Source organism: Serratia nematodiphila DZ0503SBS1, assembly GCF_000738675.1.
Lineage (GTDB): Bacteria > Pseudomonadota > Gammaproteobacteria > Enterobacterales > Enterobacteriaceae > Serratia > Serratia nematodiphila.
Genome location: NZ_JPUX01000001.1, coordinates 4398878 through 4451630 on the forward strand (window position 1 = coordinate 4398878; position 52753 = coordinate 4451630).

45 protein-coding genes and 1 other annotated feature (1 of these 46 only partly in view) are annotated in these 52753 nt (G+C 52.7%); of the genes, 16 read left to right on the forward strand and 29 right to left on the reverse strand.

Translation table 11 applies throughout. The features are described 5' to 3' along the window. Positions 1–62 carry the end of a trans-sulfuration enzyme family protein gene (locus JL05_RS20375; RefSeq protein WP_033633489.1) on the forward strand. Its footprint begins 1084 nt before the window's first position, so the window shows 62 of its 1146 coding nt (coding positions 1085–1146); its start codon lies off the left edge, out of view; its stop codon occupies positions 60–62. Positions 63–121: 59 nt separating this feature from the next. Here JL05_RS20375 and JL05_RS20380 read toward each other — a convergent pair whose 3' ends face one another. After that, positions 122–1144, reverse strand: coding sequence for an isopenicillin N synthase family dioxygenase (locus JL05_RS20380; RefSeq protein ID WP_033633490.1), 1023 nt, complete (start codon positions 1142–1144; stop codon positions 122–124). After that, the gene (locus JL05_RS25550) at positions 1089–1325 is read right to left on the reverse strand and encodes a hypothetical protein (RefSeq protein WP_103085749.1); all 237 of its coding nucleotides are present in this window, start codon (positions 1323–1325) and stop codon (positions 1089–1091) included. Before JL05_RS25550 ends, JL05_RS20380 begins: the two co-directional genes overlap by 56 nt. Before the next feature lie 107 nt (positions 1326–1432). On the opposite strand from JL05_RS25550, the gene JL05_RS20385 reads away from it, so the two are divergent. Together JL05_RS20385 and JL05_RS20390 are read left to right on the forward strand one after the other, a co-directional pair. Next, positions 1433–2089, forward strand: coding sequence for an HAD family hydrolase (locus JL05_RS20385; RefSeq protein ID WP_004938759.1), 657 nt, complete (start codon positions 1433–1435; stop codon positions 2087–2089). A gap of 89 nt (positions 2090–2178) precedes the next feature. Further along, positions 2179–2799 carry a glutathione S-transferase family protein gene (locus JL05_RS20390; RefSeq protein WP_004938761.1) on the forward strand — a complete coding sequence of 207 codons (621 nt, stop codon included), beginning with the start codon at positions 2179–2181 and terminating at the stop codon, positions 2797–2799. A gap of 13 nt (positions 2800–2812) precedes the next feature. On the opposite strand, the gene JL05_RS20395 is transcribed toward JL05_RS20390, so the two are convergent. Next, positions 2813–3913 (reverse strand): PQQ-dependent sugar dehydrogenase, encoded by a 1101-nt coding sequence (locus JL05_RS20395; RefSeq protein WP_033633491.1) that lies wholly within the window; start codon positions 3911–3913, stop codon positions 2813–2815. Between the two features lie 131 nt (positions 3914–4044). Between JL05_RS20395 and JL05_RS20400 the strand changes: the two genes are divergently transcribed. Further along, entirely contained in the window at positions 4045–4464 is a 420-nt protein-coding gene (locus tag JL05_RS20400; protein WP_016928392.1) for a GNAT family N-acetyltransferase, read from the forward strand. A gap of 11 nt (positions 4465–4475) precedes the next feature. Beyond that, positions 4476–5459 (forward strand): magnesium and cobalt transport protein CorA, encoded by a 984-nt coding sequence (locus JL05_RS20405; RefSeq protein ID WP_015377262.1) that lies wholly within the window; start codon positions 4476–4478, stop codon positions 5457–5459. Between the two features lie 74 nt (positions 5460–5533). Here JL05_RS20405 and JL05_RS20410 read toward each other — a convergent pair whose 3' ends face one another. The 3 genes from JL05_RS20410 to speB all read right to left on the reverse strand — a co-directional run bounded on the left by JL05_RS20410 (position 5534) and on the right by speB (position 8843). Beyond that, entirely contained in the window at positions 5534–6343 is an 810-nt protein-coding gene (locus tag JL05_RS20410; RefSeq protein ID WP_033633492.1) for a nitrilase family protein, read from the reverse strand. Between the two features lie 104 nt (positions 6344–6447). Beyond that, on the reverse strand, positions 6448–7833 hold the full coding sequence (locus JL05_RS20415; protein WP_033633493.1) for a sodium:solute symporter family protein: 1386 nt from the start codon (positions 7831–7833) through the stop codon (positions 6448–6450). Between the two features lie 77 nt (positions 7834–7910). Further along, a complete protein-coding gene (speB, locus tag JL05_RS20420; RefSeq protein ID WP_033633494.1) occupies positions 7911–8843 on the reverse strand; it encodes an agmatinase in 933 nt (310 codons plus the stop codon). A gap of 250 nt (positions 8844–9093) precedes the next feature. Between speB and JL05_RS20425 the strand changes: the two genes are divergently transcribed. Then, positions 9094–10008: a LysR family transcriptional regulator gene (locus JL05_RS20425; RefSeq protein WP_033633495.1), complete on the forward strand. Its 915-nt coding sequence runs from the start codon at positions 9094–9096 to the stop codon at positions 10006–10008. 6 nt (positions 10009–10014) lie between these two features. Here the strand turns inward: JL05_RS20425 and JL05_RS20430 are convergent, their stop codons facing one another. Then, positions 10015–10839 carry an SDR family oxidoreductase gene (locus JL05_RS20430; protein ID WP_015377257.1) on the reverse strand — a complete coding sequence of 275 codons (825 nt, stop codon included), beginning with the start codon at positions 10837–10839 and terminating at the stop codon, positions 10015–10017. Between the two features lie 229 nt (positions 10840–11068). On the opposite strand from JL05_RS20430, the gene hisL reads away from it, so the two are divergent. The 9 genes from hisL (at position 11069) to hisIE (ending at position 18354) form a co-directional block, all read left to right on the forward strand. Beyond that, positions 11069–11116 carry a his operon leader peptide gene (gene hisL, locus JL05_RS25475; RefSeq protein WP_100396937.1) on the forward strand — a complete coding sequence of 16 codons (48 nt, stop codon included), beginning with the start codon at positions 11069–11071 and terminating at the stop codon, positions 11114–11116. Beyond that, positions 11092–11218, forward strand: a sequence feature (His leader region). It overlaps the preceding gene by 25 nt. 70 nt (positions 11219–11288) lie before the next feature. Then, positions 11289–12188 (forward strand): ATP phosphoribosyltransferase, encoded by a 900-nt coding sequence (gene hisG / locus JL05_RS20435; RefSeq protein WP_004938793.1) that lies wholly within the window; start codon positions 11289–11291, stop codon positions 12186–12188. A 4-nt stretch (positions 12189–12192) separates the two neighbouring features. Further along, on the forward strand, positions 12193–13500 hold the full coding sequence (hisD, locus tag JL05_RS20440) for a histidinol dehydrogenase (protein WP_033633496.1): 1308 nt from the start codon (positions 12193–12195) through the stop codon (positions 13498–13500). After that, positions 13497–14585, forward strand: coding sequence for a histidinol-phosphate transaminase (hisC, locus tag JL05_RS20445; protein WP_033633497.1), 1089 nt, complete (start codon positions 13497–13499; stop codon positions 14583–14585). Before hisD ends, hisC begins: the two co-directional genes overlap by 4 nt. Further along, positions 14582–15649 carry a bifunctional histidinol-phosphatase/imidazoleglycerol-phosphate dehydratase HisB gene (gene hisB, locus JL05_RS20450; RefSeq protein WP_033633498.1) on the forward strand — a complete coding sequence of 356 codons (1068 nt, stop codon included), beginning with the start codon at positions 14582–14584 and terminating at the stop codon, positions 15647–15649. Before hisC ends, hisB begins: the two co-directional genes overlap by 4 nt. Further along, on the forward strand, positions 15649–16239 hold the full coding sequence (gene hisH / locus JL05_RS20455; protein WP_004938803.1) for an imidazole glycerol phosphate synthase subunit HisH: 591 nt from the start codon (positions 15649–15651) through the stop codon (positions 16237–16239). Before hisB ends, hisH begins: the two co-directional genes overlap by 1 nt. Positions 16240–16244: 5 nt before the next feature. Then, positions 16245–16982, forward strand: a complete 738-nt coding sequence (hisA, locus tag JL05_RS20460) for a 1-(5-phosphoribosyl)-5-[(5-phosphoribosylamino)methylideneamino]imidazole-4-carboxamide isomerase (RefSeq protein ID WP_033633499.1) — start codon at positions 16245–16247, stop codon at positions 16980–16982. Next, positions 16964–17740 carry an imidazole glycerol phosphate synthase subunit HisF gene (hisF, locus tag JL05_RS20465; protein WP_033633500.1) on the forward strand — a complete coding sequence of 259 codons (777 nt, stop codon included), beginning with the start codon at positions 16964–16966 and terminating at the stop codon, positions 17738–17740. Before hisA ends, hisF begins: the two co-directional genes overlap by 19 nt. Beyond that, positions 17734–18354: a bifunctional phosphoribosyl-AMP cyclohydrolase/phosphoribosyl-ATP diphosphatase HisIE gene (gene hisIE / locus JL05_RS20470; protein ID WP_033633501.1), complete on the forward strand. Its 621-nt coding sequence runs from the start codon at positions 17734–17736 to the stop codon at positions 18352–18354. The genes hisF and hisIE overlap by 7 nt, the downstream gene beginning before the upstream one ends. A gap of 74 nt (positions 18355–18428) precedes the next feature. On the opposite strand, the gene gnd is transcribed toward hisIE, so the two are convergent. The 16 genes from gnd to JL05_RS20550 all read right to left on the reverse strand — a co-directional run bounded on the left by gnd (position 18429) and on the right by JL05_RS20550 (position 44943). Then, entirely contained in the window at positions 18429–19835 is a 1407-nt protein-coding gene (gnd, locus tag JL05_RS20475) for an NADP-dependent phosphogluconate dehydrogenase (protein ID WP_004938815.1), read from the reverse strand. A gap of 156 nt (positions 19836–19991) precedes the next feature. Then, positions 19992–21122: a glycosyltransferase family 4 protein gene (locus tag JL05_RS20480; protein WP_021504313.1), complete on the reverse strand. Its 1131-nt coding sequence runs from the start codon at positions 21120–21122 to the stop codon at positions 19992–19994. Beyond that, entirely contained in the window at positions 21115–22260 is a 1146-nt protein-coding gene (locus JL05_RS25035) for a glycosyltransferase family 4 protein (protein ID WP_071826104.1), read from the reverse strand. Before JL05_RS25035 ends, JL05_RS20480 begins: the two co-directional genes overlap by 8 nt. Before the next feature lie 104 nt (positions 22261–22364). Then, positions 22365–26006 (reverse strand): glycosyltransferase, encoded by a 3642-nt coding sequence (locus tag JL05_RS20490; RefSeq protein ID WP_033633502.1) that lies wholly within the window; start codon positions 26004–26006, stop codon positions 22365–22367. Continuing rightward, the gene (locus JL05_RS20495) at positions 26006–27343 is read right to left on the reverse strand and encodes a class I SAM-dependent methyltransferase (RefSeq protein ID WP_033633503.1); all 1338 of its coding nucleotides are present in this window, start codon (positions 27341–27343) and stop codon (positions 26006–26008) included. The genes JL05_RS20490 and JL05_RS20495 overlap by 1 nt, the downstream gene beginning before the upstream one ends. After that, positions 27340–28557: an ABC transporter ATP-binding protein gene (locus JL05_RS20500; RefSeq protein ID WP_015377245.1), complete on the reverse strand. Its 1218-nt coding sequence runs from the start codon at positions 28555–28557 to the stop codon at positions 27340–27342. Before JL05_RS20500 ends, JL05_RS20495 begins: the two co-directional genes overlap by 4 nt. Beyond that, a complete protein-coding gene (locus JL05_RS20505) occupies positions 28557–29342 on the reverse strand; it encodes an ABC transporter permease (protein ID WP_033633692.1) in 786 nt (261 codons plus the stop codon). The genes JL05_RS20500 and JL05_RS20505 overlap by 1 nt, the downstream gene beginning before the upstream one ends. A gap of 11 nt (positions 29343–29353) precedes the next feature. Beyond that, positions 29354–30727 carry a phosphomannomutase CpsG gene (gene cpsG / locus JL05_RS20510; RefSeq protein WP_025302181.1) on the reverse strand — a complete coding sequence of 458 codons (1374 nt, stop codon included), beginning with the start codon at positions 30725–30727 and terminating at the stop codon, positions 29354–29356. 14 nt (positions 30728–30741) lie between these two features. Continuing rightward, a complete protein-coding gene (locus tag JL05_RS20515; RefSeq protein WP_033633504.1) occupies positions 30742–32154 on the reverse strand; it encodes a mannose-1-phosphate guanylyltransferase/mannose-6-phosphate isomerase in 1413 nt (470 codons plus the stop codon). A gap of 609 nt (positions 32155–32763) precedes the next feature. Next, complete coding sequence (gene galE, locus JL05_RS20520; RefSeq protein WP_015377241.1) at positions 32764–33780, reverse strand: UDP-glucose 4-epimerase GalE; 1017 nt, start codon at positions 33778–33780, stop codon at positions 32764–32766. A 143-nt stretch (positions 33781–33923) separates the two neighbouring features. After that, complete coding sequence (cpsG, locus tag JL05_RS25480; RefSeq protein WP_033633505.1) at positions 33924–35297, reverse strand: phosphomannomutase CpsG; 1374 nt, start codon at positions 35295–35297, stop codon at positions 33924–33926. A 12-nt stretch (positions 35298–35309) separates the two neighbouring features. Then, positions 35310–36734: a mannose-1-phosphate guanylyltransferase/mannose-6-phosphate isomerase gene (locus tag JL05_RS25485; protein WP_033633506.1), complete on the reverse strand. Its 1425-nt coding sequence runs from the start codon at positions 36732–36734 to the stop codon at positions 35310–35312. Positions 36735–37008: 274 nt separating this feature from the next. After that, positions 37009–38385, reverse strand: a complete 1377-nt coding sequence (locus tag JL05_RS20535) for a TolC family outer membrane protein (RefSeq protein ID WP_033633507.1) — start codon at positions 38383–38385, stop codon at positions 37009–37011. Between the two features lie 2 nt (positions 38386–38387). Continuing rightward, on the reverse strand, positions 38388–39719 hold the full coding sequence (locus JL05_RS20540; RefSeq protein ID WP_004938859.1) for an HlyD family type I secretion periplasmic adaptor subunit: 1332 nt from the start codon (positions 39717–39719) through the stop codon (positions 38388–38390). Between the two features lie 52 nt (positions 39720–39771). Continuing rightward, positions 39772–41544 carry a type I secretion system permease/ATPase gene (locus tag JL05_RS20545; protein WP_028127960.1) on the reverse strand — a complete coding sequence of 591 codons (1773 nt, stop codon included), beginning with the start codon at positions 41542–41544 and terminating at the stop codon, positions 39772–39774. A 390-nt stretch (positions 41545–41934) separates the two neighbouring features. After that, entirely contained in the window at positions 41935–44943 is a 3009-nt protein-coding gene (locus JL05_RS20550; RefSeq protein WP_033633508.1) for a beta strand repeat-containing protein, read from the reverse strand. Positions 44944–45308: 365 nt separating this feature from the next. Between JL05_RS20550 and JL05_RS20555 the strand changes: the two genes are divergently transcribed. After that, positions 45309–46610: a cellulase family glycosylhydrolase gene (locus tag JL05_RS20555; protein WP_050501268.1), complete on the forward strand. Its 1302-nt coding sequence runs from the start codon at positions 45309–45311 to the stop codon at positions 46608–46610. A gap of 120 nt (positions 46611–46730) precedes the next feature. On the opposite strand, the gene JL05_RS20560 is transcribed toward JL05_RS20555, so the two are convergent. From JL05_RS20560 to JL05_RS25210, 6 genes are all read right to left on the reverse strand, one after another. Then, complete coding sequence (locus JL05_RS20560; RefSeq protein WP_060559056.1) at positions 46731–47333, reverse strand: haloacid dehalogenase-like hydrolase; 603 nt, start codon at positions 47331–47333, stop codon at positions 46731–46733. Beyond that, positions 47330–47914: a phosphoribosyltransferase gene (locus tag JL05_RS20565; protein WP_033633509.1), complete on the reverse strand. Its 585-nt coding sequence runs from the start codon at positions 47912–47914 to the stop codon at positions 47330–47332. The genes JL05_RS20560 and JL05_RS20565 overlap by 4 nt, the downstream gene beginning before the upstream one ends. A 1-nt stretch (position 47915) precedes the next feature. After that, a complete protein-coding gene (locus JL05_RS24390; protein WP_060559049.1) occupies positions 47916–49046 on the reverse strand; it encodes a glycosyltransferase family 4 protein in 1131 nt (376 codons plus the stop codon). Positions 49047–49078: 32 nt separating this feature from the next. Next, positions 49079–50512, reverse strand: coding sequence for an undecaprenyl-phosphate galactose phosphotransferase WbaP (gene wbaP / locus JL05_RS20575; RefSeq protein WP_033633510.1), 1434 nt, complete (start codon positions 50510–50512; stop codon positions 49079–49081). A gap of 105 nt (positions 50513–50617) precedes the next feature. Next, positions 50618–51703, reverse strand: a complete 1086-nt coding sequence (locus JL05_RS20580; RefSeq protein ID WP_033633511.1) for a glycosyltransferase — start codon at positions 51701–51703, stop codon at positions 50618–50620. Continuing rightward, positions 51703–52338: a glycosyltransferase gene (locus JL05_RS25210; protein ID WP_081877846.1), complete on the reverse strand. Its 636-nt coding sequence runs from the start codon at positions 52336–52338 to the stop codon at positions 51703–51705. Before JL05_RS25210 ends, JL05_RS20580 begins: the two co-directional genes overlap by 1 nt. Positions 52339–52753: the final 415 nt, after the last annotated feature.

Consider the following 52753-nt stretch of genomic DNA (forward strand, 5'->3'; position numbering starts at 1 on the left):
CGGTGGGGATTGAGGATGTGGAAGATCTGATCGCCGATCTGCAGCAGGCGCTGGCGGAATAATCGCCGCATCAGCGCATGATCAGCCCGGCCGACGCGCCGGGCTTTTTTACGCCCGGCGTTCAGAGGCCGATGACGTCCTGATAAAAACGGTGCGCCACATCGGGGTGAGAGCGGATGCGGCCTTTCAGGTAGTTATACCCCACGTCGCGCAGCAGCGGATTGAGCGGATCGCTGGCCGGGCCGCGCGCCTGCGCCGCCAACTGCGGCGGCAGTTGATACAGCGGCACCACCGCGTCCAGACGCGCGCCGAGGAAGAACGCGATCGATAATCTGTCACTCCCCGCCGGCGGCGTTTCCACCCGGTGCACCGTGGCGCGCAGATAGCCGTTAGTCGCCAGCTCCAGCAGCTCGCCGATGTTCACTACGAAGGTATCTTCACGCGGCTGTGCGTCTATCCACTGCCCCTCGCTGACCTCCACCTGCAGCCCTTTTTGCGCGTCCTGCAGCAGGAAGCTGAGGAAACCGGAGTCCTTGTGCGCGCCGACGCCCTGTGCGCTGGCGGTGGCCTCCCGCCCCGGGTAGCGGATCAGTTTGATGTGCTCGTTGGGCTTCTCGCCGTATAAGCGATCGAAAGCCTGCTCCGGCAGCGACAGCGCCAGCGCGAAAGCGCGCAGCAGCCGCAGCGACATGGCGGTCATCGCCTGTTGCCACTCCAGCAGCAGCGGTTTCAGCGCCGGCAGCGCCGCCGGCCACTGGTTTGGCCCCTGCAGACGCGCCCAGCGCGGCGTGTCGTCAGCCAGCGTCAGCGCCGGGCGTTCGGCGCCGATATCGAACTGCTCGCGCCAGTCAGGCTGCCCGCGCGTGAGTTCCGCCGCCGCCCGGTTGTAACCGCGAAAGTGCGGCGAATGCACCATCTGCACCGCCAGCTTGTCGGCTTCCGGCAGAGCGAAAAATTGTCGCGCGGCGTGCTGCAACCGCGCATTCAACGCGCCGTCCACGCCGTGACCGCGCAGATAGAAGAAACCGACGTCGCGCGCCGCCGCGCGCAAATCGTCAAGAAAAGCGCGCCGCCGGCGCGCATCGCCGTCAAGCTGCGAAAGATCCAGCAGCGGCAACGTCTTCAGCGTCGTCAGGTGCGTCATCATGCGGTTCCTCTTCTTCCCCGATTACGATCGGGCTGCCATACAGGCGAATAATCAACATTGACCCTCCCCAGCGGGTGGCTGCATTTGCCCCATAGTTACCACCGCGCTCGCCGGGACGGCCAATATTGTTGCGTTCTAAGTTATGCAAACGTTCAACAAACTGTCGCAAAACCGTCATCAATGTTTCTTATGCTCTGCGCAATTTCGCCGACGCCGCTGGCTGGCGACGTGCGCTATCCGCTATCCTGTAAACGACCTCATACCCTGCCTGCCGGAGAAATACTGATGGATTTAGCCTTATTCGACCTGGATGAAACCCTGATTGACGATGACAGCGCCAGCCTGTGGATCCGCTGGCTGGTCGGCCAGGGGTTCGCGCCGGCGGAGCTGGAACTGCAGGAGCAGCAGCTGATGCAGCTCTATTATCAGGGCAAGCTGTCGATGGAGGACTACATGCAGGCCACGCTGGCGCCGTTGACCGGCCTGAGCGTGCAAACCGTGGCCGGCTGGGTGCAACGCTACATCCGGCGCGACATCCTGCCGCGCGTCTATCCCGCCGCCCGTGAACGCCTGCAGTGGCACCGCGAACGCGGCGACTGCATCCTGGTGATCTCCGCCACCGGCGAACACCTGGTGGCGCCGATCGCCGAACAGCTCGGCGCCGACGACGCGCTGGCGATCGGCGTGGAAATCAGCGACGGCCGCTTCACCGGCAACACCTACGGCACCATGACCTATCAGCAGGGCAAGGTGATCCGCCTGCAGCACTGGCTGGCGCAGCACCCGCACCTGAAGTTCGAGCACAGCCACGGCTACAGCGACTCTCTCAACGACAAGGCGATGCTGCAATTCGTCGACAGCGCCACGGTGATCAATCCCGACAGTGAACTGAGCGCGCTGGCGGCGGAGCACGGCTGGGAAGTGTGCCGCTGGGAGCGTTGAGCGGCAGACAAAAAATGCCCTGCGGTGTGACAAAAAGCGCATTGTGGCGTAGGTATTAAGGGTCTTTAATCCGCTAACGGAGTTATCCCATGCTGACCATTTGGGGTCGTGAGAATTCGAACAACGTCAGGAAGGTGCTGTGGTGCGCCGCCGAACTGGGGCTGAGCTATACCCACATCAACGCCGGCGGGGCGTTTGGCAAGGTCAACGAAGAGAGTTACCGCGCGCTGAACCCGAACGGCCTGGTGCCGTTACTGCAGGACGATGACTTCGTGCTGTGGGAGTCCAACACCATCGTGCGCTACCTGGCGGCGAAATTCGGCGACGCGACGTTCTATCCGCAAGATCTGCAGGCGCGCGCCGCCGCCGAGAAATGGATGGACTGGACCACCTCGACCATCGTTCCGGCCTTCACCATCGTCTTTTGGGGCCTGATCCGCACCGCGCCAGAGTTGCGCGACATGGCGAAAATCGAAGCGGCGATCGCCACGCTGGAAAAACACTTCGACGTCATTGAACAGACGCTGGCGCACCAGCCTTACCTCTCCGGCGACGCGTTCGGCTTCGGCGATATCCCGCTCGGCAGCTTCGCCTACGCCTGGTTCGAAATGCCGATCGCCCGCCGCCCGCGGCCGAACATGGAGCGCTGGTATCAGCAACTGCGCGCACGCCCGGCCTATCAGCGCGGCGTGATGAGCGCACTCACCTGACGCATGCGGGGCGTTACGACGCCCCGACCTTCAGCAGCTTGCCGTCCCGTTCGTCCGTCAGCAGATACAGGTAGCCGTCCGGCCCGCTGCGCACCTCGCGAATGCGTTCGCCGCGATCGCCCAGCAGCCGCTCTTCCGCCACCACTTTGTCCCCCTCCAGCGTCAGGCGAATCAGTGCCTTTTGCGCCAGTGCGCCGATGAACAGCGAATGCCGCCAGGCGGGGAAACGCTGCCCGTCATAAAACGCCATGCCGCTGAGGCCGGGCGAAACCCGCCAATAGTGCAGCGGCTGTTCGGTGCCGGGCACCCGTTCTCCTTTGGCCTCCGGGATCGGCTGGCCGGAATAGTTGATGCCATAGGTGGCCAGCGGCCAGCCGTAGTTTTTACCCGGCAGCGGGATATTGAGCTCATCGCCGCCGCGCGGACCGTGTTCATGCTCCCAGATCGCGCCGCTCCACGGATTCAGCGCCAACCCTTGCGGATTGCGGTGGCCGTAAGACCAAACCTCCGGGCGTTTACCTGCCTGGCCGACCCAGGGGTTGTCCGGCGGTACCGCGCCCTCGGCGGTCAGCCGCACCAGCTTGCCCTGCAGTTTGTCAGTCTCCTGCGCCGTCGGCCGCTGGTTGTTTTCGCCCAGCGCGATAAACAGGTAGCCCTGCCGATCGAACGCCAGCTTGCCGCCAAAGTGATTGCCGACCGACAGCTTGGGTTGCTGACGGAAGATCACCTTAAAGTTTTCCAGCCGCGCGCCGTCGTCGCTCAGGCGGCCATAGCCGACCGCCGTGCCGGCTTTGCCGCCCTCGCCCGGTTCGGCGAAGCTGAGATATACCCGGCGGCTGGCGGCGAAGTCGGGCGCCGGCAACACCTCCAGCAGGCCGCCCTGCCCCTCGGCGTAGACCTGCGGCACGCCGGCGATCGGCGGCGACAGGCCATTGCCCTGCTGCCACAGCCGCAGCCGGCCGGGCCGTTCGGTGATAAGCAGGCCTTGTTCCGCCGGCAAGAAGGCCAGCGACCATGGGTGTTCCAGGCCGTCCTGCAATTGGCTGACCGTCGGCGCGGCGTGCAGCAGGCCGCTGCACAGCAGCAAACCGGCCAGCAGAGTCAATCGGGGCATGGCGTCCTCCTGAAGATGAAATGACCCGTTTAGTGTAGCCCACTCAGCAGAAGCGGTCGTTTGCATTACATTTCAACGGGTTGCCTTTTAGCCGCAGTGTGCTTAAGTTAATCCATAACCCAGGAGGAAAAATGGACATTACCGTTACCGACGCGATTGACGAACATACCCTCGATGCGATCAGGCAAGGCCTGCGCGCTTACAACCTGCCGCATATCGACGCCAGCCACCGCAAGCCGCTCAGCGTCTATGCGCGCGACGAGGCCGGCACGGTGATCGGCGGGCTGACCGCCGAAACCTGGGGCAACTGGCTGAGCGTCGAGTGGCTGTGGGTGGCGGATACCCAGCGCGGCAGCGGCCTCGGCGGCCGGCTGATGCGCGCCGCCGAGCATGAGGCGCAGGCGCGCGGCTGCCGCTACGCCCGTCTCGACACCTTCAGCTTCCAGGCGCGACCGTTCTACGAAAAGCTCGGCTATCAGCTGCAAATGACGCTGAAAGAGTATCCGGTGGAACATGAGTGCTATTTTCTTACCAAAACCCTGACTGATTAATGGACGGACAGATGGACAGCAAAAGCATGGTGGTGAACTGTGTGGCGTACAAAGCCGGCCAACGGCTGGGCGAAGTGACCATCGACGATATCAGCGAGGTGGTCAAACAACCGGACACCTTCGTCTGGCTGGGGTTGCGGCAGCCGGAGCCGGCATTTATGCGCAAGGTGCAGGAGGAGTTCGGCCTGCACGATTTGGCGATCGAAGACGCGCTGTGCGCGCACCAGCGGCCGAAGCTGGAGACCTACGGCGACTCGCTGTTCATCGTGGTGAAAACCGCGCAGTGGGGCGAGCACGACGAAATCGAATACGGCGAAACCCACTTCTTCGTCGGCAAAAACTTTCTGGTGACGGTGCGCCACGGCGCCTCACCCAGCTACGCGCCGATCCGCGCCAAGGCGGAAGAGAACCACAAGCAGATGTGCCGCGGGCCGGGCTTCGCCCTCTATTCGGTGTTGGACTTCGTGGTGGATAACTACCGCAGCGTGGTAACGCGCTTCGAGAGCACCATCGAGAACATCGAAGCCAACATGTTTCAGTCGGAGTTCGATCAGGCGGCGATCGAGAACGTCTATACTCTGCGCCGCCACCTGCTGGCGCTGCGCAACGCCGCGCTGCCGATGGATGAAATCTGCAACCAGCTGATCCGTCTGCACGAAGAAGTGATCCCGAAAGAGCTGCGCGCCTACGTGCGCGACGTGCAGGATCACGCGCATCAGGTGGTCAGCAACATCGACGACATGCGCGAAATGCTGACCAACGCCATGCACGTCAATCTGGCGCTGGTGACGGTCAAACAAAACGAAGTGGTGAAACGGCTGGCGGGTTGGGGGGCGATTTTGGCTATCCCGACGGTGATCTTCAGCCTGTACGGGATGAACTTCGCCGACATGCCGGAGTTGAAATTCCCGTGGGCCTATCACGCCACGCTGGGGGCGACCGCCGTCGGCTGTATTTTCCTGTATCAGAAGCTGAAGAAATCAGGCTGGCTGTAAGCGCCAAAACGGCGGATTTTCCCGCCGGAAAAACGGTCGGCGGGGCAGCCGGATCCGCCGACCGCCCCGCCGCTTCAATACAGCAGCGGCCGCCGATCGCGATGTACGTGATTGTAGCGGCCGATGCGCTTGTCATCGGCCTCGCCGATATCCATCGATGCCAGCACCATGCCTTCACCTGTCAGGCTTTGCGTCAACGGATAGCCATCGGCGTCGACGATCGCCGATCCGCCGATCCACGCAACGCCGCGCTCCGTTTCGCAGCGATCGCACACCGCGATGAACAGCCGATTGACGGCGGCGTTGGCCTGCGCCTTCACCATCTCCGCCGACCGTTCGCCCTGCGGGCGCGGCGCCTGCGGCCAGTTGACCGGCGCGCACAGCAGCTGAGCGCCGGCCAGCGCCGGCAGCCGCACCCATTCGGGGAATTCAAGATCGTAGCAGATCATCACCGCCAACCGGCCAAAGCGGGTCTCGACGACCGGCGGTGGCCGATCGCCGGGGGTAAAGATCGTGCTCTCCTCATGCCACAGGTGGGCCTTGCGATAAATCGCCCTCACGCCCTGCGCATCGATCAATGCCGCGCTGTTGGCCACCCCGCCATCGGGCAGCCGCTCGCAGAAACCGGCGACGATCGCCACATCCAACTCACGCGCCAGAGCACACCACAAGCTGAGGCTGGGCCCGTCTTCGGTCTCGGCCAACGTCAGCGCCTCCGCCTTATCGCGCAACACATAACCGCTGTTCACCAGCTCCGGCAACACGATGACGTTGGCGCCGCGCTGCGCCGCATGACGGATCGCCTGAGCGGACTGCGCCCGATTATGCTCTGCTTCCCCTACCCGCAGCGCTAACTGGCAGCATGCGACGCTGATTTTACCCATGACTCACCTTCTCCTTACCCTCACCGTTAAACCGACAGGGCGGCGATGCGCCCTGCTCCTCAGTAAATCAGTAAAGGCGCCGTGATAAAAGCCCGGATCGCGCCTCAACGCTCGGTTTGGGTCTGCAGCTGCGGCGCCGGGCGGCTCAGCAGGCTGCCCAGCACGAAGGCGACGCCGCCGCCCAGCAGACCGCCGTAGATCGGGCTGTTAGCGTCGATGCCGTGCCAGATCATCAGCCCCACCACACAAAGACTGCCGGTCAGCATGCTGGCGATGGCCCCGGCGCTGGTGGCGCGCGGCCAGAAGATCGCCCCCACCAGCGGGATCAGCATGCCGCCCACCAACAGGTTGTAAGCCAGCGTCAGCGCCGCCAGCACGTCGCGCACCACAAACGCCAGCCCCAGCATGACCGCGCCCATGAAAAGCGTGGTGATGCGCCCGGCGGCCAGCCCGCCGGAAGGTTTACGGCGGATGGCCGGCAGCACGTCCTCCAGCGCGATGGTGGAGGACGCCAGCAGACAAGCGCTGGCGGTGGACATCAGCGCCGCCAGGGCCGCGGCAGCCACCAGCCCGCTGACGCCGACCGGCAATACCGTCTGCGCGATGGCGGCGAAGGCGCCGTCGGTGTTGCTGAGCGACGGCAGCACGATTTTGCCGGCCATGCCGATCAGCGCGCCGGTCACGCCGTACAGCACGCAATAGACGCCCGCTCCCAGTCCGGCGAAGCGCGCCACGTTGGCGCTGCGGGCGGTGAACACCCGCTGCCAAATGTCCTGGCCGATCAGAATGCCGAAGAAGTAGATCAGGAAGAACACCAGAATAGTGTCCAGCCCGATCGACGACAGCTGGTAGTAACCTGCGGGCAGCAGGCTGGTGAACGCCTCCCAGCCGCCTGCCTTGACGATGCTCATCGGCATCAGCACCAGCATCATGCCGACGGTCATGATGATGAACTGAATGATGTCGGTCAGCGTCAGCGACCACATGCCGCCCAGCGTCGAATACAGCACCACCAGCCCGCCGCCGAGCAGAATGGATGCGCTGAACGACAGGCCGAACATCACCTGCATCACGCTGCCGATGGCGATGATCGAGGTCACCGCCACCATCAGGTCATACGCCAGCATGATCGCGCCGCTGGTGACCCGCGCCGCCGGGTGATAGCGCCGCGACAGCACCTGGCTGACGGTATACAGCTTCAGCTTGAGCAGCGGCTTGGCCAGCACCAGGCTCAGCACCACGATGCCCAGCCCCAGCGCGCCGCACAGCCAGACGCCGGAGATACCGTAGGTGTAGCCGAGTTTGACGCTGCCGATGGTCGACGCACCGCCGAGCACCACCGCCGACAGCGTGCCCAGATACAGCCCCGGCCCCAGGTTGCGCCCGGCCACCAGATACGCCTCTTTGGAATTGGCGCGGCGAATGCCCATCCACCCCACCGCGCCTATCACCAGAAAGTAAAACACCACGACCAGCAGATCGAGATTCATGGGTACCTCCACTCCGTAGTTATTGTTATCAGGGGCCCCGACGCAACCGCTCCGCCGGTAGAGTCAGTGCGCCGGCCTCAACGGGCCGGCAGCACGCACAACATTTCAAACAGCAGGTTGGCGGCCAACAGCGCGGTGTTGCCGGAGCGATCGTAAGGCGGCGACACCTCCACCACGTCGCCGCCGACCAGGTTCAGCCCATGACAGCCGCGCACGATCTCCAGCCCTTGCCAGACCGACAGCCCGCCGACCTCCGGCGTGCCGGTGCCCGGTGCGAAGGCCGGATCCAGCCCGTCGATATCGAAGCTGAGATAAACCGGCGCGTCGCACATCTGTTCGCGGATCTCCGCCATCAGCGGTGTCAGCGACCGGTGCCAGCAGGCCTCGGCCGGCACCACACGAAAGCCCTGGCGGCGTGACCAGTCGAAGTCGTCCGCCGCATAGCCACTGCCGCGCAGGCCAATCTGCACCACCTTTTCCGGCGCCAGCAGCCCCTCCTCAAACGCGCGGCGGAAGGTGGTGCCGTGCGCCAGCTGTTCACCGAACATCTCCTCGTTGGTATCGGAATGCGCATCGACGTGGATCAGCCCGACCGGGCCATGACGGCGGGCGACGGCGCGCAGCACCGGCAGCGTCAGGGTGTGATCGCCGCCGAGCGTCAACGGCGTGCAGCCGTGCGCCAGGATCTCGTGGTAAGCCGCCTCGATGCGCTGCACGCTGTCCGCCAGGCTGTAGGGGTTGATGGCGATATCCCCCAGATCGGCCACCTGCAGCCGTTCAAACGGCGCAGAGCCGGTACCCATGTTGTAGGGGCGGATCATCACCGATTCCTGGCGGATCTGGCGCGGGCCATAGCGAGTGCCGCTGCGGTTGGAGGTGCCGATATCGAGCGGAATGCCGACAAAGGCGGCGTCCAGACCGCGCGCCTGTTCGGCCGCGGGCAGGCGCATCATGGTGGGGAGGCCGGCAAAGCGCGGCATATCGTTACCGCTTTGGGGTTGGTTCAGCATGGCGTTTCCTTGTCTTGGGCTTGCGATAAATTGAAACATTTAAGCAACATTCGCAGGCTACCCCGTTGACCGCACCGGCTACCATTCCTGCTTTTACATGTAAACATCGGAAAACGCGATGTAACTAACCCATTGAAGTATTGATTTTTATTTCAATATCATGCCATAAGAAAGGCCATATCTTCAGCGCCGCGCCTATTTCTTCGATGTTAAAAATGGGTTAACCGGCCGACGTTCTGCGGAGGGACAGATGCTCACTAACCTAAGCGATATCGATCTGAAGCTGTTGCGGGTGTTCGTCGCGGTGGCGGAAGCCCAGGGGGTCAGCGCCGCGCAGGAAACGCTGCTGATGAACCAATCCACCATCAGCACCCATCTGGCCTCGTTGGAAACGCGACTGGGTTTTCGCCTGTGCCAGCGCGGGCGCTCCGGCTTCCGGCTGACGCCCAAGGGGGAACGCATGCTGATCGCCTGCCGCTCGTTGTTCAACGCCGCTCGCGACTTCACCCGGGTCAGCCAGTCGCTGAACGGCCTGCTGACCGGCGATCTGCAAATCGGCCTGGTGGATAACCTGGTTTCACTGCCGGGCAATCCGTTCAGCCAGGCCATCAAGCACTTTCAGCGGCGCCACCAGGACGTGCAATTGCAGTGCCGCATCTGTTCGCCGAACGAGATTGAACAAGGGCTGCTGCACCGGCAGCTCGATCTGGGCATCGGCTACTTCGGCCAGCAGCTGGAGGCGTTGCGTTATCAACCGTGGCTGGAGGAGACGCAGGCGATCTATTGCAGTGAGGATCACCCGCTGTTCGCGGTGGAAGAACCCGAGCGCGAGCAGATTGAAAACGCGCGCTGGGTCAAGCGCGGCTACCTGCTGGCGCAGCAGCTGTGCCCGATCGCGCCGCCTCACTTGGCGGCGGTGGCTCACCATATGGAAAGCGTCGCCCATCTGGTGCTGAGCGGTACCTGTCTTGGCTATCTGCCCACCCACTACGCGGCGCGCTGGGTGGAACAGGGGCTGCTGCGGCAGTTGGGCGGCACGGCGCTCTCTTATCGCGCCACGCTTAGCCTGGTCAGCCGCCCCGTCCAGCCCAACGAGGCGTTGAACGCGCTGCTGGAGGATTTGGCGCGCGCCGGCGAAAAAAAGCCCCGCATGCGCGGGGCCTGACGGACGTTAACTGACCGGCATACGCGCCGGATCGGGATACTGGTACTCGAAACCCAGCTCGTTGCAGATGCGGTTGCCGTCCACCAGCCGCTCATCCTGCTCCGCCTCGTCGGCGAACTGCGGCGGCTCCAGATGCAACTGCTCGGCCAGCGCCGGATAAAATTCGCGCTTGGCCGGATGACGCGGCGCGCACAGGTTGTACACGTGGCCGCCCTTCGGCAGCTTCAGCAACAGTTGGATGGCGGCGATGACGTCGTCCTGGTGCACCAGATTTACCCCCTGCGAACCGCCCTTCACGTCGAGCTTGCCCGCCAGGAAGCGGCCGGGGTGACGATCGGCGCCCACCAGCCCCGCCAGGCGCAGAATGTCCACCGAGGTGTTCGGCAATTCATGCAGCCAACGTTCCAGCTCGGCCAACACCCGCCCTGACGGCGAGACCGGCCGCAACGGCGACTCTTCGCGCAGCGTGCCTGCGGTTTCGCCGTACACCGAGGTGGAACTGGTGAAGATCACCCGCGGCACGCCAAAGGCCATCGCGCTGTCCACCAGCATGCGCACCGCATTGAAATAGTTTTCGCTGCCTTCGACGGTGCGGCGAGCGGGCAGTGTCACCACCAACGCATCCACGCGCAGCAGCGACTCCAGATCGTCCGGATCGCACACCAGCTCCGGCGTCAGTTCCAGTTGGTAGCATTCGATGCCGCTCATGCGCGCGGCCTCGACGCCGTCCGGCGTGGTTTTGCTACCGACCACGTCATATCCGCGCCCCATCAGCGACAGCGCCAACGGCATGCCCAGCCAACCCAAACCAATAATGGCTACCTTTTTCATCCTCTTCCTCTCCTGAAGATCGCAGCGCCCTACCCCTAAGGCTACGCCACTGCGCACGGCGATACAATCTGCCCGGCTTAAGGTCAGGTAAAGCTGTCTGTGGCTAATAACCTAACCTGTTTCAATAAATTAAATTTATGACGTTAAAAAAGGGTTGCGCGGTGGACAGCGGATAGTTTAGCTTAATTGGCATACGGTTTTTACCGGCTTTTGATTAGAGAAAAACACCATGACACGCGTTCAGTTCAACCACCATCATCACCATCACCCTGACTAGTCTTTCAGGCGATGAGTGCTGGAAGACGGTTTGTTAATCTTCCAGTGGCGCGCAGAACGCAAGAGAGAGCCCTCGGAAGATTTCTTCCGAGGGTTTTTTTTTGGCTCCGGACAGACAGAAAGAATAGTTTTTACAATAAATTCATAAAATTACAGATTAAACAGAGGTTACCATGCTGGACAAGACACGTTTACGGATCGCAATGCAGAAGTCGGGCCGCCTGAGCGATGAATCCCAGGAACTGCTGGCGCGCTGCGGCATCAAGATCAACCTGCAGCAGCAGCGTCTGATCGCCTTCGCCGAGAACATGCCGATCGATATCCTGCGCGTGCGCGACGACGATATTCCGGGCCTGGTGATGGACGGCGTGGTCGATCTCGGCATCATCGGCGAAAACGTGCTGGAAGAAGAGCTGCTCAGCCGCCGCGCCCAGGGCGAAGACCCGCGTTACTTCACGCTGCGCCGCCTCGATTTCGGCGGCTGCCGCCTGTCGCTGGCCACCCCGCTCGACGCCGAATACACCGGCCCGCAAAGCCTGCAGGACGCCCGCATCGCCACCTCTTACCCGCACCTGCTGAAGCAATACCTCGACAAGCAGGGCGTGCGCTTCAAATCTTGCCTGCTGAACGGCTCGGTGGAAGTGGCGCCGCGCGCCGGTCTGGCCGACGCCATCTGCGATCTGGTCTCTACCGGCGCCACGCTGGAGGCCAACGGCCTGCGTGAAGTCGAAGTGATCTACCGCTCCAAGGCTTGCCTGATCCAGCGCGACGGCGAAATGCCGGAAGCCAAACAGCAGCTGATCGATCGCCTGATGACCCGCATTCAGGGCGTGATCCAGGCGCGTGAATCCAAATACATCATGCTGCACGCGCCGAGCGAGAAACTGGACGAGATCGTCGCGCTGTTGCCGGGCGCCGAGCGCCCGACCATTCTGCCGCTGGCCGGCGCGCAGAACCGCGTGGCGATGCACATGGTAAGCAGCGAAACCCTGTTCTGGGAAACCATGGAAAAACTGAAAGCGCTCGGCGCCAGCTCGATTCTGGTGCTGCCGATTGAAAAGATGATGGAGTAACGCCATGTCGACCTTCAACACGCCGATCGATTGGGCGACCAGCAGCGCCGAACGCCAGGCCGAGCTGCTGATGCGCCCGGCCATCGCCGCCTCTGACAGCATCACCCGCACGGTGAGCGAGATCCTCGACAACGTGAAGGCCAACGGCGATCGGGCGCTGCGCGACTATAGCGCCCGTTTCGACAAGGCGGAAGTCTCGGCGCTGCGCGTCAGCGCCGAGCAGATCGCCGCCGCCGCCGCGCGGTTGGGCGACGACATCAAACAGGCGATGGCGGTGGCCGTCGCCAACGTGGAAACCTTCCACAACGCGCAGCGGCTGCCGCCGGTGGACGTCGAAACGCAACCGGGCGTGCGCTGCCAACAGGTGACCCGCCCCATCGACTCGGTCGGCCTGTATATTCCCGGCGGATCGGCGCCGCTGTTCTCCACCGTGCTGATGCTGGCGACGCCGGCACGCATCGCCGGCTGCCGCCGGGTGGTGCTGTGCTCGCCGCCGCCGATCGCCGATGAGATCCTGTATGCGGCGCAGCTGTGCGGCGTGCAGGAAGTGTTTCAGGTCGGGGGCGCGCAGGCGATCGCCGCCCTGGCGTTCGGCACCGAGAGCGTGCCGCGCGTGGCGAAGATCTTCGGGCCGGGCAACGCCTTCGTGACCGAAGCCAAGCGGCAGGTCAGTCAGCGCCTTGATGGCGCGGCCATCGACATGCCGGCCGGCCCTTCTGAGGTGCTGGTGATCGCCGACGCCGGCGCCACTCCGGCGTTCGTCGCTTCCGATCTGCTGTCGCAGGCCGAACACGGCCCGGATTCGCAGGTGATCCTGCTGACGCCGGACGCGGCAATGGCGCTGGCGGTGGCCGAAGCAGTGGAAAGCCAACTGGCCGAGCTGCCACGCGCCGAGACCGCCCGTCAGGCGCTGGCGAGCAGCCGCCTGATCGTAGCGCGCGATCTGGCTGAGTGCGTGGCGATCAGCAACCGCTACGGCCCGGAGCACCTGATTATTCAGACCCGCAATGCGCGCGAACTGGTGGACGGCATCACCAGCGCCGGTTCGGTGTTCCTCGGCGACTGGTCGCCGGAATCCGCCGGCGATTACGCCTCCGGCACCAACCACGTGCTGCCGACCTACGGCTACACCGCCACCTGCTCCAGCCTTGGGCTGGCCGACTTTCAAAAACGCATGACGGTGCAGGAGCTGACGCCGCAGGGCTTCAGCAACCTGGCCGCCACCATAGAAACGCTGGCTGCCGCCGAGCAGCTGATCGCCCATAAGAACGCCGTGACCCTGCGCGTCGCCGCCCTGAAGGAGCAAGCATGAGCATCGAAAAACTGGCGCGCGCCAACGTTCGCGAGCTGACCCCTTATCAATCGGCGCGCCGCCTCGGCGGTAAGGGCGATGTGTGGCTGAACGCCAACGAATACCCGATCGCCCCGGAATTCCAGCTGACCGCGCAAACCTTCAACCGCTATCCGGAGTGCCAGCCGGCGCAGGTGATCGAACGCTACGCCGCCTATGCCGGGGTGAAGAAAGAGCAGGTGCTGGTCAGCCGCGGCGCCGACGAGGGCATTGAGTTGCTGATCCGCGCCTTCTGCGAGCCGGGCAAAGACGCCATTCTGTTCTGCCCGCCGACCTACGGCATGTACGCCGTCAGCGCCGAAACCTTTGGCGTGGAGCGCCGCACCGTGGCCGCCAAAGAGGACTGGCAATTGGATCTGCCGGCCATCTCGGACAGCCTGGACAACGTGAAGTTGATCTACGTCTGCAGCCCGAACAACCCGACCGGCAACCTGATCGATCCGGACGATTTACGCAGCCTGCTGGAGCTGGCCAAAGGTAAGGCGATCGTCGCGGTGGACGAAGCCTATATCGAGTTTTGCCCGCAGGCCTCGGTGGCCGGTTGGTTGAGCGACTACCCGCACCTGGCTATTCTGCGTACGCTGTCAAAGGCCTTTGCGCTGGCCGGCCTGCGCTGCGGCTTTACGCTCGCCAATGAAGATCTGATTGCTCTGCTGCTGAAGGTGATCGCCCCTTACCCGCTCTCGACGCCGGTGGCGGATATCGCCGCGCAGGCGCTGAGCGAAGAAGGTATCCGCACCATGCGCCAGCGCGTCACCGACATCGCAGCCACCCGCAGCTGGCTGCAGCAACAGCTGGAGAGATGCGCCTGCGTCGAGCAGGTTTTCGCCAGCGACAGCAATTACCTGCTGGCTCGCTTCACCGCCTCAAGTAATGTGTTTAAAAGCTTGTGGGATCAGGGCATTATCTTACGAGACCAAAACAAACAGCCCGGGTTGTCCGGCTGCCTGCGCATCACCATAGGCACCCGCGACGAATGTCAACGCGTGGTGGACGCGTTGTCCGCCCTGCCCGGCGCCAACCAGACTCGCCAGGAGCCAATGTGAGCCAAAAAATCCTCTTTATCGATCGTGACGGCACGCTGATCGCCGAGCCACCGGAAGATTTCCAGGTTGACCGCCTGGACAAGCTGGCGCTCGAGCCGGACGTGATCCCTTCCCTGCTGGCGCTGCAACAGGCGGGATATCAGCTGGTGATGATCACCAATCAGGATGGGCTCGGCTCCGCCAGTTTCCCGCAGGAGACCTTCGATCCGCCGCACAACCTGATGATGCAGATCCTCAGCTCCCAGGGCATTCAGTTCGCCGACGTGCTGATTTGCCCGCACCTGCCGGCGGACAACTGCGACTGCCGCAAGCCGAAAACCGCGCTGGTGAAAGGCTACCTTGAACCCGGCGTGCTCGATACCGCGCACAGCTACGTGATCGGCGATCGGCCAACCGATGTGCAGCTGGCGGAAAACATGGGCATCCAGGGGCTGCGTTACCAGCGCGGCGTGCTGGGCTGGAAAGAGATCGTGCGCCAGTTGACCCTGCGTGACCGTCACGCGCGGGTTAATCGCGTGACCAAAGAGACGCAGATCGACGTCAACGTCTGGCTGGATCGCGAAGGCGGCAGCAAGATCAAAACCGGCGTCGGCTTCTTCGATCACATGCTGGATCAGATCGCCACCCACGGCGGCTTCCGCATGGAGATCGACGTCAAAGGCGACCTGTATATCGACGATCACCATACGGTAGAGGACACCGGCCTGGCGTTGGGTGAAGCCCTGAACAAGGCGCTCGGCGACAAGCGCGGCATCGCCCGCTTCGGCTTCGTGCTGCCGATGGACGAATGCCTGGCGCGCTGCGCGCTGGATATCTCCGGCCGCCCGCACCTGGAGTACAAGGCCGAGTTCAACTATCAGCGCGTCGGCGATCTCAGCACCGAAATGGTCGAGCACTTCTTCCGTTCGCTCTCTTACACCATGGGCTGCACGCTGCACCTGAAGACCAAGGGCAAAAACGACCACCACCGGGTCGAGAGCCTGTTCAAAGTGTTTGGCCGCACGCTGCGCCAGGCGATCCGCGTCGAGGGCAATACCCTGCCGAGTTCGAAAGGAGTGCTGTGATGAACGTGGTGATTTTGGATACCGGCTGCGCCAACCTGGCCTCCGTCACCTACGCGGTGCGGCGCCTGGGTTATCAGCCGGAGGTGAGCCGCGATCCGGAGATCGTGCTGCGCGCCGACAAGCTGTTCCTGCCGGGCGTCGGCACTGCGCAGGCGGCGATGGATCAGCTGCGCGAGCGCGATTTGATCGAACTGATCAGGGCCTGCACGCAGCCGGTGCTGGGCATTTGCCTCGGCATGCAGCTGCTGGCGGCCAGCAGCGAAGAGAACGGCGGCGTGACCACGCTCGGCCTCATCGATACGCCGGTCAAGCAGATGACCGACTTCGGCCTGCCGCTGCCGCACATGGGCTGGAACCAGGTGTCCGCGCAGGCGGGCCACCATCTGTTCCGCGGCATCGATGACGGCGCCTACTTCTATTTCGTACACAGCTATGCGATGCCGATATGCCCCAGCACCATCGCCCAGGCGAACTACGGCGAGCCCTTCACCGCCGCCGTGCAAAAAGACAACTTCTTCGGCGTGCAGTTTCATCCAGAACGTTCTGGAGCAGCCGGCGCGCAACTGTTGAAAAACTTTCTGGAGATGTAGGCAGCATGATTATTCCGGCTTTGGATTTGATCGACGGCAACGTGGTGCGTTTGCATCAGGGCGATTACGGCCAGCAGCGCGACTACGGCAACGATCCGCTGCTGCGTCTGCAGGACTATCAACAACAGGGCGCCCAGGTGCTGCACCTGGTCGATTTGACCGGCGCCAAGGATCCGGCGGCGCGCCAGATCCCGCTGCTGCGCAAGCTGCTGGCGGGGGTTGACGTGCCGGTGCAGGTCGGCGGCGGCATCCGCAACGAACAAGACGTCAGCGCCCTGCTGGAGGCTGGCGCCACGCGCGTGGTGATCGGCTCCACCGCGGTGAAACAGCCGCAGTTGGTGCAAAGCTGGTTCGAGCGCTACGGCGCCGACGCGCTGGTGCTGGCGCTGGACGTGCGCATCGACGCGCAGGGCGTGAAGCACGTGGCCATCAGCGGCTGGCAAGAAGACTCCGACGCCACGCTGGAACAGGTGGTGGAACAGTTCCTGCCCTACGGGCTCAAACACGTGCTGTGCACCGATATTTCACGTGACGGCACGCTGGCCGGTTCCAACGTGGCGCTGTATCAGGAGATCAGCCGCCGTTATCCGCAGGTGGCCTTCCAGGCCTCGGGCGGCATCGGCAATCTGGACGACATCGCCCAGCTGCGCGGCAGCGGCGTTGCCGGCGTGATCGTGGGGCGCGCCCTGCTGGAAGGTAAATTTAGCGTTGAGGAGGCGATCGCATGCTGGCAAAACGGATAATCCCGTGCCTGGATGTTAAAGACGGGCAAGTGGTGAAAGGCGTGCAGTTCCGCAACCACGAAATCATCGGCGACATCGTGCCGCTGGCGCAGCGCTATGCGCAAGAAGGTGCGGACGAGCTGGTGTTTTACGATATCACCGCCTCGAGCGATGGCCGGGTGGTGGACAAAAGCTGGGTGTCGCGCGTGGCGGAGGTGATTGATATTCCGTTCTGCGTCGCCGGCGGCATTAAAAGCGCCGAGGACGCCAGCCAGATCCTGTCTTTCGGCGCCGACAAGATTTCGATCAACTCGCCGGCGCTGGCCGATCCTGAGCTGATTAGCCGCCTGGCTGAACGCTTTGGCGTGCAGTGCATCGTGGTGGGCATCGACACCTGGTTCGACAGTGAAACCGGCAAGTATCACGTCAACCAATATACCGGCGACGAGAGCCGCACCCGCATCACCCAGTGGGAAACCCTCGACTGGGTGCAGGAAGTGCAGCGCCGCGGCGCCGGTGAGATCGTGCTGAACATGATGAATCAGGACGGCGTGCGCAACGGTTACGACCTGCAGCAGCTGCGTCGGGTGCGCGAGGTCTGCAAAGTGCCGCTGATCGCCTCCGGCGGCGCGGGCACCATGGAGCACTTCCTGGAGGCGTTCCGCGATGCGGACGTCGACGGCGCGCTGGCGGCATCGGTGTTCCACAAACAAATCATCAATATCGGCGAACTGAAAAGGTTCCTGGTTGAACAAGGCGTGGAGATTCGCGTGTGCTGACAGAACAACAGAGAAACCAGCTGGACTGGGAAAAAACCGACGGCCTGATGCCGGCCATCGTGCAGCACGCCGTTTCCGGCGAAGTGCTGATGCTGGGTTACATGACGCCGGAAGCGCTGGCCACCACCGAGCAAAGCGGCAACGTCACCTTCTTCTCGCGCACCAAGCAGCGCCTGTGGACCAAGGGTGAAAGCTCCGGCCACTTCCTTAAGGTGGTCAGCATCACGCCGGACTGCGATAACGATACGCTGCTGATATTGGCCAACCCGATCGGCCCGACCTGCCACCTCGGCAACAGCAGCTGCTTCCACCCGGCCGCCAGCGACTGGACGTTTCTCTATCAGTTGGAACAGCTGTTGGCGGAGCGCAAGCATGCCAGCCCGGACAGCTCATACACCGCCAGCCTGTACGCCAGCGGCACCAAGCGCATCGCGCAGAAGGTCGGGGAGGAAGGCGTGGAAACCGCGCTGGCCGCCACGGTCAACGATCGCGAAGAGCTGACCAACGAAGCTTCGGACCTGATCTATCACCTGCTGGTGCTGCTGCAAGACCAGGATTTGGATCTGAGCGCGGTGATCGGCCGGCTGCGCGAGCGGCATCAGAAAAAAGCATGACGTTAACTCGCACGCAATAAAAAAGCCGCCGGGCGTTAACCTCGGCGGCTTTTTTTATCGCTCAACGAGCCGGCTTATTCCATCCATTCGGTATGGAACACGCCTTCCTTGTCGATGCGTTTATAGGTGTGCGCACCGAAGTAGTCGCGCTGCGCCTGGATCAGGTTCGCCGGCAGCACCGCGGAACGGTAGCTGTCGTAGTAAGCGATCGCAGCGGAGAAGGTTGGCGTAGGGATACCGTTCTGCACGGCGTAGGCCACCACGTCACGCAGCGCCTGCTGGTACTCGTCGGCGATTTGCTTGAAGTATGGCGCCAGCAGCAGGTTGGCGATATCGGCATCCGCCGCGTAAGCGTCGGTGATCTTCTGCAGGAACTGAGCGCGGATGATGCAACCGGCGCGGAAGATCTTGGCGATTTCGCCGTAGTGCAGATCCCAGTTGTTTTCTTTAGACGCGGCTTTCAGCTGAGAGAAGCCCTGCGCGTAGGACACGATTTTGCCCAGATACAGAGCGCGACGCACTTTCTCGATGAACTCGGCTTTGTCGCCGGTGAACGGCGCCACTTTCGGGCCGGTCAGCACTTTAGACGCGGCAACGCGCTGATCTTTCAGCGAGGACAGGTAGCGTGCGAATACCGATTCGGTGATCAGCGACAGCGGTTCGCCCAGATCCAGCGAGCTCTGGCTGGTCCATTTGCCGGTGCCTTTGTTGGCGGCTTCGTCCAGGATCACATCGACCAGGTATTTACCCTCTTCGTCTTTCTTGGTGAAGATGTCTTTGGTGATGTCGATCAGGTAGCTGTTCAGCTCACCCTTGTTCCACTCGGCGAAGGTTTCGGCCAGCTGCTCGTTGCTCAGATTCAGCGCCTGTTTCAGCAGAGAATAGGCTTCGGCAATCAGCTGCATGTCGCCGTATTCGATGCCGTTATGCACCATCTTCACATAGTGGCCGGCGCCGTCTGCGCCAATGTAGGTCACGCAAGGCTCGCCTTCCGCAACCGCAGCGATTTTCTCCAGGATCGGCGCCACCAGCTCGTAAGCTTCTTTCTGGCCGCCAGGCATGATGGAAGGCCCTTTCAGCGCGCCCTCTTCACCGCCGGAAACGCCGGTGCCGATGAAGTTGAAGCCCTGGTCGGACAGTTCGCGGTTACGACGGATGGTGTCCTGATAGTAGGTGTTGCCGCCGTCGATCAAGATGTCGCCCTTGTCCAGGTGCGGAGTCAGCGAGGCAATGGTTTTATCCGTTGCTTCGCCCGCTTTCACCATCAGCAGGATGCGGCGCGGTTTTTCCAGTGATTCGACAAACTCTTCAACGGTGTAATACGGCGCCAGATTCTTGCCCGGGTTCTCAGCGATCACTTCGTCAGTTTTGTCGCCAGAACGGTTGAAAATGGAAACGGTGTAACCACGGCTCTCGATGTTCAGCGCGAGGTTGCGGCCCATTACCGCCATGCCGACAACGCCGATTTGTTGCTTGGACATTTAGGAACTCCTGTCTGAGGATGACCCTGCCGGCAACGTCGGCCAGCAGGTTTTGTGATGTGGCACACATGTTAACTCAGGATTGAGCCGGGTGGGTAGTGATTGGTGCGATAGGTCACATAACTCGTCTAAATTTACAGTAACCTGCCAGACCATTCAATCGGGCTTATTATGCCTTCCCAGCAGGGATTCGTAGATTTTCGCGTATGCCTCGACCATTTGTTTGGAGGTGAACATCTCTTCGTAGCGTTCATACGCCTTATTACCGAATGTCTCCGCCAACTTGGGGTTCTCCCAAAGCTTATCCATTGCCTTTCTCAATGCCGAAGGATCCGATGGAGGGATCACCAGTCCCGTCTGATCATTGACGTTGATAAAGGTAGTCCCTGTCCCTATTTCACTTGAAATCATGGGTTTTCGGTACATGGCACCTTCCAGTAGCGAAATGCCAAACGCTTCCGAGCGTAAATGTGACGGAAATACAATACCATAGCTCAGCGTCAGTAGTGCCGATTTATCCTCATCCGGCAATGCGCCAAGAAAATGAACGTTTTTCAGTCCCAAGTTCTGAGCCTGCTCACGTAATTCACTTTCGATCGGCCCGGCCCCTACGATCACGATAGGATAGTTTGCACCGATAGCCGCCTCTAGCAGTATATGTAATCCTTTATAATAGCGTAACGTGCCAATAAATAAGAAAAATGGTTGGCCGAGCTGACGCTGCCATTTTTCCAAGCGGCTCGGTTCTGGCACCGGATATGTCTCTTTATCCAGACCTATCGGAATCACAGAGACTTTATTTTTGAACGTTTCCAATACGTCACTGGTGGCCACATAGTTCGGTGATGTTGCTACGATGCAATCTATTTTACGCAAGAACAGGTGCATCAGTGGCTTATATAACCTAAGAAGGTTTTTTTGCCTGATAATATCAGAGTGATAACTAACCACTGTCGGCTTATTCACTCCCGAGAGGAAGTGTACAAGATCCATGTATGGCCATGGGAAATGATAGTGGATGATATCCGCTTGCTCGCTGAGCTCTTTAAATTTCTTTATGACGCGAAATGAAAATGGGTTAGATGCAATGCTGAAATCTTGTCTGACTTTATGAGCTGTATGCTGTGAAATAGTTTCGCAACTATCCTTATCTGCAGGCGTTACGGACAAAACATCCGTCGATATACCCTTCTCTACACCACCTTCAGCGAGTTGGTATATCACTTGCTCAATGCCGCCAAATGAGTCAGGATAATAGGTTTTATAAAAATGGAGTACTTTAATCATTATTAGTCAATTTTTGATAAACGTTTAAAGTTTGGCTAGTGCAATTTTTCCAGGAAAACGTTGCTGCATGTGACAAACCTAATGCAATTGCATCCTTTCTCCACGCTTCATCTGTCAGCCCTCTGATAATAAGCTGCGTTAATAAGCTGACATCCTCAGGAGAGTGAGTTAATGCCGCATCACCTGCGATTTCCGGCAAAGATGAACTGTTGGAACAAATCACCGGAGTTCCCGAGCTCATCGCTTCCAATACCGGAAGCCCAAAGCCTTCATAGTGTGATGGGAAAACAAACAGCCTGGCTGCAGAGTACAATAATGGCAATTCTTCTGCAGCCGCAAATCCCAGATACTTAAGCCATCCCTCACGCTGTCCTCGCTCTATTTCCTGCATAATGTCATCATTGCGCCATCCCTTATAGCCGGAGAGGACTAATGGATAACGGGCACGCAATCCGTCAGGTAGTTTTCTATAAGCATGAATAAGGGAAAGAATATTCTTCCTCGGCTCAATGGTACCAACGAATAAGGTGAAGGCTTTATAGCTTAAATCAAATTTTTTTAAAACTCCAGATACGTGTTCTACCTGACGAGGGTAAAAATCAGGCGAGCTTGCCAGATGAACCGTGTGGATTTTCTCAATTGGATAATCGAAATATTCATGAATCTCTTTACGAATATAGTTCGAGACCGTGATGAGACCATTCGCCCTCGACAATGCTTTCATCATTTCTTTCTTGGTATAACGATTCCTTTTAGGATCGAAACAGTGCTCCCATTTAAAAGGAGAAAGATCATGAAACGTTGCCACTGCAGGGCCGTCAAAAGGAGGGAGGAAATAATTAGGTCCATGAAAAAGGCAACGTTCGTAGCCACGCAGCGCCTTCTTTTTTAGTTGTGGCATAAGCAATCTGTAGGTCTCAATAGCCAATGAATTGCTCTGCACAATTTTTTTCAACCAGTGACTACTATCAGATGTATTTTTTGCCGTAGGTATGTTAGATAAAAAACGGGTACCGGAGAAAAAATTTAGTTCTTCAATTTCGTTGTGGCTTTGCAAGCCTTTTGCCAACTCATAGGTATAACGCCCTATGCCAGTCAACGGGAACTTGATAGGCTCAACGGAAAGAATTATTTTCATCTAAAGTCACATTCCATAGAATATCTATGCTTTCAACATAGTAGATTCAATGCAGTAGTAGAAATCACACCTACTGCATTGAATAAGGCTATAGCTAGAGGAGGTTATTTGAAATGTTTTGCTCTTAACAAGCCCGCACACATGTTTTCTAGCCGTCTGGCAACGGCATGATAATCATGCTGCTCGCACCACGCATCAGCACGTCGTTGCGTTTCAACTGCACTCGAAGAGTTTTTAACAATCTCAGAAATAATATCTGCAATACCTTCAGCAACATCCACTACGGAGGTTCCCTTCAATTTGAAGACAGCGTCACCAAGATCATCAAAAATAGCGAGCGGCGTCACTGCCACAGGTTTATGCGTCGCCATGCCGTAGCGAACGGCACCACTGGCCGATTCGCCGGTATTTTGATACGCGAAAACCAGCAGATCGGCGTCAGAGAGCAGACGTAAGCTTTCTTTATCATCAAGAAAATCGTTATGCATCTCTACCAGATCTTCAACCTTCAAATTAGCCGCAGTCTCTTTAAGCTCACGAACCAAAGCGGTGGATTCACTGACGGGGTATTCCGCATTGACCAACCTTAGTCGAATAGGGTTCCCCGCTTTTTTCAAATAGGCCACGGCTTCGATAAGTTCCTTCAACCCTTTATGCGGCAGGCAAAAACCATAGCTGGCAACCAAAGGCGGCAGATTGCGATGAGCAGTCGATGCCAGAGCGGGATAGTTAATCACGCCATGTGGGAACAGAGTTACATTATTGACTAATCCAAGCAACTTCAGGCGGTTGATATCAGCAATAGAATGAACCAGCAAACGGTCACACATTTTCAACGCGTCAGTCATTTCTGATAAACGGAAATTCCAATACGGCTCTTTTTCGATCGGATCAACCGTCGAATGCATGGCCATAACGATAACCCGTCCCGCCTGGTGATGCCTTTTGATAAAGGCCGATAACTCGCGGTGGTTAAAGAATCCATAGTTAAACTGGATGACCAAGGTGTTCAGATTCAGGGTTTCAATTTGAGTATCTAAAGCATCAAGGTAATTGTCTTCTTTTCCAACAACCCAACTCCTCAGAACGTTACCTTCGTCCGCGTGTACCAGATCATTTGCTGTCGGTGCAAAAATCACAATTTGGTCGCTGGGCATGTCAGCTACCAAATGTTGGGAATAGGTGGCGATGCCGCATTTGGTATTCCACGTCGAGAGCCAGCCAATGCGGGGTTCCACTTGAGCGACGTCAAAATGCTTACGCAATTCGCCTACCGCAGCCTTTGATCGCTGCGCAACCGAGCTCCAGGTAAACTGACTAAGTATCAGTTCACGCCCTTTTGCTGCCATTGCCGATAGTTGCTTTTTGTCAGTCGCCGCCGCCTGCGCCATCGCCTCGGCCAGTTTATCAATATCGGCATGCACCCATGATGAAGAAAACAGGCCAAAATGGGTCTTCGCGCGTTCAAAACGATAATCAACCAGCCATGAATTTTCCTGCGTGCAAAAATCAAGCTGCCCGCTCCAACCAGTGGTGATAGCGGGTAAACCGCTCAACATCGCCTCCGCAATCGGCAAACCAAATCCTTCAGCACAGCTTGCCGCCACCAAGACATCACACTGTTCATAGAGCGCTTTCAGCTCTTGTTCCGGCATATCTTGTTCGATAATAATGACATGGGGATAATTGACGTGCCGCTTCTGAGCTTGCGTTAGCCATGCCTGAATTTCATTGTGCGGGTTAGGGAAAGTTTTGATGACCAGGGAAACATCATCCTCTCCGGTAAAAGCGGCGCCATAGGCCGCCAGCATCGCCTGAACCCCCTTCCGCGGGAAGCACGAAGAAACATGCAGGAATTTGAATGCCTTGGCGTTCAGTTGCGGAGGATTGGCTGACTGAATCCGCTCCCAGTGCTCGCAACCATTCCCGACATTAAAAACGGGAACTTTAGTACCATTATCAATCAATACTTTGCGCACATGTTCTGAAGTGCAAAGGATCGCATCCAATTCACGGTTGAAATTATTGATCCAACCTTGTGGAAAGCCACTTTCTTCCCATGCATAGCAATGCAAAAGCTTCACATCCGCAGCCATGTTGCTGACACGTGGCGGATAGATATTGCGGCTCAATACATTAACCTGCTGCTCACTCCGCTGCTGCAAACGCGAATGGAATGCCTTCAAATCCGCATTACTTTCATCACTCAGGAAGGTTTCATTTGGAGCAAAGTCGCCAGGCCCTTCCGTTGAATGCAGCAGAACGTCAACATTGTCGCGACTGAGTGCTCGCGCGAATTCTCGATTTACCAAAGCCAGGCTATAGGAGCTGTCAAAAGGTCCTTCAACGCGCCAAGAGAGAGACTCTAGCGCAATGCCTTGCAACTCGAGTCTTTTGGCATTTCTATCCATCGCCTCAGCGGTTGACCGCAGATCGTTATCCGAAGGCTCTTCACGACATTTGATCGAGGAAACGGCGGAGATCAATTGCGATGACGTTACCGATTCAAACTCCACATCTCCGGCCTCAGCAACTAACCGCTCAAAACGAGACAAGGCGATAGTTCCCGCCTTATCCCACGAAAACTTGGCGGATTGCTCCAAAGCGTGTTTCTTTAATTGAGCGAGGAAAACGTCATCGCTTAAAGCCTGTTGAAGCTTGTCTCTTATTGACTCAACAGAATAGGGATCAAACAGCGCATCGGCATAACCGATCACTTCCGGGATACTGGTGACGTTAGAACCGATTGTCGCCGCACCGCACGTCATGGCCTCCAGAATCGGTAATCCAAAGCCTTCATGCAACGAAGCAAAGACAAACAACTTGGCCAACTGATAAAACACGACCAGATCCTGTTCCGATACATATCCAGTCAGAACCATCTCGTCATCACGCAGTTGTTGATTACGCGCGATGGAATGCAGATAACTGCGATCGCTGTCCGATAGCTTACTAACGATAACCAGTTGATTTTTTTCACGCAATTCAGGCGTTAATTTGCTGTAAGCCTCAATCAACCTCTTGAAGTTTTTACGGGAGTCAAAACCGCCAGGAGCATAAAGTACGACATCACGGGTAATGCCATATTTCTCTTTTAATTCAGAAAAATTATTAGCGGAAATCTCGCTGATATCAAAATGTTCTTCGGTCGCCGCCGAAATCGTGCACACTTTGCTTTCGGGAATATCCAACCACTCAATCACCTCCGAAGAAGTATAGTCCGAGTTGGTCAGCAGCAGATCCGCGTTCTTCAACCAATTGATTTTCTTTAAATAATAATCTTTATAAACGTCATCTTGCAGGTAAACATCCGCTTGTACCAAAGGGATTAGATCGTGATGCAACACCGCCACTTTAGTTTTTGGCGTTAATTTAGCGATCGACGTCACCGCATTATCTACATGCCCTTCGAACAAACTGGTTATAAAAACGACATCAGGTTTAAGATTATGTAAGAAGGCTTCACGCACATATTCCGCACACTCACTGCGCCAAGCATTGTTTCTATCCATCGCTCTGACAGGGCCAGGCGCATACCAGATAACGATATTTTCGGCCGGCACTAAGCGAGCAAATTGCGCTTTAAGTTCAGCGATGGTTTCGGGAAACAGCGCAGACAAAGCAATAAAAATTTCGTGTTGACTGTTATTACGGACGATTGCCTTTGCAATCGAAAGAGTATAACGGCCAATCCCCCGAAAACGGCTTTCCGTTTGTGCTCCTTGCAGGTCAATAACAATACGCATTATGAATCCCCGTGTTTCTTATTATTTATTCTCTTTAGCTGCTCATATATATCGATAGCTCTGCTCGTCATATTTTCCTTATACACAACATGACGTTCATTCGCCATAAGATCGGCGTGATAGTCAGGCGCGGAAATTAAAACCCGTCGGAAAACAGATTGCAGAAATCGGTAAGCACCCAGCTTTCTAGCGCTGGAAAGAATGAATGCTTTGAATTTAGGATGTTCATGGAATAAAGCCAGAGCCGTATTTATTCCCTTTCTCAAAACCTTTTTGGCTGCTTTGCGAGCTCGAGTTTTAACGCCTTGCTCACGCACCGCTTTAAATTGATATGAAACCCAACGCAATGGGGAGGTCACACGCCAGGAATTGCTGGTATGCGCATCAAAAAGCTGTTGTTGCAGACTCTGATTGTTAGCATGCACGTCAATGAGCTGCTGCTGTAGGCTTTGATTATTAGCATGTACAGCCATCAGCTCTTGATGTGACTTGTCCAATTGGTGCTGAAAACGCTCCAATTGGTTACTCACTTCGTGGAACTTCACTGTCTGCGCACGCAACGCCGTGTTCATTCGCTTAAACTCGTTATTCAAGCGTAGGTCATAGCGATCGCTTAAGCCGTCGAGAGTAACCCCATATTCTTTATCAAAATAGGCGTCCAACTCACCGACAATCGATGCCTCACCCTCTTTTTGGGCAATCATGCTATAGTCTGGGCTGACACCTTTCAACACATCGACCAAATATACCGATGTCTCTTCGTCTCTCAGTGCCGCTTTTTCCTGCAAACGCAGTATTTTAGTTCTCAGAAAACCGTAATAGTTCGGAATGAATTCGAGCAACGCTGGAGGCAGCGGATGGTTGTGCGTCGGATCCATATAAAAAGAACAGGTTCCAACGCTTACATTTTCGGGGTTTGGCGTCTCCAGAATCAGCAAACCACCGGGTTTAAGCACCCGCAACGCCTCTTTCACCAAAGACTGTAAAAACTCGAAGGGCAGATGTTCTGCGATATGAAAACCGGTGATGGCCAGTAGACTGCCGTCCTCCTGCTGCTGGAGGAAATCCAGGCAGTCCATTTTCTTCACGTTCAGCCCAACCTGCAAAGCACGTTCGAGCATACCATCATCGAGATCAACCCCCATGGCAGGAATAGCATTATCTCGTAAGATCTCGAGCCATTCTCCACGCCCACAGCCAACATCGACAACTTCAGCTGAAGGGTAAATTTTTGCCAACGCCATAATGAAAGGAAGATATACAGATAAGCGTTGTTTGATATCTTGCACGCTCCCCCGATGTTTTTCCTCAAAAACGCGATAAAAATTACCACTCATTCAAAAATCTCCAACTTAGGGGGCAACCAAGCTACTCCAATAAAATCTTTCTCGTTTGAATTAACAACGTTGAAAACAACCGCCAGATCGCGCCATTCGTAATTTTTTCCAACATGAGTTCCTGCCGTATGTAACGCTACGGCAACCGAGTAAGACCCAACCCCCAAATTGGCAGAGAACGCAAATGAAAAGGTTCTCGATTCATTCTCTTTCAAATCGAATAATGGCTGTTTCAGGTGATGAGTATTGGTACCAAAAACCGGCTGTCCCAATCGGTCTTTAATCAAATATCCCACGACAAGTTCAGGAACAGCCTCATTGACATGCACCTTCACCTGAAGGTTGACAGGTTGCCCTACCGCTACCACCTCAATACTTTCACCTTCGGTACTAAGAAGACTAATATCGGTAATAGTTGCCTCGCCTGAGCCAGAGAGCGTCTGCAATTTTCCATTATTTTCAACCTGACGAATCGACACATTTTGCTTATCAGCGAGTAGGGCATTATAGTAATCCATTACTGCTTCAGGCTCACCCTCCATTTCTACTCTGCCTTTGTTAAGCAAAATAGCTCTATCACATATGCTTTGGATCGCTTGTTTGTCATGTGACACGAGCAAGAGGGTGGTTCCTAGCTTGCGAAACTCACGTATCCGCTCGAAACTCTTATGCTGAAAATAAGCGTCACCAACAGATAAGGCCTCATCAACAATCAAAATATCCGGGCGAATCGCTGTTGCAACGCTAAATGCCAATCGAACTTGCATACCGCTTGAGTAAACACGAACCGGTTGATCGATATAATCACCGATCTCAGCGAACGCCTCGATTTCCGGCATAAGTTCCGTAATTTTTTCGACGGACATACCCAGCAGTTGCCCTGACATATAAACGTTTTGGCGCCCGGTAAAATCCGAGTGAAAGCCCATGCCGAGCTCCAATAATGCCGCAACTCGACCGTCGAGAGCAATTTCGCCACAGGTTGGTTTCGCTGTGCCAGTAATCAATTTCAGTAATGTACTTTTACCGGCGCCGTTAATACCAATAATGCCTAACGCCTCACCAGGCTCAACATGAAAACTGATGTTCTGCAGGATCCATTTTAGTTTATGTTTGACGGTATTAAATGGCGAAATCCACTCAAGCAGACGCCCTGTCTTAGAGGCATACTGTTTGTATGCCTTGCCAACATTATGTACTTTTATGTAACTCATTATAACTCGTCCACCATATCTGCAGCGTGTTTCCTGAATAATCTCATACCAAACGCACAGAAAATTATGGCCAGAACCAATACTGGCCATAATGAGTACCAGTTAGGTTGCTGTTGGTATGCAAATATTGACTGGTATGCTTGCATAACTCGGGCCATTGGATTGTACATCAGCGATGTTCTGGCCCATTCAGGCAGCGAATTTAATACATAAACGATGGGTGTGAACCAGAACCAGAATTGCAATAATACGCCAACAAACTGCCCAACGTCCCGGAAGAAAACGTTCATCACGCCCAATGTCATACCCAGACCGACGGTGAACAGAACTTGCAGAGCCAAAACGGGTAAGACGGAGAAGAATAAAACCCCGGGAAAGTTTCCGGTAAAAACAAGAAAAATTAAAAACAGGCTAAATATAATGGCGAAGTTTAAAATCGCAGACGCGGTCACAATGACCGGCAAGCAAATCTTTGGGAAACTGAGCTTTTTTATTAAGTTAGCATTAGTAATGAAGACACTTTGGCTTTTATCAAGAATTTCAGTAAATAATCCCCACGTCAGCACCCCAGAGCAAAGATAAATACTATAGGCAAAAGGACCTGAATTATCAGGCATCCGTGCCTTCATCACTTCTGAGAATACCAGTGTATATACCAAAATCATCGCTAACGGCTGCAATACCAGCCATAAAGCTCCCAACATGCTGGTTTGGTAACGGGACTGAAAGTCCCGCTTAATACTGCTCCAAATAAAACCCCGGTAACCATAGATGGCTAATAACATTTCTTTCATCGTTATTCTCCGCCTAAGAGCGCCAGAATCTCTTTAGTTTTTTTCTGCATCAATTCAACATCCCCTTTTGACTCAACATTCAAACGTACAACAGGTTCAGTATTCGATGTCCGCAGATTAAAACGCCATTCATTGAATTCAAGGCTGATACCATCTGTCATGTCAAAAGCCACGGCATCATCTTTGTAAACGCCTAAAACACGCTCAATGGCAGCTTTAGCATCAGGCAATTTGCGATTAATCTCACCAGATGCTGGATACGCTTCCATACGATCCTTCACTAGCTGACTCAACACACTGCCTTTAACTGAAAGTAAACCCGCTACCAATAGCCATGGAATCATACCGCTGTCACAATAAGCGAAATCACGGAAGTAATGGTGCGCACTCATCTCGCCACCATAGATAGCATCTTCTTTGCGCATGCGCTCCTTGATAAAGGCATGCCCCGTTTTGGACATAACAGGGATGCCACCAGCTTGGGTAACGATATCGATGGTATTCCATGACAGACGAGGATCATGAATAATCTTGGAGCCAGGGTTGGCTTGCAGGAAAGCTTCTGCCAATAGGCCAACGATATAGTAGCCCTCGATGAAAGCGCCCTTCTCATCAAACAGGAAACAACGATCGAAATCACCGTCAAAAGCAATTCCCATATCCGCCTGATGCTCAAGCACGGCTTTTGCTGTGTCATCCCGACATTCAGGTAATAACGGGTTAGGGATACCGTTAGGGAAATTCCCATCAGGTTGATGATGAACCTTTACAAAGGTAACGGGAATATTTTCTTGCTGGAAACGTCGCTCTATTTCGTCGATAACATGGCCTGCAGCACCATTTCCAGAGTTAATGACCAACTTCATTGGCTTCAATGCTGTTGCATCAATATACTTCAGCAAATGATCTACATAATCGGTGAGAATGGATATTTGTTGATAACTACCACGTTTATCCTTCACTACCGCAGGAAACGTATTTTCTTCCGCTAATTTTTTAATCGCAAATAAACCGGTATCACCACTAATCGGCTGAGCATTTGCTTTAACCAGTTTCATACCATTATAATTCATTGGATTGTGGCTAGCAGTAACTTCAATGCCGCCATCCATATTCAAATGGAAAGTGGCAAAATAGACTTCTTCAGTGCCACTCATACCAATGTCATATACGTCAACACCAGCATCCTGCAATCCGTTGGCGAGAGCCACTTTAAGAGACTCGCTGGTCAGCCGTACATCGCCACCTACGATAACGCGCTGAGGTTTCAGGTATTCGCCATAAGCTCGGCCGATACGATAGGCAATATCCTCATTCAGCTCTTCACCTAGTTGACCACGGATATCATACGCTTTAAAACAAGTTAAGGCACTCATTAAAACCTCAAAAATTAGCAACGACCGTAATGATCTTTAATACGGATAATGTCATCATCACCTAAATAAGAGCCTGACTGAATCTCAATCAGCTCCAAAGGAATACTTCCGGGATTTTCTAAACGGTGGACAACCCCAATTGGAATGAATGTCGACTGATTTTCTGTAAGTAAGAACGTTTTATCCCCCGTTGTTACTTTAGCCGTACCAGAAAGAACCACCCAGTGTTCCGTGCGGTGATGGTGCATTTGCAGAGAAAATGCTTCCCCGGGATTAACGGTGATACGATTGACATTAAAACGCTTTTCAGCAACCAAAATATCGCAAATACCCCATGGTCGATAAACCTCGCGGTGTCTTCGATATTCACTCCGCTTATGTTTTTTCAGATACTCAACAACTTTTTTAACGTCCTGAACTTTCGACTTATCAACCACGAGAACGGCATCTTTAGTGTTAACAATAACCAGATTATCTACGCCAACAGCCGCAACTAATTTTTCATCAGTATTGATATAGCAATCACGGGTATTATGCAGGAAAGTGTCGCCGGTCAATGCATTACCAGCCCCATCTTTCTGGCTGACTTCCCATAATGCAGACCATGAGCCGACATCACTCCAACCGGCATCCAGCGGGATCATGACCGCATCTTGTGTTTTTTCCATTACCGCATAATCGACCGACTCGTCTGGGCAACTCGCAAAGGCGTCGCGATTGACATTGATAAAGTTTTTGTCACATTCGGTATCATCCAGCGAGCGGCGACAGGCAGCCAGGATATCGGGACGGAATGCCTCCAGTTCCTCCAGGTAACGCTTGGCACGGAACATGAACATACCACTGTTCCAAAAATATTCACCGGAGTCGACATAAGCCTGAGCGGTTGCGAGATCAGGTTTCTCAACAAAACGTTTTACGTTAGCGGCCACCGCTTTATCATCGCAGCACTCTCCACGCTGGATGTAACCATAACCAGTTTCTGGACCTGTCGGCACAATACCAAACGTAACCAGGCTTTTTTCCGCTGCGTAAGGCAATGCTGCTTCGATCGCCTGGTGGAAAACATTCACATCCTTGATGATATGGTCTGCTGCCAATACCAGCATGATGGGATCGTTACCTGCTGCGGTAGCATTCAATGCAGCCAGAGCAATCGCTGGCGCAGTATTTCTGCCAATGGGCTCCAGGATAATGTTGTGTGACAACATATCAATTTGACGCAGCTGTTCAGCCACCATAAAACGGTGGTCTTCGTTGCAGATTACAACAGGCTCACCGATCTCCACGCCATCGAGTCGTTTCAACGTTTCCTGAAGCATTGAATTTACGCTGTGCAAGCGCAAAAACTGCTTAGGGTGGAGTTCTCGTGACATCGGCCATAAACGGCTACCAGTACCGCCTGCCATAATTACAGGTAATAACATTTTTTGTCCTTATGACGCTAAAAATATATAAAGCTTTAAATACAATATGTTAAGTTAGGTCACACCAATACATAACGTTCAATCATCGCGCTTACTATTGCCTTATGCAGTGCTTAGATGAAGGCCAAACAGCAACGAAGGGCATTTCGCTGGCAGTGATAATACAGGAGATTACTCAACCTCTCACGGTGACGAAGGCCTGCAAAAATCACGCTACCGCCCTTGGCTCAACAGCTACCAACCGACTGATCTTGCTTTTGAATTTTATCCATGGCCAAAACTCGCCACACTGTTGTACCTCGCATATGGCACAAAAAGCCATACTCGTGTCCCCCCCTGTCAGGTATAGGGGACGGATATAATAAATATTTTTGCTGCGTATGCTACCACCTTAACCATCAAAACACCTGTAGATTATCCGCTTTTTCAGGCTTATCTGAGATGAACGCTCACTCAGCACCCGAAAAGGGCTTAACCCGTGTAACAATCGCGATCGCATTGTTAAATACGTTATAATATTTAAAGAATGTGTATCCTGGTGGGATGCATGATTGCGATCGCAAACCGCAATCATGATCTAACAAAGAGAGGGAGCTTATCTGTAAGGTATTACTTTTGGTAACCTTGTGGATTAGTGCGCTGCCAATTCCAAGTATCGCGCATCATATCATCAATGCCTCGGCTGACTTTCCATCCCAGCTCCTGATAAGCCAGATCGGCATTGGCCCAGAAAGCAGGCAGGTCGCCATCACGACGTGGCAAGATCTGATAAGGGATCGTTACGCCTGACGCTTTCTCAAACGCCTGAACCATCGCCAGCACCGAATGCCCTACGCCAGCCCCAAGGTTGTAGGCCTTAAATCCATTGATCTTTGGCAGATGATCCATCGCCTTCAGGTGGCCTTCGGCCAGGTCCATGACATGGATGTAATCGCGTTCTCCCGTTCCATCGTTTGTCGGATAATCCCCACCGAAAATACCCAGCTTCTCCAGCTTGCCGATAGCCACTTGTGAGATGTACGGCAGCAGGTTATTGGGAATGCCATTGGGATCTTCACCAATCAAACCGGACTCGTGAGCACCTACCGGATTAAAATAACGCAAGGCGATAATCGAGAACTGAGGCTCTGCTTTAGCGAAATCTTGCAGGATCTGCTCCACCATCAACTTTGATGTCCCATAAGGGCTGGTTGTCCCGCCGATCGGTGTCGTCTCTACATAAGGTACCGGCGAATTGGCACCATAGACAGTGGCAGAAGAGCTAAAGATAAAGTCGTGCACGCCGGCACGACGCATAGCATCCAACAACACCAGCGTGCCGGTAACGTTATTCTGATAATACTCCAGCGGCTTGCGCGTTGACTCCCCTACCGCCTTAAGACCGGCGAAATGGATCACGGCAGTGATCTCATGAGCGCCAAAGATGCGCTGCAGGCATTCGGCATCCTGAACGTCTCCCTGATGGAACTCTGCGGCTTTCCCCGACAGTTTCTCCACCCGCTGCAATGACTCCGCAGATGAGTTGGACAAATTATCCAACACCACGACGTCCTCGCCACGCTCCAGGAGCGATAGCACGGTGTGTGATCCGATGTAACCAGCACCACCGGTAACTAAAATTGCCATATCCCCCCCTTATACTTCGCAACATTCTTGATTCGACAAAAACGCCCTTATCGATACCGGGCGCATCATACAACCTTCTGGGCGTACCATGAAGAGAGAGCGGTAAAACCGCTCTCATCCTAGACTATTCAATGTATTAATCGTTAAATTTGTGCACCGAGCAACGCCAAAATCTCATCGGTCTTCGCTTGCATCAGCGCAACATCGGCGCGCGATTCGACATTAAGACGCACAACAGGTTCCGTATTGGAGGAACGCAGGTTGAAACGCCAGTTTGCGAACGACATGCTGATGCCATCGGTATAGTCTACCTCATCCGCTTGCGCCAAATAGTATTGCTTGACGCTTTCAATGGACACGGCCGGCTGTGTCAGTTTGATATTGATCTCACCGGAAGACGGGTAGGCGGCAATGCGATCCTGTACCAGTTGCCCCAAAGTTTGTCCTTTCACACTGACCAGTTCGGCAACCAACAGCCACGGGATCATGCCGCTGTCACAATAAGCAAAATCACGGAAATAGTGGTGGGCGCTCATCTCACCGCCATAAATGGCGTCTTCCGCACGCATGCGTTCCTTAATGAAAGCATGGCCGGTTTTCGACATCACGGGCACGCCACCCGCATCGGTGACCACATCGACGGTATTCCAACTCAGACGCGGGTCGTGGATGATCTTCGCTCCCGGCTGTTTCTGCAGGAAGGCTTCCGCCAGCAAGCCGACGATGTAATAACCCTCAATGAAATCGCCTTTTTCATCGAACAGGAAGCAGCGATCGAAATCGCCGTCGAACGCGATCCCCATATCAGCGCCATGCTCACGCACCGCATCGGCGGTATCCGCGCGACATTCAGGCAGCAAAGGGTTGGGAATACCGTTAGGGAAAGCCCCGTCCGGCTGGTGATGCACCTTGATAAACTCCAACGGCACGCCCCGCGCCTTGAGTTGCGCCTCGATGGCATCAATCACATGCCCTGCCGCACCGTTGCCCGAGTTGAGCACCAGCTTCAACGGCTTGAAGTTTTTCACGTCGACGTAAGACAGTATGTGCTCTACATAAGCCCCCAATACGTCCTGGCGGACATAGCTACCGCGCGTTGCTGCCGGCGCCTGAAAGTGATTTTTCTCCGCCAGTTCTTGAATCGCTCGTAGCCCGGTATCGCCGCTGATTGGGCGAGAGCCTTCGCGCACTAACTTCATGCCATTGTAATCGATAGGATTATGGCTGGCGGTCACTTCCACGCCACCATCGGTTTTTAAATAGGTTGTGGCGAAATAGATTTCTTCGGTACCGGTTAAACCGATGTCTATCACATCAGTGCCAGAATCCTGTAAACCTTTCGCCAGCGCCAGTTTCAGGCTTTCACTGGTCAACCGCACATCGCAGCCCAACACGATCCGTTTGGGCTTCAAAAACTCGCCATAGGCACGCCCAATACGATACGCGATGTCCTCATTCAGCTCTTCGCCCAGCTTTCCCCGGATGTCATAAGCTTTAAAACACGTCAATTTTTGCATTACCAAACCCTGTTAAACTCTGCCATAGCGATCTTGCAAACGCTCAATATCATCTTCTTCCAGATAGCGCCCCGACCTGACCTCGATCATTTCCAAATCGATTTTTCCCGGGTTTTCTAGCGTATGGACACTGCCCGCAGGAATGAAGGTAGACTGATTTTCCGACAAGAAGAACTCTTGATCATCAACGTTAACTCTTGCTGTCCCACTCACAACGATCCAATGTTCGGCACGGTGGAGATGGCGTTGCACCGACAACCCCTCCCCTGGCCGCACAATGATTTTCTTCACCTGGAAGTGCGTGCCGCTGTCGATGTCGCAAATCTTGCCCCAGGGCCGGTAGGCGGTGGAATGTTGGCGAAAATGATGAAGATTGCGCTTTTTAAGCTCATCAACCACTTTCTTTACATCCTGTACTTTATCCTTATGAGCGATCAGCAAGGCGTCAGTGGTGTTGACCACGATCAGGTTTTCCAACCCAATGGTTGCCACCAACGCAGACTCCGAAGAGATGTAATTGTCACTGGAGTCGATCGAAATAACGTCACCCACATTGACATTGCCCAACGGATCTTTCTCGGAAACGTTCCACAATGAAGACCAAGAGCCGACGTCGCTCCAGCCGGCATCAATGGGAATCACTACGGCATCACGCGTTTTTTCCATCACCGCATAGTCGATGGAATCACTTGGACAGTGTTTGAAGATGTCTTGCTCAACCCGGATAAAATTCATGTCGCGTTGGCTCTTAACCACAGACTGCTGGGTTGTGCTAAAGATGTCGGGGCTGAACTGCCGCAATTCCTGTAAGAACTTGGCGGTCTTGAACATGAACATACCGCTGTTCCAACTATAATCTCCGCTGGCGAGGTATTCGACCGCTTTCTCCAAACGTGGTTTTTCCACGAATGCATCAACCTTGAAACAATCATTGGACAGGTGACTGCCGCGTTTGATGTAGCCGTACCCGGTTTCCGGATGTTCCGGAATAATGCCAAACGTGACCAGATGGTTATTGCCTGCAAACGAGATAGCCGTTTGGATCGCCGCGTGAAAATTATCGACCTTCGTGATCAGATGATCTGCAGCCAGCACCAAGAGCATGCTGTCTTCGTCTTCTTCCGCTGCAAGATGAGCGGCTAACGCCACTGCCGGCGCAGTATTGCGCCCTACGGGCTCTAAAATGATATTGGTCGCTAATTGTCCGATTTCACGCAATTGCTCGGCAACCAAAAAACGATGTTCCTCATTGCAAATGACCAAAGGAGCGGCAATTTCAATACCGCCCAGCCCCGACAAGCGCTGTAACGTCTGTTGCAGCAGGCTCATCCCACTGTCATCAATAGAAAGAAACTGTTTAGGGAACGATTCTCGCGACATCGGCCACAGACGGCTCCCAGCACCGCCGGCCATAACCACAGGGATTAATTTGGACATTATCTACCCTTTACTCCGCCATCTTTCCTAAACGAAGACGCTACACGTCACTGACGTCATCATTCTAAAATTCATACGATCATCAACCCATCGCCGCGTTTTTGCTAAAAGTATCAATTCCTCTAACCTACAGCCCTTTACAGGAATGATGTTCAGAAATAAACCCGACGAGTAAAAACACAGGAGGAACAACCTGCCGATAACATAACGTATTAACGAAAAAAGAGCAGCATAGCGCTGCTCTTTCAGATTAATGCTCATAGTGAATATGTTGCTAACGACTGCGAGCAAAATACTGCGCGACCCGCATAACGTCTTTTTCATCCAACGTACCGGAGTCGCTCAGCAAGGTGATCCATGATTTGATGTAGGCGTACTTGGCGGAGGCCAGATCGCGTTGGGCGCTATAGAGCTGCTGTTCGGCGTTGAGCACATCGACGTTGACGCGTTGCCCGGCCAGCACGCTCTGCCGAGTCGCCGTCACCTGTGTAGTAGCCGATTGTACCGCCAATTCATAGGCCGCTACCTTGGCGCGGCTGCTGATGCACAAATTGTATTGCTTGCGCAGATCGTTGAGCGTGGTGCCCGTCTGTGCATCCATTTCATACATCGCCTGGCCATAGCGCGCCGCCGCCTGCCGGGTCGACGCCGAAACGCCGCCGCCGGAATAAATAGGCATGCTGACCTGCACGCCGATGCTGTCGGTACGGTATTTCTGGTTAACCGTATTATCGCTGCTGGAGTCGTTTTCCGAATGCGAAGCATACAGCTGAACCTGAGGCATAAAGCCCGCACGATTCCTTTCGACATCATACTTGGCGGCATCCACGCCATGACGCGACGCGGCCAGCACCGGGTTGTTCTCCAGCGCGATCTTCTGCCAATCTTCGAACCTGGACGGGATCAGCGGTGCCACCTTGAACTTGCCCGGCCGCAAAACCTGCAATTCATCCAGTTGGTTCAGCGGCATACCGATAATCACTTCCAGCTCGCGCTGTGCGGCGTCCAGCGCGTCGCGCGCTTCAATTACCTGCGCTTCGGCCAGGCTGTAGCGCGCCTGGGTTTCCGATACGTCGGTAATGGTGCCTTCACCCGCGCTCATCAGGCGATCGTTCAAGGTCAGCTGTTCCTTGTAAGCCGCCTTTTGCGCTTCGGCCAACGCGATTTGATCCTTGGAATAGGCGACTTCGACATAGGCGTTAATCACCCTAACAGCGAGATCCAGCAACTTGCCGCGATAGCGCTCGTCCGACATCATCGTCTGTGCCACACCGGCTTTGTAGCGCGCGTACGCTTCATAGTCGAATAGCGGCTGCGTCAGCGTGATCGAACTGGAATAACTGCGATATTGCTGCCGCCGGGTGACCTCCGAAACATTGCCGAAAAAGTCGCTCTGCGGGTACTTTTGCGTCTGCCAGTTGCGCGGCGAATTCTGATAGTTCAGCGATACCTTCGGCAGCAGCCCCGCCCTGCCGATGTTTTCGTTTTCATCTCCCGCCTCTTTCTCTTTTATAGCCGCCCGGAAAGTCGGGTCCTTCTCTAATGCCAGCGAATATGCGTCTAAAATCCCTATCGAATAAACCGGCGCAGATATCGCAAACAAAAGGGTGCCGATAACCAGACCGGCAGCCTGTCGTTTTGATTGAATCAAAATTATTCCTCGGTTAATGAAGTATGAGCGCGATCCAAAATAGGTTTAAACAGATAACTCAGCAGCGAGCGTGAGCCCGTTTTCACGAACACCTCGACCGGCATCCCCGGCTTGATGTCCTCGCCACTGAGCATCTTCATGCCCTCCGGCGAGACCGTGACCTGCATCTGGTAGTAAGGTTCTCCATTGGCTTTGTCGACCAGGCGGTCGGCGGAAACCAGCGTGACCGTCCCCGGAATTTTCGGGGTTTTGTTTTGGTTGAAGGCGGTAAACATCAGATCCACCGGCAACCCGTTGTACACCTTGTCGATCAAATCGACTTTCAGGCGAGAATCCACCACCAGCGTCGCCTGGCTGGGTACAACGTCCATCAGGTGGTCACCCGCTCCCACGACGCCCCCCTGAGTGAAAATATTCAATCCGACCACGGTGCCATCCACCGGTGAGGTGATGGCGGTGTTGCCCAGATCGAAGTCGGCCATTTGCAGCTTGTTGCGGAACTCGCTGGCGTCCATTTGGGTTTGCGCCAGTTGCGTCCTGACCTCGCGCTGATAGTCGGCGAAGCGCTGATCGATACGCTGCTGAGATTCCTGCAGCTGCTTTTGCAATTGACCAATCCGCCCGATGGTTTCATCGATGCTGCTGTTCACCTCAGCGAACTGGCGCTGGACCTCCAGATAACGGTTGCGCGGCAAATAACCGTCCGCCGCCAGTTGCTTCATGCTGTTCATCTGCTCACGCAGGCTGGAAAGTTGGATCTGCTTGTTGGCGCGCGAATCCTGCAGGCCTTTCAACTGGAAGCGGATCCCATCCATCGACTGCTTATAACCGTCAATTTCACTTTGCAGCCCCTGGCGGCGAGAGGCGAACAGCTGCGTTTGCAACGCGATGATTTCGGCCACGCGCGGCTGATCCTTAACCTGGGTGAAAACAGGGGAAAAAGTGACCTTGCTCAGACCATCGCGTTCAGCCAGTAAACGCCCTTCAGTGGCCAGCGTGGTGTAGTACTGATCGCGCAGCGAATCAACCTGAGCCTGTGCCTGCACCTGGCTCAATTGCACCAGAACCTCACCGGCTTTCACCTTGTCGCCGTCTTTCACCGCGATGTTCTTGATGATGCCGCTGGCCGGGGCCTGCACCGTTTTGCGGTTGCCGGAAACGGTTACCGATCCCGGTGATGCCACCCCTTTATCCAGAGGGGCGAACGCTGCCCAGGCCAGAAATCCGAACAGACCAATTCCCACTACCAGCCAGCCCATCCGGGTAAACCGCCGTTCGTCCTGCGGGATCTCTTCAATATACGAGTCTTGCGGCTCGCCAATATGCGTCGACATACCAACTCCTTTAAACTGCGGATGGCAATAAAGCCATCAGGCAATTCACGGCTTAATTAATTTGCGTTTTTGGGATGTTGCCTTCATCCGGCTCAGAATTTACCGCCCTCACCGCTTGCTGAGGCTGTTGCGTCTGGGCTTTTTGCGCATTGGCCAACGCCTGAAGCACTTGTTGAGTCGGGCCGAACGCGTTGACGTTGCCATTCACCAACAGCAACAACTTGCTGGTCATCGACAGCAAATTGGTGCGATGGGTAATCAGAACCACCGTTTTATTACGTTGCTTGAGGAACATAATCGCCTGGTTCAACGCTTTCTCGCCCGCATCATCCAGATTGGAGTTAGGCTCATCCAATACCACCAGCGAAGGATCGCCGTACAAGGCGCGCGCCAGGCCGATACGCTGTTTCTGTCCACCGGACAACCCAGCGCCGCCGTTGCCGAGCACCGAATCGTAGCCGTTAGGGAAACGCAGGATCAGTTCGTGCACACCGGCCAGCTTAGCGGCTTCAATGACTTTCTCTGAGTCGATATCGTTAAAGCGAGCGATATTCTCGGCGATAGTCCCGGCAAACAGCTCAATGTCCTGCGGCAGATAGCCGATATACGGCCCCAATTCATCCTTGTTCCACTGATAGATGTCAGCATTATCCAACCGAACAATCCCTTCACTGACCGGCCAAATGCCGACCAGCAAACGCGCCAGCGTCGATTTCCCCGACGCGCTCGGGCCAATGATCCCCAGCACGTCACCGGGCTGGATGGCAAAAGTCACGTTATGCAATACCGCATCGCCTTTGGAGCCCGGCGGCGTGGCGGTGACGCCTTCTACTGCGAGTACCCCTTCCGGACGCGGCAAGGACATACCGGTACCACGTTGCGGGTGCGTTTCCAGCAGCTTGACCAACCGGCCATAAGAAAGCTTCGCCGCGCTGTAGCTCTTCCAGACGTTAATAACCTGCTCAATCGGCGCCAGCGTTCGCCCCATCAGAATGGAGCCGGCGATCATCATACCGGGCGTAATGTGCCCATCGATCGCCAGCCAGCCCCCCAGCCCCAGCACCAGCGATTGCAGCGACATGCGCACAAACTTGGTGATCGATGTGACCCGCGATGCGCGTTCGCTGGCGATGCGCTGACTGTTCAAAAACCGCTGGTGCAGACCGAACCACCGGCGTTTCAGGTTAGGCAACATCCCCAAAGCCTCGATCACTTCGGCATTTCGCAGATTGGTGCTGGCCAGCGTACCGGACATAATCGACAGCTTGCTGGCCTCCGCCAGCGGCTTTTTCGACACCATTTCGTTGATCACCGCCAATGCGATCAGCAACAGCGCACCGACCAGGGCGAAAAGCCCCAACCAAGGGTTAAAGAGGAATATCACCAACAGATAGATCGGAAACCACGGCGCATCAAAGAAGGCGAACAGCGCGCTGCCGGTAAGGAATTGGCGCAGATTGGTCAAGTCGCTCAGCATCTGGCCGGCGTCAGACGAACCGTTTTTCAGATTCGCCTCGTAGGCCGCAGTGTAGACTCGCGTGTTGAGACGCATATCCAGCTGACTGCCGATACGGATCACCACCATGCTGCGCACGTATTCCAACAGCGACATCATGCCGAACATGCCCAGCATGATCAGCGTCAGCATTAACAGCGTGATTTCATTACGAGAAGGAAGCACCCGGTCATAAACCTGGAGCATATAGATAGAAGGAACTAGCATTAATAAATTAATAAATGCGGTAAATATGCCAACGGTCCAAAAAACCTTACTGCGAGTCCGTATAACATCCGCAATTTCATTGCGCGGTATAAATTGATTCACTTTCTGCCCTTACATCATGTGCACTGTCAGTCAAAATCCGCATTGGACTCTTATAAGGAAAATCCTAAAAAGGGAAAAATGAAATAAATCCTAAAGAACCCCCACCCCAGACATGCTCGAGACTGCAGATACTTTTTCTAACTATAGGTAGAGAAAGCGGATATCAGCAAGGCCGTAAGCAAAAAAAATCGCCTCACGAACCACAGAAAAAAACAAATGAAAACAGAAGGGTAAATAGTAGGCAGGGTAAAGCAAGTTTAGTACGAAAGGGAATAAACCAGAGATAATGACGTGGTTCACAAAATTCAAATAATACGGGGTGTTCACACACCCCGTATTATTTATTTGCTAACAGTTTCAATGGGAATTATTTCCCACTGGAACCCCTACTTACGCGTAGTGCAGAGTATCCACCAATTGCTGGTGGTTCTGCCCGGTCAGGTATACCACGGTATCGTTGAGATCCAGCGCATGGTTATCGTTGTTGTCGATAATCACATAAGAGCTGGCAGTATTACCGCCACCGCTGAATACTACGGATGCCACACCCACTTTCGACGTCAGCGAGTTGCTGCTGTCCAGACCGAGAATACCGCCCAGCAGGCCGATAACGCCGTTGGTCAAACCGCCCACCAGCGTCCCCAACAGCGCATCCAATGTGTCTGCGGAACGTGTGCCGTAGTCCGCGACCGCCGTGCCGCTGGCGTCATTGGAGATAGTCAGACCGCCATGGTTAACATCGACAATCTTGTCTTTGAGGCTGCTAAAGTCCTTGATGGTCACACCCGCCTGCGTGTTACTCGCCTTGATGTCATAGATGTTGGCACCTGCGCCACCGGTCAGCGTGGTGTTGCCAATCACGCCCAGGGTATCGGCAGCACTGGAACCTTCTACGGTCAATTGGTAGCCGTTCAGGCCCAACGTCTGCAGCACCGGCGCCAACAGGTTGGTGGTAATGACGCTCAGCGGCAGAATGTTCAGCAACTGAATGATGATACCGTCACCGGTACCGCCATGGCTGGAGTCGAGATTCAGCCCAGCGGTATTGGTGGACGCATTGATATCACGCACGTTGCTGAAACCGCTGCCCAGGGTCAGATCCAGCGCGTGATCACCGGTCACGTTGATGGTCTGAACCTGCGCATTGGTGCCGGCCAATGACAGAATGTTGTCAAAGCTACCTGTACCGCCTGAAGCCACGTTCACCGTGCTCAACGGAGTACCGCCAATCAGGCTGCTGCTGCTGTTCAGAGTGATGGCGCCAGCATTCACGTTGGCGGAACTCACCGCATCGAAGTTGATGTTGAAGTGATCGGTGGCGTTCTGCACGAAAGTGAAGTTCAGCGTACTGGCTGAAGTGGCGTCTCCTTTCACTTCCAGCTGCGCAGCGTTGCCGCCGGCGGCGTTGATGACGTTGACGTTAGCCAACCCGGAGATCACAAATCCTTGCGTGCCCAGATTGGTGGCCGCCGCGTTCTGCGTAACCGTGCCGCCGTTAGTCCCTTCCACCGTGGACGTTCCGTTGGTCAAGCCAAAGTCAAAGGTGTTGTTCGGCGTAGTAACGGTTGTGGTGGTCGGTGACCCAATCGCCGGCGTAGTAGTCAAAGTGCCGACAGACTTGCCGATATAGCCGGTCAGGTCGATCTTCTCAAAGTTCGAGAAGTTGTTGGCATTACTCGAAACAGTACTGGAGCGAATGCCCAAGGCGTTTTGGTTGGTCACCACGGTTTTGGTGATGAAGTTGGCGGAAATGGAGTCCGTCCCCGTGCCGCCGTCAGCCTTGACGGTGTTGGCGACGGTGTTAGCTCCGCCGGAAACGCCGTTCCCTGCCCAGTGCAGGCTATCGTTGCCGGCACCAAGGTTAAACTGCGCCGTGCCGGCCGCAATGTTTGCCGTCGATGTGACGACTACGTCATCCGCACCCGAACTGGCATTCAGGATGACGTTGCCGTTATTGACGGTGATATCTACGCCTGGATTAACGCCGTTGTCAGACAGGTTGACCGTTGCTGCGCTGGTGCCGTTGATAGTCAGATTCGCCAGATGGTCGGCGAACTTCAGGTTCACGGTGCTGGCGGCATTGGCGTTCAGTTGGACATTCGTCAGTACCGCTGTTTCGGCGTTGCTGATTTGATGAGAAATACCGGTGTTCACAGTACCCGTAGCGTTACCACCGGCGGCTGTAGTCGTCAGGCTAGCCGCGGTTTTGTACAACAGGCTGGTACCGATATCAAACTCAAATGCGTGCTGCTGAGTGACAGTAACCGCGTCAGTAGCCGTTGAAGTCCGCAGGTCATTAATGATGGCTTGGGTAATAACCGATTTATCAGTCCCCAAAGCACTGTAAAGCGCCAGCTGAGCCGGCGTAGCTGCAGTACCGTGAACAGCGGTGTAAACATGTTGGATAAAGTTATCACCAGTCAGCTGTGCGCCTTTCCGCTGGAATTCATCAGAAGCTAATGCACTGGTAATAAACTTAGTATATGCCGCGCCAGATGCCAGATACTTGCTCCAGCTATCCAAACCTACGGCGTCAATGCCGCGCTCCGGCACGGCCAGGAACACAGCAGCAGCCTGTTCCTGGTAATTCAAGCCAGGTAAGCTGCCAGCAGTGTAAGCAGTTGTTGCCAGTGTAAACGCCTGTTTAGCGGCGGCATCAGAGCTGCTGACACTGCCACGCAACGAGTTGATGAAATCAACAATAACATCACCACGCGTTGCTCCGCCTTGCAGTTCCGTCAAGTAAGTATTTAACTCGGTGCTATCTGGCGGCCGTTTAAAACCTTGAGTAAAGAGCTTGGTAATAAAATCCTGATTACTCAAAGTGTTAATATAACTGCGCTCATTAACAAAACTCTGAGCGGCGACGGAGAATGTTCTGGAACCATCATTAATTGCCGCCCCCCAATAGTTGACACCCGCAGCTGATTGCACGGACCCAAGAACATAGTAGATCGCTAATACATCAGAAGCGCCATTACCGGCCGCGGCTGCAGTATTCGCCGAAGGATACAATACGGCATCGATTTTATTATCAAATGCAGTTTGTTGAGAAAGTATGGTTGAATCAAAGCCATTGTAATTTAAGAGATCACTGACTAAACCGCCAACGATATTTGCCGCGGGCTGCCCTCCAGCAAGCAAAGCAGCTAAAACACCGGCGCTAGGTGCTGAGCCATAAACGTTGGTATATATCGCACTCACAATATCGCTAGTACTCTTCCCGCTATATAACGCCTGACCTGCACTGGAAGAGAGAATCTGAGCGACATATTGCGCTGAAGTTCCACCATTTTCAAGAAGTTGCCCGGCACTATCGAACGTCGCCGCGGATGCTGCTTTACCAAGAACAGCATAGTAAAGCGCAGCACCAGTCTGCTGTGAGACAAGAGATGACATGTGTATTCTCCTAGAGAAGCCATTCAAAAAACGTTACAGACAGCAATTTGCCGCTGAAGAACAAAGCAAGAACAAGCAAAACAAAAATGCATGAAAATCAATGAGTCGTCAGTTTCAATACTCCTATGGTTAAAGCAGTAGATACATACAAAGAAAGTATCTAAATTCAATGATGTCAAGATGAGAAAGAAAATATAAAAATAATCCTAATAGCGCAGATTGATACTAATCTTTCCTGCATTTAGTTAACGAGTGATTGCTTAGCTAACATTAGGAATAACCTTAGTTACTTTCGCGCTTGAAAGCGTAAAAATACCTGTAAAACCAATCTATTATTTTCACACTGACCTCAGCGAGATAAGACGATGACGTTCATGAAACTGCCCCCCTTCTCTCTCAAATTTATACTCGGCACACTTCTTGCTACCCTGCCTCTGAAAATCGGTTATGCCTTCGAGATTGGCATTAACACACACCTACGCTGGTATCCAGAAGAGCAAGATCATTATTTGAACTTGATAAGTAACTATGGTTTTAATTCCTTTCGTGATGATTACCTTTGGGGGTTAGTTGAACAACAGAAAGGCACCTATCAACCTGTAGATAAACTTATACGTGTAGATAAGTCTCTCTTAGTTGCAAATAAAAACTATGGTATGAACCCCATTGCCGTTCTAGCCTATGGCAATGATCTCTATGATAAAAGTGGATATGCCAGCAACGATGAATCTATCGCAGCTTATGCAAATTATGCATACTGGACAGCAAAAAGATTTAAAGGAAAGGTCAAGTATTATGAGATCTGGAATGAGTGGAGTGTTGGCACCGGCACGCATAATAAATCACCAGCCCCTCCTCCAGCTCAGGTCTACTACAAACTCATCAAGCAGGCCTCTATAGCGATAAAGAGGGCAGACCCCGGAGCTATCGTGCTTGCAGGCTCCTTCGATCCTTTAGGAAACGATGGATTAAAATGGTCCGATGACTTGATAAAGCTGGGCATGCTCAATTATATAGATGGGATATCAATACATCCGTATAGCTTTAAATCCAGTGATAAATCGCTGACTACCCCGGAAGGAAACATTGAAAAAATCGATGGGTATCAAGAAGAATTGAAGAGGCTCGTAGGCAAAGAGGTCCCTATTTACATCACTGAAATTGGCGTACCAACCAATGCGGGGAAATTTGGGTACAGCGAGGACTATGTAGCCCAATATGTTGTCAAATATACTCTTCTTGCAAAAGCCAGGGGATATATAAAAGGAGTTTGGTGGTATGACTTAAGCGATGATGGTGATAACAACCAAAATATAGAGCATAGATTTGGATTGCTCAGGAAAAATGGGAGTAAAAAGCCAAGCATGGAGTCATACGAGAAAATTGCCGATTTAATAAAAAATTACTCGGTAAAAAATTACAATGTGACAACCGATGGTAAAGTGAATTTAATCTTTAGCAATGGAAAAAAAGAAGCCAGGGTTAGTTGGAAAAAGAATGATACGCAGGAGGGAAGGAATTCCACAACGGGAAGAATAATGTCGCTCATGACGAGTAGTAAACCATCTTCGCAGAAAATTACGGCTCTCGTTATTGAAGACCCAACGCAAAAAAGTCAACCAGCGGTTAGCGCAGACACGCCAGTGATAACATTCGGCAGCGAGTAAATCCGCATTAACCCAAATGAAAAATAACCTCCTTTGAACTCCTTTGGAGGTGGTTTAAAGCCGAAAAAAAAGCGAGACGATAAACACAGTCTCGCTTTTATCATTTTTAAAATAGTACCGTTATACTATCGTATAACGCCCTGCATTGAGCATGTCGGAAAATAATCTCTCGGACTTTATTGATGGAGAAACAATATAGGTAAACTTAGCAGCCATAGCTAACGGGATATCATCATAATGATCAGTAAAGAAAAGATCTGGTTCCTCAGAAAATTGCTCCCGAACGAATTTAAGCTTCACTACATTTAATGTTTCGACAAATTCACCTGAGTGGCAAAAATGTGCACATATAGTGACATCAAAATCATTAACTTCCTGAGAGAAAGAGGACACATAAATATCCGGCGCTGCAGTTGCCAAGCACTTAGTCGAATTATCACCTAGAACGAGCAAATCCTTTCGGAGAGAATGGCGGGCCAACCATTTTCCGTACTTCTTACCGACATAGGGCCAAAACTTGGTGCGTTGCTGAATCGCTAATAAAGCCACCTTAAATCCAACGCGATCCATTCTCCCAATTTTCCTGCATATGGCGAATTTAATAATAGAGAATAAAAAATACCATCTAAGGAAAAAAATAGAGATGAAAAAAGACAGAACAACCCATACTTTAAAAGTGTTAAATGGCACAAGTGTACCATCAAGATCATATACGGATTTCAACCTTTTCTCCTAACATCACTAGCCCAGGGATAACGAATAAGATAGCCCTTATAAAGATAAAAATCTGGAATAAAAGCAGGCTCGTCAAATGTGACATTTAACGCAGCAGTTTTAACGACCGAATCCGATGAAAGATACGGTTGGAGAAAATTGATGCAATCAATAAACGTACCACCACTATCAACGGCATCATCAACAATTAGAATTCTCTTACCTTTTCGCAGGTGTTCCAAGTCGCCGGAGATATGCGCCACAGCTCCTACTGACAATATTCTTCCGGATTTTCTGAACTTACGTTCGTTGAATTTTATTTCCGCTATTCTCAATAAGTCATTTATCGGCCTTGGGAGGAAAGGCAAAAAAGAAGCCATTCTGAACTTGGACTTCTTCTTAGTAGAATTTCGCTGCCTTTTTATTATAACAAGCGGAACATTAATTTTTTTCCCAATTTCCTCAGCGACATAGCGTCCACCAGTGGCAACACCAATAATAACATCAGGGGAAAATTCTTTAATTATTTCTTTAGACAACCGATCACATAACGAATCGAAATCTTTGCCGATAGCCGTAATAACTTTCATATCAAAACTTTCCTATGATATTTTCATAAACAGAGTAAGTCTCCGTTGCGCATCGCTGCCAACTGAAAGTATCAGCTCTTCTTAAACCTTTTTCTGACAAAGAGGCACGTAACTGAGCATCATTAAAAACATTCTCCATAGCACTAACTAACTGAGAAAGGTCATTTGGATTAACCAATAATGCTGCATCACCAGCTATTTCCGGGCAGGAACCTGCGGTAGAGGTGATGACAGGAGCCCCGCAAGACATCGCTTCTAGAATAGGCAAACCAAATCCCTCGGCAAAACTTGGAAATACCAGGCAAAGCGTGTTGTTATACAAATGAACAAGGTCCTCATTCGAGACACCTCGAAGGACTTTTATTTTATCCGGGTTATTAAATATTTTATTTTCCAAGGCAGGATTAGGAAATGCCGGATCGAACCCTCCAACCAAAACTAACTGCACATCAGCATCGGCAAGTCTCTCGAATGCAGCAATAACACTATCAATATTCTTAATCGCGGCAAACCGCCCGACAAAAAGAAAATATGGCTTAGTCACACCCAGACTAGCGATTACATCATTAGATTTTACTTTATCTTTCACGTGGAACTGCTTGCTCGCAGCTTCGTGCACAACCGTAATTTTATTTTCATTAACACCGAAGTTCTTGATTATCTCATCTTTCGTATAATGAGAAACTGCAATTATATGATCTGCTTTTTTTAAACTAGGCGGCGTGAAAATTTCCAATCCTTTAGTCAACTTAGGATTGAAGTACTGTTTGTGCGTACGGAACATGACATCATGAACAGTCACAACATGTTTCGTACTTCTGGTTGTAACCAAGGGTGATAAATAATTTGTATGCAAGAGATCGCATTTATTGCGCCATTCAGCAAGTGCAAATCCGCCGAGAAGGTTCATAGGCGTCCAACCTGATATCAACTTCTTTATTTCTACACGATTATCATTTAAGAAAGGTTGCCCAGCCTGCTTAGTTAAAACAATGGCAGGATCGTCCGCCAGAAGCAATAACTTATCATCGCGATTTATGCACGAAACCAAGTTATTCGCCAATTCTATTGTGTACGTTCCAGTCCCTTGACTAACCTTTTGCATAAATCGGCTATCGAGTGCGATTCTCATTATCCATTCCCATAAAATAAACTATTATAAAGTTAGTATGCGCCATCACGCTTTAATACAACACCTATAGTTTTAAATAGAATCGCAATGTCATTCCAAAGCGCCCAATTCTTAACGTACCATGCATCAAAATACACGCGCGTGTCATAATCAATATCATTACGGCCACTGACCTGCCACAATCCTGTCATTCCTGGCTTCGCCATGAAGTAGTAATCGACATCACCTGCATAACGTTCCAATTCTTTTTCAATAACCGGTCTTGGGCCAACTAGACTCATTTCACCACGAAGTACATTCCACAATTGAGGTAACTCATCCAGGCTTGTCTTTCTAATAAAAGCGCCAATCTTTGTAATACGTGGGTCGTTTTTCAATTTAAAGTCTTTATTCCATTCTTCTCTGGCCTCAGGATCTCGCTCCAATAAATCTGCAAGTACTTCCTGAGAATTTAGAACCATCGATCTGAACTTTAAGCATTTAAATTTCTTTCCATTGTGCCCCACTCTCTCATGCCCATAAATAGGACGACCACCATCTCTTGAAACTTTGTAAGTCAAGAAAATCAACACGGGAGAAAGTGCAACCAAAATAAGAGATGAGCCAATAATATCAAATGTGCGCTTAATGAAGCGTGATGAACGCTTGGCTAAATTATTGCTTACCCGCAGAATCATTACTTCATGACTAAAAATAAATGACATATCGGTGCCATAAAGAGGAACACCACGAAGAGTTGGGATAACAGAAACCGACCGACAATTATGCTTAGCCAGATCTTTCAACCACCAATCACGTAGCGCATGTTGTTCAAATTCAAGTGCGACGATAAATTGCGTACTCTCAACATTGACACAACGCCACAGCTCTTCTTCCGAATTAATGACCGGGATGCCAAAATAATTATCTTCGCATGGTTTATCCGTACACACAAAGGCAACAACTTCAAATCCAAGAACTTCTTCACTTTGCAATGCTGCATAGGCTTCAAAGGCATTTCTTCCCGAGCCAATGATTATGGTTTGTTTTTTCCACAACCCCATCTTGTTAAGGATTTTTTTTGTTAATGCTCTCCCCAACGGCACTAAAATAATTATCAACATCCATGATAACACCCAAACTGAACGAGAAAAGTTCCACTTAGAAAATGCAACTAGAGCTAAATCAAGAACAGCAAAAATAACTAGCGTTCTGAGAACTTCCTTGAGCTCAAACCAAAATGGCTTTCTATATGTGTAGTGTCTAAGCCTTGTCCAGAACCAAAGAACACACACTACAGATATAACAAACTGCGCAACAGAACGAATAAAAAACTCATCCTGAGGTATATAATTATTTAACCCATCAAATAATTTGTAAAGAATGAAATACGAAAGATAGACCGATATGTTAAAAAAGAAAATATCTGACAATGCTAGCATTAGTTTTGTCGTAAAATCGCCAAAAAAAACATTTGTTTTTTTCATTATGCATCCCGAATACTATTTTATAAAATTCAACACGTTATAGAGACAGGTAATTACCGAACAGCGAGTCAAATTAATTTCATATGAATTAGATAAGCTAGATATTTATTTTATAACTTCACGATAAAGTGAACTTACTTTCTGTGTCATAAAACAGCTTTTGAAGTTTTTACTGTAATTATCATAACTTCTTTCGCTCATCGTTTTCCAAAAATCCAAATTTTTATCGCAAATAACGGTAGAAAAACCTTTTATATCCCCATAATCAACTAAAAAACCTGTGACACCATTTATAATAATTTCTGGCAGTGAACCTCGTTCAAAAGCCAGAACGGGTAAACCGTAACTTTGCGCCTCTACGGCAACAAGGCCGAAGGCCTCCCAACGACTTGGCATCAGTAAGACTGTTGCATGGAAAAAATAAGGTGCAATATCTTCATACTTCAACCAGCCTATGTACGTTATTTTTTCACCATATACAGGAAGACTCTTATACTCTATAACATAGTCTCCGATCACAGTGATATGTATATCCTCATTCTGAGAAAGCAAATTGGTTATATTTAGAACGTGATCAAAACCTTTCTGGTGATCCGTCCGTCCAACAAAGAGAATATTCTTTTTATTCGCGTATTTATAAGGGCTTTTTTGCGTTACTATCAAAGGATCTTGAACACCATTATAGATAATGACTAAACGCTCTGGATTAAGCCCCCATTTTATGGCTTCCCTATATTCATATTCACTGACACAAATAGTTTTATCCGTCACTTTCTCTAGCATGCGCTCAATAAATGCGTAGACTCGCTTTTTATAAACAGGAATATCCATTAAGAAAGCAAAGGCATGCGGACAGTAAATCACTTTGGGGTGATAAAAAACAAATATTATAGGCAAAGCCAAACGGCATAAAAAGCCAGCAAAACTACTGTGTAAATGAATTACATCCGGTTTTTTATTTAAAACAACTCGCAGAAAACAAAACAGAAGCAAAAATAATGACATGGTATTTCTTCCAGTTCTATTGAATGGAGAAAGCACATGTTCTCTAACACCAACCAGTTCAGATAACTGTTGTCTCGGAACAATGCATAATACCTCATCTTCAGTATCTTGCTGTTCCATAACCAGTTGTCGCATGATTGTCGCAACACCACCCTTTATTGTTTCGGCGACATGCAATATTTTCACTAATCACTCCAGGGCTTATCTTTTGCGTAGCCTTCAAGTATATTATTTATTTTATTAGCCGACGCCAACCAATTAAATCGCTTAGCGTTTTCAAAACCTCGTTTAATCAGTGAATCCCTTAAACCACCATCATGGTATAGTTTCTCTATCTGTGAAATTAAACTTTCAGAACAAGTTGGTGAAAAATAAAGCGCACTGTCGTTCAACACTTCCGGCATTGATGCTGTATTAGATGCAATAACAGGACAACCGCAAGATTGAGCCTCAAGCAATGGAATTCCGAAACCTTCATAGAGGGATGGGAAAACGAAAGCAAAGGCTCCTGAATAAAGCACTGCCAGTTCCTCATCAGTAACTCGGCCATAGTACTTTATATATGAATTATTACTCACTGCAGAATAGGTAACTGTTGAAAAATTTCTATTCGATGCACCGACAATTTTTAACTCCAAACCTAAACTATTATTTATTTTTTCAAAACTATCAATTATCAGTTTAAAATTCTTATGAACGCTTGGAGAAGATACACATAGAATATATGGATTGTCTGGCTCAGTAATTTTGCGTGGAAAGAAAACCTCAGTAGCTGCATTATTGACAACATCAATATTCTCAATTCCGTAGGCCCGCTCTATTTCATTTCGAGAAAATCACTGACAGTAATGATTTTTTTCCCTCTTTTTAAAAGCCACGGTGAAAAAATTCTATAAAAAATCTAAAACCTAGTGAGTAACTTTTGGGATAAACTCGATAAGTTATATCATGATGAACAATGATATTGTTAAAGAACCCTATTGGAGCGGTATTACAAAAACTTAAAAGCACATTTCCATTTCGCACCATAAAGAGAAATAACTCTGTTTGCTCCCATAACTGTCCGGATAGGCGCCCGATTCTCTTTATATTAAACGCCTTAGTAATCTCATTATCTGCGTAGTTTTAGGGCAAAGCACAACAATATCATCTCGGATCTTAATCAAATTAAGTAAGATTTGAATAGCAAAGCGTTGAACGCCTGTCACCTCTTGCGTTAAAAAACGGCCATTAACA

What these genes read in the sequence shown, in the direction of transcription:
- JL05_RS20380 (WP_033633490.1), bottom strand. Translation starts at nt 1,144, where the DNA reads ATGACGCACCTGACGACGCTGAAGACGTTGCCGCTGCTGGATCTTTCG.
- JL05_RS25550 (WP_103085749.1), bottom strand. Translation starts at nt 1,325, where the DNA reads ATGACGGTTTTGCGACAGTTTGTTGAACGTTTGCATAACTTAGAACGC.
- JL05_RS20385 (WP_004938759.1), top strand. Translation starts at nt 1,433, where the DNA reads ATGGATTTAGCCTTATTCGACCTGGATGAAACCCTGATTGACGATGAC.
- JL05_RS20390 (WP_004938761.1), top strand. Translation starts at nt 2,179, where the DNA reads ATGCTGACCATTTGGGGTCGTGAGAATTCGAACAACGTCAGGAAGGTG.
- JL05_RS20395 (WP_033633491.1), bottom strand. Translation starts at nt 3,913, where the DNA reads ATGCCCCGATTGACTCTGCTGGCCGGTTTGCTGCTGTGCAGCGGCCTG.
- JL05_RS20400 (WP_016928392.1), top strand. Translation starts at nt 4,045, where the DNA reads ATGGACATTACCGTTACCGACGCGATTGACGAACATACCCTCGATGCG.
- JL05_RS20405 (WP_015377262.1), top strand. Translation starts at nt 4,476, where the DNA reads ATGGACAGCAAAAGCATGGTGGTGAACTGTGTGGCGTACAAAGCCGGC.
- JL05_RS20410 (WP_033633492.1), bottom strand. Translation starts at nt 6,343, where the DNA reads ATGGGTAAAATCAGCGTCGCATGCTGCCAGTTAGCGCTGCGGGTAGGG.
- JL05_RS20415 (WP_033633493.1), bottom strand. Translation starts at nt 7,833, where the DNA reads ATGAATCTCGATCTGCTGGTCGTGGTGTTTTACTTTCTGGTGATAGGC.
- speB (WP_033633494.1), bottom strand. Translation starts at nt 8,843, where the DNA reads ATGCTGAACCAACCCCAAAGCGGTAACGATATGCCGCGCTTTGCCGGC.
- JL05_RS20425 (WP_033633495.1), top strand. Translation starts at nt 9,094, where the DNA reads ATGCTCACTAACCTAAGCGATATCGATCTGAAGCTGTTGCGGGTGTTC.
- JL05_RS20430 (WP_015377257.1), bottom strand. Translation starts at nt 10,839, where the DNA reads ATGAAAAAGGTAGCCATTATTGGTTTGGGTTGGCTGGGCATGCCGTTG.
- hisG (WP_004938793.1), top strand. Translation starts at nt 11,289, where the DNA reads ATGCTGGACAAGACACGTTTACGGATCGCAATGCAGAAGTCGGGCCGC.
- hisD (WP_033633496.1), top strand. Translation starts at nt 12,193, where the DNA reads ATGTCGACCTTCAACACGCCGATCGATTGGGCGACCAGCAGCGCCGAA.
- hisC (WP_033633497.1), top strand. Translation starts at nt 13,497, where the DNA reads ATGAGCATCGAAAAACTGGCGCGCGCCAACGTTCGCGAGCTGACCCCT.
- hisH (WP_004938803.1), top strand. Translation starts at nt 15,649, where the DNA reads ATGAACGTGGTGATTTTGGATACCGGCTGCGCCAACCTGGCCTCCGTC.
- hisA (WP_033633499.1), top strand. Translation starts at nt 16,245, where the DNA reads ATGATTATTCCGGCTTTGGATTTGATCGACGGCAACGTGGTGCGTTTG.
- hisF (WP_033633500.1), top strand. Translation starts at nt 16,964, where the DNA reads ATGCTGGCAAAACGGATAATCCCGTGCCTGGATGTTAAAGACGGGCAA.
- gnd (WP_004938815.1), bottom strand. Translation starts at nt 19,835, where the DNA reads ATGTCCAAGCAACAAATCGGCGTTGTCGGCATGGCGGTAATGGGCCGC.
- JL05_RS20480 (WP_021504313.1), bottom strand. Translation starts at nt 21,122, where the DNA reads ATGATTAAAGTACTCCATTTTTATAAAACCTATTATCCTGACTCATTT.
- JL05_RS25035 (WP_071826104.1), bottom strand. Translation starts at nt 22,260, where the DNA reads ATGAAAATAATTCTTTCCGTTGAGCCTATCAAGTTCCCGTTGACTGGC.
- JL05_RS20490 (WP_033633502.1), bottom strand. Translation starts at nt 26,006, where the DNA reads ATGCGTATTGTTATTGACCTGCAAGGAGCACAAACGGAAAGCCGTTTT.
- JL05_RS20495 (WP_033633503.1), bottom strand. Translation starts at nt 27,343, where the DNA reads ATGAGTGGTAATTTTTATCGCGTTTTTGAGGAAAAACATCGGGGGAGC.
- JL05_RS20500 (WP_015377245.1), bottom strand. Translation starts at nt 28,557, where the DNA reads ATGAGTTACATAAAAGTACATAATGTTGGCAAGGCATACAAACAGTAT.
- JL05_RS20505 (WP_033633692.1), bottom strand. Translation starts at nt 29,342, where the DNA reads ATGTTATTAGCCATCTATGGTTACCGGGGTTTTATTTGGAGCAGTATT.
- cpsG (WP_025302181.1), bottom strand. Translation starts at nt 30,727, where the DNA reads ATGAGTGCCTTAACTTGTTTTAAAGCGTATGATATCCGTGGTCAACTA.
- JL05_RS20515 (WP_033633504.1), bottom strand. Translation starts at nt 32,154, where the DNA reads ATGTTATTACCTGTAATTATGGCAGGCGGTACTGGTAGCCGTTTATGG.
- galE (WP_015377241.1), bottom strand. Translation starts at nt 33,780, where the DNA reads ATGGCAATTTTAGTTACCGGTGGTGCTGGTTACATCGGATCACACACC.
- cpsG (WP_033633505.1), bottom strand. Translation starts at nt 35,297, where the DNA reads ATGCAAAAATTGACGTGTTTTAAAGCTTATGACATCCGGGGAAAGCTG.
- JL05_RS25485 (WP_033633506.1), bottom strand. Translation starts at nt 36,734, where the DNA reads ATGTCCAAATTAATCCCTGTGGTTATGGCCGGCGGTGCTGGGAGCCGT.
- JL05_RS20540 (WP_004938859.1), bottom strand. Translation starts at nt 39,719, where the DNA reads ATGTCGACGCATATTGGCGAGCCGCAAGACTCGTATATTGAAGAGATC.
- JL05_RS20550 (WP_033633508.1), bottom strand. Translation starts at nt 44,943, where the DNA reads ATGTCATCTCTTGTCTCACAGCAGACTGGTGCTGCGCTTTACTATGCT.
- JL05_RS20555 (WP_050501268.1), top strand. Translation starts at nt 45,309, where the DNA reads ATGACGTTCATGAAACTGCCCCCCTTCTCTCTCAAATTTATACTCGGC.
- JL05_RS20565 (WP_033633509.1), bottom strand. Translation starts at nt 47,914, where the DNA reads ATGAAAGTTATTACGGCTATCGGCAAAGATTTCGATTCGTTATGTGAT.
- JL05_RS24390 (WP_060559049.1), bottom strand. Translation starts at nt 49,046, where the DNA reads ATGAGAATCGCACTCGATAGCCGATTTATGCAAAAGGTTAGTCAAGGG.
- wbaP (WP_033633510.1), bottom strand. Translation starts at nt 50,512, where the DNA reads ATGAAAAAAACAAATGTTTTTTTTGGCGATTTTACGACAAAACTAATG.